Consider the following 56,475-nt stretch of genomic DNA (forward strand, 5'->3'; position numbering starts at 1 on the left):
TACAATCACCACCGCATCAAGCTCAAGCTAAAAGGCCTGAGCCCGGTTCAGTACCGGACCCAGGCCTTCGGACCTTAGCTTTTTACCGTCCAACTTCTTGGGGTCAGTTCATCGCGTCAGGCCCTTGCCTTATTTGCCGAAGGCGAAAGACGTTTCGTCCTCGTCCTGATCCTCGTCGTCGGCACGCGGCGGCAAGGCGCGCGCGCCGTCGGCCAGCATCTCCGCCTGCGTCAGGCCCTTGGTCAGCTCCAGGGCCTGGCGCTCGAACAGGCGTCGGTACAGGCCGCCCTTCAAGCGGATCAGCTGGTCATGGCTGCCTTCCTCGATGATGCGGCCGCGGTCCATCACCAGCAGGCGGTCCAGCGCGCGCACCGTCGACAGGCGGTGCGCCACCACCAGCGTGGTGCGGCCCACCATCAGGCGTTCCATGGCCTGCTGGATCAGCACCTCGCTTTCGCTGTCCAGACTCGACGTGGCCTCGTCCAGGATCAGGATCGGCGCATCGGCCAGGAAGGCGCGGGCGATCGCCACGCGCTGGCGCTCGCCGCCCGACAGCTTCACGCCGCGCTCGCCCACCAGCGTCTCGTAGCCCTTGGGCAGCGCCATGATGAAGTCGTGCGCGCTGGCCAGCCGCGCCGCCTGCTCGATCTCGGCCTGCGTCGCGCCGGGGCGGGCGTAGGCGATGTTCTCGGCCAGCGTGCGGTGAAACAGCACCGGCTCCTGCTGCACGATCGCGATCTGGCTGCGCAGCGACGCCTGCTTGACCTGGGCGATGTCCTGCCCGTCGATGGTGATGCGGCCGCCGTTGACGTCATACAGGCGCTGGATCAGCTTGATGAACGTGGTCTTGCCCGAGCCCGAATGCCCGACCAGGCCGACCCGCTCGCCCGGCGCGATGCGCGCCGAGAAGCGGTCATACAGCGCCGCCTCGTGTCGGCCATAACGGAAGGTCACGTCCTCGAAGCGGATCTCGCCGGCCGTGACGCGGATTGCGCCCGCGCCAGCGCGATCGTCCACGCCCAGCGGCTGTTTCTCCAGCGCCACCAGTTCCTCCATGTCGTTGACCGAGCGCTGCAGGTTGCGGATATGCATGCCCACGTCGCGCAGGTGGCCCTGCAGCATGAAGAACATCGTCAGCGCGAAGGTGATGTCGCCGACGCTGGCCTGGTTGCGCGACCACAGCAGCAGCGACGCGCCCAGGATGCCGGCCTGCATCGCCACCAGCATCGCGCCCTGGATGCCGCCGTTGATCGTGGCGCGGATCCAGGTGCGGCGCGTGCGGCGGCGCCACTTGTCGACCACGCGCCCCAGGCGCGCTTCCTCGCGCGTCTCGGCGCCGAAGGCCTTGACGACCGGGTTACAGCTGACCGCGTCGGCCAGCGCGCCGCCCATGCGCGTATCCCAGGCGTTGCCCAGCCGCGCCGCCGGGGCCACGTAGCCCAGCGACAGCGCCGCCGTCACCGCGATGTACAGCACCGAACCCAGGCCCACCACCAGGCCCATCACCGGCCAGTACACGCCCAGCAGCACGGTGGCGCCGACCAGCATCACCACCGAGGGCAGCAGCGCCACCAACAGCGTGTCGTTCAGCACGTCCACCGCCCACATGCCGCGCGTGATCTTGCGCACGGTCGAGCCGGCAAAGCTGTTGGCATGCCAATCGGTGGAAAAGCGCTGCACCCGGTAGAAGGCGTTGGAGACCATGCCGTTCATCATCTTCAGGGTGAAGACGATGATGTTCTGGAACACGCCCTGGCGCAGCAGCGTGCTGCCGATGCCCAGTGCGATCAGCAGCCAGAACGCGGTGACGGCCGCGCCCCAGACCTGGGCGTCGGACGAGGCGCCGGAGGCCACCGCGTCGACCAGCCGGCCCGCGTACAGCGGTGTCAGCACGTCGGCCACGGCCGACAGCAGGGCCAGCGCGACGATAAGAGCGGTGCGCCAGCGCTGGGCGCGCCAATAGCGGAAGGTAAAGCCGAGGACGTCCTTGAAGGCTTGTCCTCGCAGATCGATTTTTGTTCGATTCATTGCGATCGCCCGGCAACGCGAAGGCGCCGGTTTCCTTGTGGGAAGAAGGTGATACGACCTGCGCCTCACGGCGCGGGCATTGCGTTCAGGGGTTTGGGGCGGGCACGGCGGACCAGTCGCCAGGTAGTCTGGCGATGGGGCCGCGCGGGCGACGACTTAATGGCGTCGCGGAGATACGCGCGGGATGGCGGTATGCGGATTCATCATCTTGCGCCTCCCAGGTGTAGGTGAAGGGAAAAAAGAATGGGCACAGGCCCGAATTGAAGATTCTATAGAAGTGGTGTAGGTGGATCAACCGCGCGGGCGGTGGGGGATTGCGGGCGTGTGGGTTTTTCCCCACGGCGATGATGCGGCGCGCGTGGCGGGCGGCGCGGCCGTCGTGGGGAGCACGGGCGGCGCGCCGGTTGGCGGCGGAGCGCGGGCCGTCCGCCTTGAAGGAAGGAGGTAAAGGGAGGGGTAGAGAAAGGGGGATATAGGAAGGGGGAATGGCCGGCGCGCCACGAAGGCGCGGCGGCCGGCCACGTGGTTACTTCAGGAACCCTGTCGAGATCCACGGCACCGCGGCGATGACCACGATGCCGACCGCCATCGAACCCAGGTAGCCCAGGATGGGCCGGATGCCGGCTTCGGGCGCGACCCGGCCGATGGCGCAGGCGGCGTAGTAACCCACCCCGAACGGCGGCGCGAACAGGCCCAGGCCCATCGACAGGATCACCACCATCGCGTAGTGCACCTCGTGGATGCCCATCTGGTGCGCGATGGGGAACAGCAGCGGCCCGAACAGCACGATGGCGGGGATGCCCTCCAGCACGCTGCCCAGGATGACGAACGCGACGATCGACACCGCCATGAAGGTGGCGGCGCCGCCGGGCAGGCCCGCCATGGCCTGCGCGAGCTGGGTCGAGAAGCCCGATTGCGTCAGGGCCCAGGCCATGGCGGTGGCGGTGCCGATGATCAGCAGGATCGAGCCCGACAGGCAGGCCGTGTCGACCAGCATGGGCTTGAGCCGCTTGACGTCAAAGCAGCGGTAGACCAGCAGTCCGATCAGCGCGGCGTAGACGATGCCGATGGTCGAGACCTCGGTGGCGGTGGCCACGCCCTCGACCACCGCCGCCCGGATCACGAACGGCAGCGCCAGCGCCGGCAGCGCCACCAGCAGGGCGCGGCCGATCTGGCGGCCGCTGGCCTTGCGCACCGCGCTCAGGTCTTCGCGGCGGTTGCGCCACCAGACCACCAGGCACAGCATCACGCCCAGCACCAGCCCGGGCAGCAGGCCGCCCGTGAACAGCGCCGTGATCGACACGCCGGTGACCGAGCCGATGGTGATCAGCACCAGGCTGGGCGGCACGGTCTCGGTCTGCGCGCCGGTGGCCGACAGCAGCGCCACCAGGTCGCCCTCGTCGGCGCCGCGCTCGCGCATTTCCGGGAACAGCACCGGCGCCACCGCCGCCATGTCGGCGGCCTTGGCGCCCGAGATGCCCGAGACCACGTACATGGCGCCGATCAGCACGTACGACAGGCCGCCGCGCACGTGCCCCAGCAGGCTGGCCAGGAACGCCACCATGCGCTTGGCCATGCCGGTCATCTCGATCAGCACGCCCAGGAACACGAACAGCGGCACCGCCAGCAGGATCAGGTGCGACATGCCTTCGTCCATGCGCCCGACCACCACCATCATCGGCACGTCGGTGGTCAGCGACAGATAGCCGAAGGTGGCCAGCCCGAACGAGAAGGCGATCGGCACGCCCGCGAACACCGTGGCCGCCACCACGCCGACGAAGAAGATCAGCAGGTTGAGGTTGCCCAGTCCCGCCAGCACCGGCTGCAGCGCCGTCAGGGCGGCCACCACGCCGCCGACCAGCAGCAGCGCCAGGCCGGTGACGCGCCACTGCGCGCGTTCGACCAGCCGCAGCAGCGCGATCAGCAGCATCAGCGCGGTGCCCACTGGCAAGGCCGCGGCGCGCCAGGCGTTGGGGATTTCCAGCGCGGCGGTGGTGACGTACTGTTCCTCCGAGGCGTACTCGTAGCCCGGCGCCTGCAGCAGCAGCAGGAACGCCAGCGCCGCCGCCACGGCCACCATGTCCAGCAGCGCGCGGGTGCCAGGCGAGGCGCGGTTGACCAGCGCGCCCATGCGCATATGCTCGCCACGGCGAAAGGCGATCACCGCGCCCAGCATGGCCAGCCACAGGAACAGGATCGAGGCCAGTTCGTCGGACCATACCAGCGGCGTGTGCAGCACGTAGCGCGCCACGATGCCCGAGAACAGGATGACGATTTCCGCGACCACCAGGATGGCCGCCGGAATCTCCACCAGGTGACCCAGGGCGTTGTCCAGCGTGATGGCCCAGGGGCGGCGCGCGCCGGGCGCCGGGCCCGCCTCGGCCCGCAGCGCCGCCGGATGCGTCAGCGCAGCCCTCATGACAGACTCCCGGCCGCCTGCTCCAGCAGGCCCCAGGCCTTGTCGCCGTACTTTTCCTTCCAGCTGGCGTAGAAGCCGGCGCGGCGCAGCGCGTCGCGGATGGGGGCGGGGTCGGGGGTGTTGAAGGCCAGGCCCTGCTCGGCCAGCTTGGTCTGCAGCTGATTGTTGAGTGCCAGCACGTCGGCGCGCTCGGCCATGCCGGCGGCGTTGATGTGTTTGGCGACGACCTCGCGGATGTCGGCCGGCAGCTTTTCCCAGGCGCGGCGGTTGCCCAGGAACCAGAAGCCGTCCCACATGTGGTTGGTCATCGAGCAGTATTTCTGCACTTCGTACAGCTTGGCGGTCTGGATGATGGCCAGCGGGTTTTCCTGCGCGTCCACCACGCGGGTCTGCAGGGCGGAATAGGTTTCGTTGAAGTTGATGCTGGCCGGCGACGAGCCCAGCGCCTTGAACATCGAGGTCCACAGCGGGCTGACCGGCACGCGGATCTTCAGGTCGCGGAAGTCGTCCGGGCCGCTGATGGCGCGCGAGCTGGTGGTGACCTGGCGAAAGCCGTTGTCCCAGATGCGGTCCATGACGAACAGGCCCTTGCCATTGATGTCGGCGCGGATGTGGGCGCCCAGGTCGCCGTCCATGGCCTTCCAGACCGAGGCGTAGTCGGGAAAGGCGAAGCCGACGCCGCTGATCGACGCGCTGGGCACCAGGGTCGACAGGATCAGCCCCGACAGGGTGAAAAACTCGACGGCGCCGGCGCGCAGCTGGCTCAGGGTGTCGGTGTCGGAGCCCAGCTGGCTGCTGGGGAACACCGCCAGTTCGAAGCGGCCGCCGGTGTCCTTGAGGATGTTCTGCGCGGCCTCGTTGGCGCGCAGGTTCATCGGGTGCGAGGGCGGCAGGTTGTTGGCGTACTTGTAACGGAACTGGGGCGCCGCCAGCGTGCGCTGGAACGGGGCCAGGGCGAGCAGCGCGCCGCCTCCCGCGGCGCGCATGAGGTTGCGTCGAGTCGTGTTCATGCTGTCTCCTTGGTTATGAGATCCGGCCGCCGTCGAGGACGGCCGGATAAAGCGCCTTGCCAGGCCTGTTGCTTTATCTTTGCATGAGGTCCATTATATGGACCTACTTACTACCCTTAAATTTATTTAATCACATTGATTCACTAGCGTAAATCAATAAAACTGGTGCAGAATGAAAAAACAAAATCAGGTTAATGGTCCACAAAATGGACCTGATGAAAACACAGGCGGAGACGTGACGGAGACCTCATCCCAGGTCGGTGGCGCCCAGGCGATATCCCGCGCCATGCTGGTGCTGCGCGCGGTGTCGCGCACCCGCGGCGAAGGCGCGGGCCTGCTGGCGTTGACGCGCGACACGGGCATGAGCAAGCCCACCGTGCACCGCATCCTGGCCGCCCTGGCCGCCGAAGGCATGGTCGAACAGGACCTGGCCAGCCGCCGCTACTTTCTGGGCCCCGAATGCCACGTGCTGGGCAACATCGCCAGCGAGCGCTTCGGCATCAACCGCCTGGCCGCGCCGGTGGTGGCGCGACTGGCGCACGAATGCGGCGATTCCGCCTTCTTTTCACTGCGCCGCGACGTGTTCGCGGTCTGCGTGCTGCGCGAGGACGGCGACTATCCGCTCAAGACCCACGTGCTGCTGCCGGGCGACCGGCATCCGCTGGGCATCGGCGCCGGCAGCCTGGCGATCCTGGCGGCGTTGCCCGACGACGAGGTCGACGCCTGCCTGCAGGCCAATGCGGCCCTGATCGAGCGGCGCTATCCGCATTACTCCGTGGCGCTGATCCGCACCCTGGTCGATGAGGTGCGCGAGCAGGGCTATGCCGTCAACCGCGGCCTGGTGGTGCCGGGCTCGTGGGGCATCGGCATGCCGCTGCGCGATGAGCAGGGCCACGTGCTGGGCGCCCTGAGCATCGCCGCGGTCGAATCGCGCATGGACGAGGAAAGACAGTTCCAGCTGGCCAAGCTGTTGTCACGCGAGGCCAAACGCCTGCTTGCGCAGGCCAACCCGGCAGGCCGCGAGGCGCGGGCGCGCCCGCAGGCCGCCAAGCCCAAGCCCTGATCCGCCGTGCCGGCGGGGCGGGGCTGCCAACAGAGGAGACAGCAATGAGCAAGCGTGCCGTCATCGTGGGGTGGTCGCACACCCCGTTCGGCAAACTCGACGACCCCGACACCGAAAGCCTGATGGCGCGGGTATCCGGCGCCGCGCTGGAGCATGCGGGCATCAGCCCGGAGGCGGTGGACGGCATCTATGCCGGCGTCATGAACAGCGGTTTCCAGAAACAGGATTTCCAGGCCGCGCTGGTGGCGCTGGCCGACCCGGCGCTGGCGTATGTGCCGGCGACGCGGCTGGAGAATGCCTGCGCCACCGGCTCGGCCGCGCTGTACGCGGCCATGGATTTCATCGAGGCCGGACGCGGCCGCGTGGCGCTGGTGGTGGGGGCCGAGAAGATGACCGCGCGTTCCACCGAGGACACCGGCGACATCCTGCTCAATGCCAGCTACCGCAAGGAAGAGGCCAACCTGCCGGGCGGCTTTGCCGGCGTGTTCAGCCGCATCGCCACCGCCTATTTCGAGCGCCATGGCGACCACGGCGAGGCGCTGGCCCGCATCGCGGCCAAGAACCACGCCAATGCGCTGGACAACCCTTACGCGCAGATCCGCAAGGACCTGGGCTTCGCGTTCTGCAATACCGTCTCCGAGAAAAACCCTTATGTGTCGGCGCCGTTGCGCCGCACCGATTGCTCGCCCATTTCCGACGGCGCGGCGGCGCTGGTGCTGGCCGACGCGGAAACCGCGGCGGGCCTGCGCCGCGCCATCGGCTTTCGCGCCCGGCGCCACGTCAATGACTTCCTGCCGCTGAGCCGGCGCGATCCGATCGCGTTCGAGGGCGCGGCGCGCGCCTGGCGCGAGGCGCTGGCCGATGCCGGCGCGACCCTGGACGACCTGAGCCTGGTGGAGACGCATGACTGCTTCACCATCGCCGAACTGATCGAGTACGAGGCCATGGGCCTGGCGCCGCGCGGCCACGGCGTGCGGGCGCTGCGGGAGGGCTGGGTGCAGAAGGGCGGACGCCTGCCGGTCAACCCGTCGGGCGGACTCAAGGCCAAGGGCCATCCGGTGGGCGCCACCGGGGTGTCGCTGCACGTCATGGCGTGTCTGCAACTGGCCGGCGAGGCCGGCGCCATGCAGGTGCCGGACGCGACGCTGGCCGGCGTCTTCAACATGGGCGGCGCGGCCGTGGCCAATTACGTCAGCATCCTGGAGCGCGTCAAATGAGCGGCCCGCTGGAGCAGGCCCTGGTGCCGCCGGGCGGGGTGGCGCCGGTGTCGCGCCGGGCCATGAACCTGGCGCATTTCCTGGTGCAGGCGGCGCGCCGCCACCCCACGCGCGCAGCGCTGGTCTGCGGCGAGGCCCGTCTGAACTGGCGCGAGCTGGACACGCGCACGGCCGCCCTGGCGCGGGCGCTGGCCGAGCGCGGCGTGAGCAAGGGCGACCGGGTGCTGGTGCACGCGCGCAACAGCTTCGCGTTCGCCGAAACCCTGTTCGCCGTGCTGCGGCTGGGCGCGGTCTGGGTGCCGACCAATTGCCGCATCTCGCCGGACGAGGCGGTCTATCTGGCGCGGGCGGCCGGGATCAAGGCCTTCCTGTGCGAAGGCCAGTCTCCCGGGCACGCGGCGGCCGTGGCGCAGGCCATGCCCGACCTGGCCTTGCTGGCGCGGCTGGGCCCCGGCGAGTTCGGCGAGGCCGACACCGCTTCCCTGATCGCGGCGCATCTGGATGACGCGCCGGCGGCCTGCGCCGACGTGGACTATGACGATCCCTGCTGGTTCTTCTTTACTTCCGGCACCACCGGGCATCCGAAGGCGGCGGTGCTGACGCATGGCCAGATGGCGTTCGTGCTGACCAACCACCTGTGCGACCTGATGCCGGGCACCACCGAGCACGACGTCAGCCTGGTGGTGGCGCCGTTGTCGCATGGCGCGGGCATCCATTTCCTGACCCAGGTGGCGCGCGCCGCCGCCACCGTGCTGCCCGAGGGCGAGCGCTTCGACCCGGAAGAGGCCTGGCGCCTGGTGCAGGCGCACCGGGTGACCAACATGTTCACCGTGCCGACCATCGTCAAGCTGCTGGTCGAGCACCCGGCGGTGGACGCCTTTGACCACTCCAGCCTGCGCTACGTGATCTACGCCGGCGCGCCCATGTACCGCGAAGACCAGAAGCGCGCGCTGGCCAAGCTGGGCCGGGTGCTGGTGCAGTACTTCGGGCTGGGCGAGGTCACGGGCAACATCACTGTGCTGCCGCCGCAACAGCACCATGACGGCGACGGCCCCGAGGCGCGCGTGGGCACCTGCGGCTACGAGCGCATCGGCATGCAGGTCAGCATCCAGGACGAGGCCGGCAATCCGCTGCCGGCGGGCCGGACGGGCGAGATCTGCGTCTGCGGGCCGGCGGTGTTCGCCGGCTATTACGACAACCCGGGCGCCAATGCCAAGGCCTTCCGCAACGGCTGGTTCCGCACAGGCGACCTGGGCTACCTGGACGACGCGGGCTACCTCTACATCACCGGCCGCGAATCCGATATGTACATCTCGGGCGGCTCCAATATCTATCCGCGCGAGGTCGAGGAAAAGGTGCTGGCGCATCCGGCGATCGCGGAGGCGGCCGTGCTGGGGGTACCGGACCCGGTGTGGGGCGAGGTGGGGGTGATGGTGTGCGTGCTGCGACCCGGCGAGACACTGGAAGAGGAGGCCCTGCTGGCCTGGCTCGGATCGCGCATGGCGCGCTACAAGCTGCCGCGCCAGGTGTTCTTCTGGGATGCGCTGCCGCGGTCGGGCTACGGCAAGATCACCAAGAAGCTGGTGCGCGAGGCCCTGCGCGAGCGGGGCTGCCTGGCGCCCGCCTAGGAAACGGGGCCGCCGCGCGGCGGCCGCCCAAGAGGGTGCGGACATCGCGAACACATCGCGAGCACACAATGAGGAGACCGAATCATGGATGGAGCGCAGGAAGCGGTGCTGGTCACGGGGGGCGCGTCGGGCATTGGCCTGGCCGTCGCGCGTGGCCTGCTGGGCGCGGGACGCCGGGTGCTGGTGGCCGACGTGTCGCAGGAACGGCTGGACGAGGTGCGAGGCCTGGCGCCGGCGGATCGGTTGGGCTGCGTGCGGATGGATGTGTCCGACGAGGCGCAGGTGAGCGAGGCGATCGCGAGGCTGGAGTCCGACTTCGGGCCGATCGCCGGGCTGGTCAATTCGGCGGGTATCGGCCGCGACGTGCCGTTCCTGGAGACGGACACGGCGTTGCTGCGGCGGATCCTGGAAGTTAACCTGGTGGGGTCGTTCGTGGTGGCGCGCGAGGCGGCCCGGCGCATGCGCGATCGCGGCCGCGGGTCGATCGTGAACATCGCGTCCGTGTCGGGCATCCGCGGCAACGCGGGCCGGGCGGCGTACGGCGCTTCCAAGGGAGGCGTGGTGACGCTGACCCGGGTGATGGCGGTGGAGCTGGCCGCCTACGGCATCCGCGTGAACGCGGTTGCGCCCGGGCCGATCGAGACGCCGCTGGTGAGCCAGATGCACACGGATGAGGCGCGCGCGGCCTGGCGCCGGGTGGTGCCGCAGCATCGCTACGCGGCGCCGGAGGAACTGAACGGCACCATCGGCTGGCTGCTGGACGAGTCGCAGTCCAGCTACGTGACCGGGCAGGTGATTTGTGTGGACGGCGGCTTCACCGCGGCGGGCATGCTGCCGGCGGTGCATTGACGCCCGCGTTTTCAGCTTTCATTCCCATCTTGCGCCACAAGCGCACGGAGTGCACATCATGCGAACCACCACCGTGGATCGTTCGTTGCGGGGATCACCGGTATTGCCCCGCCCCAGGACGCTGATACACCCGGGAGCCTTCAACCCGGTCCGGATACACAGCCGCTGCGCGCGGCGCGGCCGCCATGTCCGGCTGGCGCTGCAGCCCGGCGCCAGTCTGTTCGAGGCGCTGGTCAATGGCCTGGCGCCGCTGGGCGTGGAGAACGCCTCGATGACGCTGCTGAGCGGCGAATTCAGCCATCTCGACTACTGCACCGCGCCGCCGGACCCGGCGCATCTGCGGGTGGTGGCGTACACCGCGCCGATCGCGGCGGGCGCGGCCACGCTGATCTTCGGCAACGCCACGCTGGGCAAGGGCGACAACGGCGAGCCGCTGGTGCACTGTCACGCGGCGTTCTGCGATCAGGGCGGGGCGTTGCTGGGCGGGCACCTGATTCCGCAGACATCGATCGTGGGCGCGGGGCCGGTGACGGTACTGGTGACGGCGCTGGAAGGCTTCGAACTGCGCGCCACTTATGACGCCGAAACCAATTTGCGGCTACTGCAGCCGCGGGAGATCTGACGATGATGCCGGCCGAGGTCGAAAGCGGAAGCATGGGGCGGGTGGCGTATGCGCGCATCGGGCCCAACGAGGATCTGGTGCAGGGGGTCGAGAAGCTGTGCCTGGCGGAGGGGTTTCGCAACGCCTTCGTGCGCGGCGCGCTTGGGAGCCTGGTGGATGCCTGCCTGTATGCGCGGGGCGGGGAGGTGCGGCAGCTGGAGGGGCCGGCGGTGGAGATCGTGAGCCTGGCGGGAGAGGTGCGCGCGCAGGCGGACGGGTCGGTGGTGGCCTCGTTGTCGGGGGTGGTGGCGGACCCGGCGGGGCGGGTGCACGGCGGGGTGTTCGTCCCGGGGGCGAACCCTGTCTGCATGACGTTCGAGGTGACGTTGGAGGAGTGGCTGCCGGACGGGTGATTTGCGCGCGGGGTTGTCGCCGCCATTGGTCTTGTTGGCCGCGAGACGAGGGGGAGACGGGCTATGCCGACCATCCCAGCAGATGGATGGCGATACCCGCCACGCAACACACGCCTAGCGTGGCCATCATTCCCGCCTTGAAGCGAAAGAGCATGAACATGGCGACGGCGGCCAGCAGCAAGGACCACGGGTCCAGGCTTGCCAGGACGGGAATCTGCAGCGTGAAGCCATGCGCGTGCCTGACCTCGACCTGCCCGAACAAGGTGTGCAGGGCGAACCAGATCGCCAGGTTCAGGATGACGCCGACCACGGCGGCGGTGATGGTCGAGAGCGCCGCGCTTAGCGCCTTGTTGTTGCGCAGCGACTCCATGTACGGGGCGCCAACGAAGACCAGCAGGAAGGAGGGGGCGAACGTCGTCCATTTGGCGAGCACCCCTCCCAGCGTGCCCGCGAGGGCCGGATCGAGGGCGCCGGGCTGGCGGTAGGCGGCCATGAAGCCCACGAACTGCACCACGCTGATCAGCGGGCCGGGCGTGGTTTCGGCCATGCCCAGGCCGGCCAGCATTTCGCCGGGCGCGAGCCAGTGATAGTGCTCGACCGCCTGTTGCGCCACGTAGGAGAGAATCGCATAGGCGCCGCCGAACGTGACCACCGCCATCTTGCTGAAGAACTCGGCGATTCGCGTATAGACGTTGTCGGTTCCCAGCAGCGTCACCAGGACGGCCAACGGAGCCAGCCAGGCGACCAGGTTGATGGCGAGGATCTTGATCGCCCGGGCCAGAGAGGGCTTTACGTGTTCCGGAACTTCGATGGCGAAGGCGGCGTCGATGGCGGCCGTCTGTCCTTCGTCCTTCGCGGCGGCGCCGTGGCCAGCCCCCGCCTTGATGCCCTGCCATCCCAGCGCGTTGCCGGCCAGGCCTGTCGCCGCGGCGGCGGCGATGATGAGGGGGAAGGGCGCGGCCAGGAAGAAAATGGCAATGAACGAGAGCCCCGCGACGCCCACCATCGTCCGCGTCTTGAGGGCTCGACGCCCCACCCGCTGGACGGCTTCCAGCACCACCGCCAGCACGGCCGCCTTCAAGCCGAAGAACAGCGCCTGGACCACACCCACATCGCCGTAGCTCGCATAGATCCAGCTCAGGACGCCCAGGGCGATCAGGCCCGGAAAGATGAACAGAATGCCCGCGACCAACCCACCGCGGGTGCGGTGCAGCAGCCAGCCGATGTATACCGCCAGCTTGTGCGCTTCAGGGCCGGGAAGCAGCGTGCAGTAGTTCAGGGCGTGCAGGAATCGCGTTTCGCTGATCCAGCGCTTTTCCTCGACGAGAATCCGGTGCATCACCGCGATCTGTCCGGCAGGGCCGCCAAAGCTCAGGGCCGCGACGCGGCACCAGACCCAGAACGCCTCGCGGAAAGACACGCCGTGACGCTCGTGCGCCGGAACCCGTGGTTTTGTGGAATCGCCTGCGTGGAGCGGCTCGGCCGTTTTGGCTTGCATCTTTTCACCTGCTTGTTCTGTTCGTTGCCCGGTTTTTTCGGTGGGTCGTTGACTATGGGATATCGGCCAGGCGGTTCATGGCGGTTTCCGGCAGATAGCCCGCCGCGCCGATCGGTCGCGCTAGGTCTTGTGGCCGGTGGCGAAGTGGGCATAGAGGGAGTCCAGCACCGCGCCGATTTCGGCCAGCAGGGCATCATCGTCATCCTGAATGCGCTTGCGGGCGCCGGCCAGCATGGCTTCGAACCCGGCCGCTTCCGGCACCGGCGTGCCGCCGACGTCCAGGGCGTGCACCAGCGCGCCCAGGCGCGCCAGGCCGCGGTTCCCGTCCAGCCCAAAACTGGCGAGCAGGACCTCAAAGGAGACCCGATCGCCCACGTGGGTGAATGTCGCTCCATCGAAATCGAAGCCCAGCGCGTCGGGCGGGCAGTCGGAGGGCGTTTCCAGCCACAGGAAGCGAGCGGCCGGATCGATGAACCGCTGGATCAGCCACGCGGACGCGACACGGTCAACCCAGAGATGACGCCGGGTCGCCCATAGGCGCCCTCGGTAATGGGTCGGATCGCGGCGCGCAATGCTTGCATCGACGGCGCGAGGTTCGCTGGGCGACAGGAGGGACTCGATGGCGTGGGCGAAGTCACGCCACTGCGCTTGCGCGCGCAGGGAGGCTTCGTTGGGGAAGAAATCCATCCGCCGCAGCGCCTGGAAACTGCGCTCGTGCCGGCGCGCCAGCCGATTCAATTCGGCGGGCTGCAGGGCAGGCAAGGTGGTGCGGCCCTCCGACAGTTCGGCCAGCCAGCTTTCGTAGTCCTGGGTTCGGTCAAAACGTGAGACGAACGCCTCGGATTCCTCGGCATCTTTCGGCTGGACCTTCAGAAGCCAGGCTTGCCCGCCTTCATCTCGGGCCTCGGCGGCCAGGTCGGAAAGCTGGAAGGCCTGCTCGGCATGGGCGGGCAACAGGTAGGCCCCATCCCGCAACGCGGCGCAGCCCAGGGCTTTGACGGCTCGCCAGATCCGCATGCGCGCGGTGGCGCTGTCGGTCGGCAGGCTGACAATGAGGAGAAGCCAGGCAGGGGTGTGCGGCGCGTTCATGACGGCAGAATATGGCCGGATCGCGATCTCTGCAATGATGTAGAGATCGCTACAAAGACTGCGTCGTTCGCCGGCATCGCCGCCCGGCTACCGGCCGGGCTTGCACGCTTGCGCTAGGGCCTTGCGCCCCTGGCCGCTGTTTCCGTTTTCGCCAATGCCGGCTGTTTGGGGCGGAAGCTGGCGAAATCCGCCCAGCATTGCTGTGTGTAGCTGTAGAGCGCGTCCTGGGCCTTCAGCGGGCTGCGGCCGGCGAGGCGGGCGAGAACGTAGTGGCCCTGGCGCTGGGGGTCGGCAGGAAGAGGAACTTCGACCAGGTCGCCGGCCTGCTGCTCCTGGCGGGTGACGCAGATGACGCCCAGCAGCAGGGTGTCGGTGGCGAGGGCCAGGTGGACCAGGGGAGCCAGGCTTTCGCAGCGCACGCTGACCATCTGCTCGGGGGCGCCGGCGGGGCCGAGGGTTTCGGCCAGGCGCAGGGCGACCTCGGGGCTGAGGGTGCTGGAGGCGACGGGGTACTGGCGGATGTGATCGATGGTGGGGCGGCGGTGGGCCAGGATGGGGTGATCCTTGCGACAGACCATGCCGGCGCGCAGGGGCGCGAGGGGCCGGGTCTCGATGTCGGCGGCGCCGTACAGCATGCGGGCGTCGCAGACCATGGCGTCGATGCGTTCGGCGCGCAGCAGATCGAGCAGGGTGGCGGTGGTGCCGAGTTCGGCCGCCACGCGCACCTGCGGATGGCGAGCGGCCATGTGCGCCAGGAACGGCGTCAGCAACAGTGAGGCGGGGGTAGGACTGAGTCCGATAGACAGGGTGCCCGATTCGCCGCCGGCCAGCGTCTTGAGCTCGCGCCGCAGCTCGGCTTCTTCGTAGCGCATGCGGCGGGCGCGTTCCGCGACGCAGGCGCCGTAGGGCGTGAGGCGCACCTGGCGGGTGCCGCGGTCCAGCAGCGGCAGGCCAAGCTCGGCCTCCAGCGCCTGGATGCTGCGGCTGAGCGCGGGCTGGGACAGGTTGACCTTGTCGGCGGCGCGCGAAAAGGTGCCGTGTTCGACCACGGCGAGCAGATGCTTGAGTTTCTGGAAGTCCATGTTCCAACCGCATGAATCATATGAATCAAATGCATTGGAATTATAGATTGGGCCTCCGTATCATGGTCCGCGGACGGCGCCCGGCAGAGGCGCCGCCATCGCCCGCGGCCGGCTCGCGGCGCGGTCCCATTCGATACGGAGACAGATTCAATGAAGCAGCATGTGTTGTCGGCCGCCCTGTTGGCGGCCAGTTCGTGCCTGCCCGCGATGGCGGCGCAGGCCGTGGCGCAACCCGTGGCGCCCGCCGCCGGACAGGCCGCCGAGGCCGTCGCGGCGGCGCCGCGGGGCGCCGATGGCAAGGTCACGATCCGGCGTGACGCCTATGGCATGCCGCACATCTATGCGGACACGGTGTACGGCATCTTCTATGGCTACGGCTACGCGGTGGCGCAGGACCGGCTGTTCCAGATGGAGATGGCGCGCCGCAGCACCCAGGGCCGGGTGGCCGAGGTGCTGGGCGCGTCGATGGTGGGGTTCGACAAGTCGATCCGCGCCAATTTCTCGCCCGAGCGCATCCAACGCCAATTGGCGGCGCTGCCGGCCTCGGACCGCCAGGTGCTGGACGGCTACGCGGCCGGCATGAACGCCTGGCTGGCGCGGGTGCGGGCCGAGCCCGGCACGTTGATGCCCAAGGAGTTCAACGACCTGGGCTTCGCGCCGGCCGACTGGACCGCCTACGACGTGGCGATGATCTTCATCGGCACGATGGCCAACCGCTTCTCGGACGCCAATAGCGAAATCGACAACCTGGCGCTGCTGACGGCGCTCAAGGACAGGCACGGCGACGCCGAGGCCATGCGCATCTTCAACCAGCTGCGCTGGCTGACCGACAGCCGCGCGCCGACCACGGTGCCGCCCGAAGCGGGTAGCTACCAGCCGGCCGTGTTCCAGCCTGAAAGCGCGGACAAGCTGGCCTACGCGCTGCCGCGCTATGACGGCACGCCGCCGATGCTCGAACGCGTGGTGCGCGATCCGGCCACGCGCGGCGTGGTCGATGGCGCGCCCGCCACGCTGCGGGCTCGGCTGGCCGAGCAGTACGCGCAATCCGGCCAGCCGGGCATCGCCGGCTTTCCCACGACCAGCAACATGTGGATCGTGGGGCGCGACCATGCCAAGGACGCCCGTTCGATCCTGCTGAACGGCCCGCAGTTCGGCTGGTGGAACCCGGCCTACACCTACGGCATCGGCCTGCACGGCGCCGGCTTCGACGTGGTCGGCAACACGCCGTTCGCTTATCCCGGCATCCTGTTCGGCCACAATGCGCACGTGGCCTGGGGCTCGACCGCCGGTTTCGGCGATGACGTCGACATCTTCGCGGAAAAGCTCGATCCAGCCGACCGCACTCGTTATTTCCACGACGGGCAATGGAAGACGCTGGAAAAACGCACCGACCTGATCCTGGTGAAGGACGCGGCGCCGGTGACGCTGGACGTGTACCGCAGCGTGCACGGCCTGATCGTCAAGTTCGACGACGCGCAGCACGTGGCCTACGCCAAGGCGCGCGCCTGGGAAGGCTTCGAATTGCAGTCGCTGATGGCCTGGACCCGCAAGACGCAGTCGGCCAACTGGGAACAATGGAAGGCGCAGGCGGCGCGCCACGCGCTGACCATCAACTGGTACTACGCCGACGACCGCGGCAACATCGGCTACGCCCATACCGGCTTCTATCCCAGGCGCCGCCCCGGCCACGACCCGCGCCTGCCGGTGCCGGGCACGGGCGAGATGGACTGGCAGGGCCTGCTGCCGTTCTCGACCAATCCGCAGGTCTACAACCCGCGCCAGGGCTTCATCGCCAACTGGAACAACCAGCCGATGCGCGGCTACCCGTCCACCGACCTGTTCGCCATCGTGTGGGGCCAGGCCGACCGCTACGCCGAGATCGAGACGCGCCTGAAGGCCATGACCGCCAACGGCGGCAAGGTCAGCGCGCAGCAGATGTGGGACCTGATCCGCACCACCAGCTACGCCGACGTCAACCGCCGCCACTTCCTGCCGTTCCTGCAGCGCGCGGTGCAAGGGCTGCCGGCCGACGATCCGCGCGCGCGGCTGGTGGCGGGGCTGGCGGCGTGGGACGGCATGGCGACCAGCGAGCGCCAGCCGGGCTACTTCGACAACGCCGGTCCGGCGGTGATGGACGCCTGGCTGCGCGCCATGCTCAAGCGCACGCTGGCCGACGAGATGCCGGCTGACTTCTTCAAGTGGTACAGCGCCACCGGCTACCCGACGCCGCAGGCGCCGGCCACCGGTTCGCTCAACCTGACCGCCGGCGTCAAGGTGCTGTTCAACGCCCTGGCCGGCCCCGAGGCCGGGGTGCCGCAGCGCTATGACTTCTTCAACGGCGCGCGCGCCGATGACGTGATCCTGGCGGCGCTGGACGATGCGCTGGCGGCGTTGCGCCAGGCCTATGGGCAGGATCCGGCCGCGTGGAAGATCCCGGCGCCGCCGATGGTGTTCGCGCCCAAGAACTTCCTGGGCGTGCCGCAGGCCGACGCCAAGGCGGTGCTGAGCTACCCGGCCACGCAGAACCGCGGCACCGAGAACAACATGACGGTGTTCGACGGCAAGTCGGTGCGGGCGGTGGACGTGGTGGCGCCGGGGCAAAGCGGTTTCGTCGCCCCGGACGGGACCCCGTCGCCGCACACCCGCGACCAGTTCGACCTGTACAACACCTTCGGCAGCAAGCGGGTGTGGTTCACGGCGGACGAGGTGCGGCGCAACGCTACGTCGGAAGAGACGTTGCGCTACCGGCGGTAAGGTCGCGCGCGCCCTGGTGGCTGGCAAGCCGGGCGTACACGCCTTGCTTGCGCAGCAACTGGTCGTGGGTGCCGGCCTCGGCCAGGGTGCCGTTGTCCAGCACCAGGATCAGGTCGGCGTCGCGGATGGTGGCCAGGCGGTGCGCGATCACCAGCGTGGTCCGGTGCCGCATCAGCACGTCCAGCGCACCGCGCACCTGCATCTCCGACAGGGTGTCCAGGTGCGAGGTGGCTTCGTCCAGGATCAGCACCGGCGCGTTCTTCAGGAAGGCGCGCGCGATCGAGATGCGCTGGCGCTGGCCGCCCGACAACTGCATGCCGCGCTCGCCGACGCGCGTGGCCAGGCCCTCGGGCAGGCTGCGCACGAAATCGCCGAGCGCGGCCTGTTCCAGCGCCCGCGCCAGTTCCTCGCGGCTGGCGTCGGGGCGCGCCAGGCGGATGTTGCCTTCCAGCGTGTCGTTGAACAGGTAGGTGTCCTGCGTCACCAGCGCGACGCGTTCGCGCAGGCCGTCCAGCCGCAGCTGGCGCACGTCCACGCCGTCGAGCTTGACCGCGCCCTGGCGCGGATCCCAGAAGCGCAGCAGCAGGCTGGCCACCGTGCTCTTGCCCGCGCCCGAGGCGCCGACCACGGCCACGGTGGCGCCGGCCGGCACCGTGAAGCTTAGGTCGCGCAGCGTGTCCTGGCTTTTGCCGGGATAGGTGAAATACACGTGGTCGAACGCCAGCGACAGGCCGTGCGGCGCCGCCGGCGGCGGCAGCGGGCCGTCGGTGACCGGCTCGGGTTCGTTGTTGACCACGTGCAGGCGGCGGGTGGCGGCGATGGTGTCGGCCAGTTGGCGGCTGACCTGCGAGATCTCCGAGACCGGCAGGAAGGTGGCCAGCGCGATCAGCACCAGCAGCGGCAGCATGCTTGCCGAGAGGGCGCCGGCCGACACCTGCAGCGCGCCGACCACGGCCACCGCCAACCCGCCCAGGCCCATGGCGGTCTCGAACCAGGCGGTCTGGCGCGACAGGTCGCGCAGGATGTCCAGGCGGCGCACGCGGTACTGGTCGGCGACCTTGAGGAATTCCGCGCGGCGGCGGCCGGTGGCCTGGAAGGCGGTCAGGTCGGCCAGGCCCTGGATGGTGTCGGTGGTGTGCGCGCTCATCTCGCCCAGGGCGTGGCGGGCGCGGTCGCCGAGCGCGTCGACCTTGCGGCGGCCGCGCACCGGCGACACCAGCGCATAGGCCAGGAACGGCAGCAGCGCCAGCGCCACCGGCCAGCTGTAGAAGGCCAGGAAGCCCAGCACCGACAGCGGCACCAGCACCGAGACGATGGCCGGGGCGATGGTGTGGGCGTAGAAGTACTCGACCATCTCCACGTCCTGCGTCGCCAGCGCCACCAGGTCGCCCGAGCGGCGTTGCAGCAGATAGGCGGGCGCCAGCCGCTCCAGCTTGTCGTAGAGCTTGACGCGCATGTCCGCCAGCAACTGGTAGGCCATGGCGTGCGCCAGCCACGATTCGAGCCAGTGGAACAGCGCGGCCAGCGGCGCGGCGATCAACAGGCCGATGATCAGCGCCGACGTGTCGCGGCCGTCGCGGATGGCGGCCACCACCAGCGCGCTCAGCACGCCGACGCCGATGAAGGCGGCCACGCGCGCCACGCCCAGCAGGATGGTGGCGATCAGGGTGCCGCGCCACGGTTGCACCACCGACAGCAGCGTGGCCAGCGTGGCGCGCCAGCCGACCTGTTCGGCGTCGGCGTCCAGCGGGCGCAGCGCCGGGCCCTGGCCGCCGGATTCATCGTCAGTGGCGTGCGCGGCGGGCGTGGTATCGCGCGCCGTGGCGGCGGACGGCGCGTTTGGCGTGTTCGGCGCGCTCAAGGCCAGGGCCTGTTCGTGCATCAGGCGGTAGTACAGGCCATGCTGGCGCATCAGCGCATCATGCGGGCCTTGCTCGACCACGCGGCCCTGGTCCAGCACCAGGCAGCGGTCGGCGCCGATCACGCTGGCCAGGCGGTGCGCCAGGATCAGCGTGGTGCGGCCGGCCATGAGGCGGTCCAGCGCCTGCTGGATCAGCGCTTCGTTCTCGGTGTCGACCGACGACAGCGCCTCGTCCAGGATCAGGATGGGCGCGTCGCGCAGCAGGGCGCGGGCGATCGCCACGCGCTGGCGCTGGCCGCCCGACAGTTGCAGGCCGCGTTCGCCGATGCGGGTGGCGTAGCCCTGCGGCAGCGCCATGATGAAGTCGTCGATATTGGCGGCGCGGGCGGCGGCGCGCACCTGTTCGTGGCTGGCGTCGGGCCGGCCCAGCCGCAGGTTCTCGTTGATGGTGCCGTGGAATAGCGTGATGTCCTGGCTGACCAGCGCCATCTGGCCCAGCAGCGTCTGCGTGTCGAGCTGGTTGACGTCGTGGCCGCCGACGCGGATGGCGCCGGCCTGCGGCACGCATTCGCGCAGCAGCAGGCGCACGATGGTGGACTTGCCGGCGCCGCTGGGGCCGACGATGCCGACGCGTTCGCCAGCGGCGACGCGGAACGACAGGCCCTGGTGCGCCGGGCGCTGCGGCGAATACGAGAACGCCACCGCGTCGAATTCGATGGTGGGGTCGAGCCGCGCGGGGGCGGCGCCCGCCCGCACGGCGGGGGCGGCGGTCAGCGGCTGCGCATCCATCAGCGCGTGGATACTGGCGGCGGCCGATTGGCCCAGCATGCCCCGGTGCAGCACCGAGCGCAGTTCGCGCAGCGGGCGGAAGATCTCGGTGCCGGCCATCAGCACGATCAGCAGCGCTTCCACGCTCATGTCGCCGGCGGCCACGCGCCAGGCGCCGACCGTCAGCGCCAGCGCGGCGCCCAGCGCCACGCCCAGGTCGCTGATGCCGCGCGTCAGCAGGCTCACCGACAGCACCCAGAATGTGTTGTCCGACAGGGCGCGGGCGCGCGCGGCCAGGCGCTGGCCAAAGGTCTTGCCCTGGCCATACGACTTGAGCGTCGGCAGGCCCTGGACGGCGTCCAGGAATTCCTCGCCGAACTCGTTCAGCGAGCGCGTGCGCGCCAGGCTGGCGCGGCGGTCGAGCATATGCACGGCCATCGGCCCGAACAGCGCGAACAGCGCCGCCACCAGGAACACCAGCGCGGTCGGCACGTCCCAGAAGGCGATGACGGCGAAGATGGCGAACGGCGCGGCCGCGGCGATGGCGACCTGCGGCAGGTATTGGCCGAAGAAGGTCTGCAGTTGCTCCACGCCGTCCACCACCGTCAGCATCACGCCGCCGGTGCGCTGGTTGGCGAACCAGGCCGGCCCCAATGCCACGATGCGGTCGTAGAGCCGCGCGCGCAGCGTCTGCTGTACCTGGGCCGAGCAGCGGTTGGCCTGCACCGTGCGCAGGTGGTCGAGCAGGGCGCGCAGCAGCACCATGGCGCCGGCGCACAGCGCCGGCGCGAGCCAGTCCCGCCACGGCGCGCCGTCGAACACCCTTGCCAGCAACTGGCCCAGGAACACATAGCGGGCGATGCCCGCCGCTAATGCCAGCAGGCCGAGGAAAATGCCGCCCGCCATGCCGGCGCGCAGCCCCGCGGTCAGTTGCCAAAGCCTCGAATCGAAATACATATCAATGCTCCCTCCAGAGCCTGCATGGTCACGCATCCGGCGCGCTGGCGATAGCGATAGTTATTCAATCATGGGTTGAGATAAACTCAACCCATGCCGACCCTGCCCACCCATATGCCGCCGCTGGCGGCGCTGCGCGCCTTCGAGGCGGTCGCCCGCCTGGGCAGCCTCAGCCGCGCCGCGGCCGAACTCAATGTCACCAAGAGCGCCGTCAGCCACCAGTTGCGCGCGCTGGAGGCCGACCTGGGCGTGAGCCTGCTGCGCCGGGGCGGCACGGTGCGCCGCGCGGAAACCACCGAGGCCGGCGCCGCCTTGCTGGCTTCCGTACAACAGGCCTTGACCCTGCTGGAGACCGCCTGCCGCAACGCGCGGGCCAGCGCGCGCGGCACGCGGCGCTACAACCTGAACGTGTCGGCCAACCCGTCGCTGGCGGCGCTGTGGCTGGCGCCGCGCATCGGCCGCTTCATCGAATTGCACCCGGACATCGACATCCAGGTGTTCCTGCACGCCAGCCAGGACCCGGCCTGGAAGGCCCAGGACATCGACCTGGCGTTCCTGCACGTGCGCGCCCTGGGGCCGCACCTGGCCGCGCCCGGCGACATTCCGCTGATGACGGAAACCGTGGTGCCGGTGTGCAGCCCGGCGCTGGTCGCGCCTGACGAGCGCGACGATCCCGCCGTCTTCACGCGCCACCGCTGGCTCGAGGAAAAGCACATCGACAGCCCCGAGACCGACTGGCGCACCTGGCGTCCACGCCTGGGCCTGGCGGAAAGCGCCGGCCAGGATCCGCTGGTGCTGAGCGGCCTGAGCACGGTCGTGGCGGCCGCCGCAGCCGGCGTCGGCATCGCGCTGGGACGCGCGCCGCTGATCGACGAGGAACTGGCCAGCGGCCGGCTGGTGGCGCTGACGCCCGGCCTGCGCATGCCGGGCTCGTGGGGCTACGTGATGCGCATCCACGCCAATCGGCCGATGGACGCGTCGCTGCCGGCGCTGGTGGAATTCCTGGCGGAAGAAGGGCGTGGCGCGACGCTGTCTTGGCGCCAGCCGGCCGCGGCGCCGGCCCGTGGGGCGGCGAATGCCGAGGAGCCTGGCGCGCGCGGTTGAGCGGCCGCCGGTCGGACGCGGCCGGCGTTCACCGCAGGCTTGAGGGATCGCGCGCCGGCTGCCATACTCCGATGGCCGCGACGCGGCGACACCACAAAGGAAAGCGATGGGCGCGACGAATTCGGATGGATCGGCGGGTGTCATCGCCATGATGGAGCGCCCATGATGTCCCTGGCCCGCCGTGCGCGCCTCCTGCTGTTGCCGCTGCTCCTGCCCCTGATCATGCTGTTGCCCGCCGCCGCGCTGGCGCAGGCCGCGCCCACGCCGGGCTGCGAGGATTTCCTGGCCGCATGGGGCGACAAGCCGGCCGCCATCGAATACCAGGGGTGCCGCCAGGAGTTCGGCCAGGGCAGGCCGTTGGTGGCGCGCTACCGGCTGGACGGCGCCGCGGCGGCCGAGGTCGAGCGCTACCTGCAACGGCGCTTCGGCATCGAGGCCCTGCGGTTCCGCTGCTGTGGCTGGGAGGCGCCGCCCCATTCGTGGCGCGACCCGCGTACCGGGCACAACTACCTGATCGGCTTCGGCTCCGAGGAAACGCTGGTGTCCTCGCGGGCGCAGTGGGATCGCATCGACAACTTCCACATCCGCGTCGAACGGTTCACCGAGGATAGCTAAGGGCGCGCCGCCGCCCGCTGGACGGCGCCATGGCGTCGTTTTCCTTCCGTCGCCACCACGCTAGCGCTTCTACTCAATATTCGCCGCGCTGATATACCGCGCGCCGGGTCGCGCCCGCGCCACACTGCCGCCATTCCCATCTGGAGCATGGCCATGAAAAGTTATGACGTGATCGTGATCGGCGCGGGCGTGGTCGGCAGCTCGGTCGCCTTCCACCTGGCCGCCCTGGGCGCCCGCGATGTGCTGGTGCTGGACCGCGCCGCCATCGGCGCCGGCACCACGGCGCAATCGTCGGGCATCCTGCGCACCCATTACTCGGTGCGCGAGAACGTGGAACTGGCGCGGCGTTCATGGAGCGCCTTCAACGACTTCGCCGCCTATGTGGGCGATGACGACGCCGCCAGCGGCCTGGTCCGTTGCGGCTACCTGATCGCCGCGGCCGATGACGACAAGCGCGCGCCGCTGGCCGATGCGCTGGCGCAGCAGCGCGCGCTGGGCATCCCGGTGCACGAACTGGACGCGGCGCAGGCCCGCGAACTGCTGCCCATCGCCGACTTCGGCGACGCCGCGCTGATCGGTTTCGAGCCCGAGGCCGGCTTCGCCGATGCCTATCTGGTCGCCACCAGTTTCGCGCGCGCCGCGCGCCGGCGCGGCGTGACGATCCGCGAGAACGTCGCCGTGCGCGGCCTGCTGATGCGCAACGGACGCGTGGCCGGCGTGGCCACGTCGGAAGGCGATTACGCCAGCGCGGTGGTTGTCAGCACGCAAAACATCTGGACCGCCGAGCTGGCGGCCTGGACCGGGGTGGCGATGCCGCTGGCGCCCGAGCGCCACGCGGTGCTGGCGCTGGCGTGCGCCGCCGCGCCCTATGCCTACGCCATGCCGGTCTTCAAGGACCTGGCCTCGCCCGGCATGCTCTATTGCCGCAGCTATGGCGGCAACCAGATGCTGGCCAGCGAAGGCACGTCGGGCGAAACGCTGGCGCCGGGGGAGGCCGAGCAGGGCGACGTGCCGCTGGACTACGTGGCCGACGTCGGCGCGCAGGTGGCGGCGCGCTTTCCGGCCTATGCCGAGGCCGGCCTGGCCGCGTCATGGACCGGCGTGTACGACGTCACGCCCGACTGGAATCCCGTGCTGGGGCGCATCGCGCAGGTGGAGGGGCTGGTGGCCGGCTTCGGATTTTCCGGACACGGCTTCAAGCTGTCGCCGGCGGTGGGACGGGTGCTGGCGCAGGAAGCCCTGGGGCTGGCGCCCGATGTGTCGTTGGCGCCCTATGCGCTGTCGCGTTTCGAGCGCGGCGCGCTGCTGACGGGACGCTATGGGCGCGGCGCGGTGTCGTGATGGCGGTGGCGCGCGCGACCAGGTCGCTCCGACGGCGTCAGCGGCGCAGGCTGCGCCACAGGGTGGCCGCTGGCAGGCCCAGCGCGGGCGCCACCTCGTGCTGCATCAGTCGTTCGACCGCCATCAGGATCACGTTGCGCGCCTCGGCCGGCAGCTTGCCGGCCTCGTGGGGCCGCGACGCGAGGTAGAAGGCGCGGGCCAGGTCGGGCGCGTCGGCGCGGGTCTTGTCCAGGCAGGACGCCAGCGGCAGCACCCGCAGCTGGTCGACGAAATGGCGCGATTGCCAGATGCACAGCGGCGTGCTGATCGCAAAGCCCAGGCCTGCGGTCACCAGGCTGAGCAGCGGATCGGTGTTGTCGAATTCGAAGGTGCGCTCGATGAAGATGCCGCGCGATTCCAGCAGCCGGTCGATGGCGGCGCCGATGTGCGAACGCGCGCTGTAGCGGATGAACGGGCTGCGGCGGGCCAATTCCGCCAGCTGGCCCGCCTGCGGCGGCGGCGTGGCGCGTGGCAGCACCAGCAGGTAGGGTTCGCTGAACAGCCCGAGCTTGCGGATGGCGGGAGGATCGGCGGCGGCGCTGGTGCTGATGACCAGGTCCAGCTGGCGTTCCTCCAGCTGTTTGTCCAGGACCGGGGTGATGCCGGACCACAGCCGGATCTGGCGCGAGGCGCCGGACAGGCCGTGGATCAGCGTCGGCCCCAGCGTGCCGGCGAACGAATCGACGCAGCCGAAGCGCACGATGTTGCGCCGCGCGCGACTCAGGTTGCGCACGCTTTCGGTCATGTCGCCGGCCTGGGCCAGGAGGCGCGAGGCATGGTCGAACAGCAGCTCGCCGGCCGGCGTTGGACGCGCCGGACGGGTGCTGCGGTCCAGCAGTTCGGTCGACAGCGCGGCCTCCAGCTGCTTGACCCGCTGCGACACCGCCGCCTGCGACAGTCCCAGCAACCGGGCCGCGCCCGACACCGAGGCGGCCTGCACCACCGCGACCCAGGTCAGCAGCAGGCTCCACTCGGGATAGGCATCCGCGTCGCGGTGGGGCAGGCGGTTCATCGGGCGGCCCGGGGCGGCGGCCGGATCAGCGCTTGCGCGCCAGCGTCTGCGCCAGCGCGGCGCGCACCATGCTTTCGACCACCGGGATGGCCTTGGCGGCCGCGTCGGTTTGGTAGGCGTAGGGATAGGTCTCGTCCATATAGGTGGACTGGCACATCTCCAACTGCACCGCATGGATGTCTTCGGCCGGCGATCCGTAGTGGCGCGTGATGTAGCCGCCTTTGAAGCGGCCGTTCACGGCGCTGGTGTAGCCGCAGCCGGGCAGGCGTTCGGCCAGCGCGTCCAGGATGTCGGGCGCGCAGCTGGCGCCGTCGGCGGTGCCCAGGTTCAGGTCGGGCAGCTTGCCTTCGAACAGGCGCGGCAGCACGCTGGCGATCGAATGGGCTTCCCACAGCAGTACCGTGCCGTGTTCGGCGCGGATGCGGTCGAGTTCCTCGCGCAGCTTGGCGTGGTACGGCTGCCAATAGGTCTGCAGGCGGTGCTCGCGTTCGTCGTCGGTCAGCGGCGCGTCGTTCAGGTACAGCGCCTCGCCCCGAAAGGTGTGGGTCGGGCACAGGCCGGTCTTGGTCTGGCCGGGGTACAGGCTTTCGTCGTTGGGCGGGCGGTTCAGGTCGACCACATAGCGCGAGTAGCGCGCGCCCAGCACGGACGCGCCCAGCGCGTCGGCGAACTGGTACAGGGTGTCCAGGTGCCAATCGGTGTCACCGGACTGCTGGCCGACGGCCGTCATGCGGGCGCGCTGCGTGTCGGGCAGCTGGCTGCCCAGGTGGGGTATGGAGATCAGCAGCGGCGCGGTGCCGCGGCTGAAGTGATAGATGTCGCTCAAGAAAAACTCCGGGGTAAGGCGGGCCAGACAGGCGCGGCGCGCGGGCTGGCTCAGTGCCGCGCTATGCTAGGCAGGCGGCCGGGCGCGGACATTTGCATCGAAAGTCACGATGCTGATCATCATGATATCTGATTCAAGTTGCGTGCCGGCCCGGCCTTGTCCCAGGGCGCCCCGTGTTGCCAGCGCGCGGCGATGTCGTCAATCAGCCGGCGCACCTTGGGAGCCAGGTGACGCCGGTGCGGATACACCGCGCAGACCGGCGCGCCGGGCGGCGCGTAGGCTTCCAACAGCGGCACCAGGCGGCCTTCCCGCAGGTCCGCGCCAACCAGGAAGGCGCCCAGCTGCACGATGCCGGCGCCATCGAGCGCGGCGTCGCGCAGCGCTTCGGTGTTGCCCAGCCGCAGCCGGCCGGCCACGGCGACGCCGCGGTCCTGGCCGTGGCTGGCGTAGCGCCAGGGCACCGGCGTGCCCATGTGGGTGTAGGCCAGCGTCTGGTGGCGCGCCAGTTCGTCGGGCGAGGCCGGCGCGCCATGGCGTGCCAGGTAGGCAGGCGCGGCGCAGGTGACGAGCCGGTGCGGCGCCAGCACGCGCCGCACCAGCCGGCTGTCTGCCTCGCCGCCGATGCGGATGGCGACGTCGATGCCGTCGCGCACCAGGTCGCTGTAGTCGTCGGTGAAGCTGATGTCGGCCTCGACCTCGGGCCATTGCCGCAGGTAGTCGGCCACCAGCGGCATGATGTGCAGCCGGCCCAAGGCCACCGGCAGGTCGATGCGCAGGCGGCCGCGCGGCGCCTCCTGGCGGCTGGCCATGGCGCCGGTGGCGTTATCGACCTCGGCCAGGATGCGTTGCGCGTGTTCGTAGAACAGGCGGCCTTCGTCGCTGAGGCTGACACTGCGCGTACTGCGATGCAGCAGCCGCGCGCCCAGGCCGTGTTCGAGCCGCGCGATGCACTTGCCGATGGCCGAACGCGACAGGCCCAGCCGTTCCGAAGCCAGGGTGAAGCTTTGCGCGTCGGCGACGCGGACGAAGGCGATGACGTCGCCGATATGGTCGATGCCGGCGGCGGAGAGAGGCGTCATGGGGCGATTTCCACAGCAGCGGGGGATGCACGTCGGATTGGCGACGATTTGTCCCTTTTGTTTGTCTGATCGCCTACTTTATCAGCGAATTGGAAACAGTAGACTGGCCAGCACTGACACCCCCCAAGCTTCGATCACGCCGGGCGGCATGCCTCCGAGGGTGTTTTCCTTGTTCCTTCAGGCGAGAGACCTTCCATGACCCGCAGTATTGCCCTCGATCCGCGGCCCCCCACGGCCGCCGGCCATCCTCCCGCTGCCTGGGCCGGCGTGTCGGCCGCCGGCCTGGCGACGTTCTGCGTCGTTACCACCGAAATGCTGCCGGTGGGCTTGCTGCCGCCCATCGCCGCCAGCCTGGGCGTGTCGACGGGCCGCGTCGGCTGGCTGATGGTGGTGCCCGGCATCCTGGCCGCCCTGTGCGCGCCGCTGGTGGTAATGGGCGCGCGCGGCGTCGACCGGCGCCGCATCCTGTGCGGCCTGTTGCTGCTGCTGGCCGGCGCCAACCTGGGCAGCGCGCTGGCGCCGCACCTGTGGGGGTTCCTGGCCGCGCGGGTGCTGGTCGGCGTCTGCATCGGCGGCATCTGGGCGGTGGCCGGCGGCCTGGCCGGCCGGCTGGTGCCGCCCGCCGCCGTCGGCCTGGCCACGGCCGTGATCTTCGGCGGGGTGGCGGTGGCGTCGGTGCTGGGGGTGCCGCTGGGCGCCTGGATCGGCGACGCGGCGGGCTGGCGCAGCGCGTTCGGCGCCCTGGCGGCGCTGAGCGCGGCGGCGCTGCTGTTCGCCGCGCTGGCCTTGCCACCGCTGCCGGTGGCGCAGTCGGTCACGGCGCGCGAATTGGGCCGGCAGCTGCGCAATCCGGGCGTGCGGCGCGGTCTGTTCATCACGCTGTTCCTGGTGGCCGGGCATTTCATGGCCTACACCTTCGTGCGGCCTGTCCTGCAGACCATGGCGGGGTTCGCGCCCGGCTGGATCGGCCCGCTGCTGTTTGCCTATGGCGTGGCCGGCATCGCCGGCAATTTCCTGGCCGGCGGCGCGGCGGGGCGGCACCCGCGCGCGACCCTGCTGGGCATCGTGCTGGGCCTGCTGGCGACGCTGGCGTCGCTGCCATGGCTGGGCGACATGCGCGGCGCCGTGGTGGCGCTGCTGTTGCTGTGGGGGCTGTCGTACGGCGGTGTGTCGGTGGCGCTGCAGACCTGGGTGATGCAGGCGGCGCGCGGCGCCGTCGAGGCGGCGACGTCCTGGTTCGTCGGGGTGTTCAACCTGGCGATCGCGTTGGGGGCGCTGGCGGGCGGCGTCAGCGTCGATCACCGGGGCCTGCCCGCCAGCTTGCTGGCCGCCGCGGCGTGCATGCTGGCGCCGCTGGCGGCGATTGCCTGGCGCGGCGGCCGCGGGTAGGGCGGGTTGCCAAACGGCGCCCGGCGTCGCGCCGGTTCATGGCGCTAGCGCCGGCGTCCCGGCCGGAAAGCGTGGCCGCGTGCGCTCCAGGCTGCCAGCAGCGCAATCACGGCCAGCGCGGTCACCGTCCAGGCGAACGAGCCCGCGCCGGCGGTGTCGAGCAACGCGCCGCCCAGCACGCCGCCGCTGGCGATGCCCAAGTTGAAGATGGTGACCAGCATCGATTGCGCCACGTCGGAATGCTCGCCGGCGGTGTCGGCCAGGGCGGTCTGCAGCAGCGTCGGCGCACCGCCGAAGCTCAGGCCCCACAGCGCCACGCCGGCCATCAGGACGGCGGGGTGGGCGCCCGCCAGGCCCAGCGCGCTGGCGGTCAGGGCGAACAGCGCCAGCGACAGCAGCGTCAGCAGGCGCAGGCAGCGATCCACCAGCATGCCCGTCAGCAACAGGCCGGCGACCGCGCTGGCGCCGAACACCAGCAGCACCGTATCGACGGAGGCCGGGCGGCCCAGGTGGATCAGGTAGGGCGCGATGTAGGTGTAGAGCACGTTGTGCGCCAGGATCCAGGTGAACAGCACGAACAGGATCGGCCGGATGCCGGGCAGCATCAGCGTCCGCGCGATCGGCAGGCGCCGGCGCGCGGTCTGGCCGGCAAAGTCCGGCACGGCGGCGCGCACCCAGATCACCAGCGTCAGCGACACCGCGGCCATCAACCAGAACACGCCGCGCCAGTCCATCAGGCTGCCCAGCCACGCGCCGGCCGGCACGCCCAGGCACAGCGCCAGTGGCTGGCCCGCGCCCACCACCGCCAGGGCCCGGCCCTGTTGGCGCGTCGCCACCATGCGGCGCGCGTAGCCGGCCAGCAGGCCCCACAGCAGGCCGGCCGCCATGCCGCCTCCAAAGCGCGCCGCCAGCGTCAGCACGTAGTCGGTGGACAGCGCGGTGATCACGTTGAACAGGCACAGGCCGCCGATGGCCAGCAGCAGCAGGGGACGACGATTCCATCCGCGGGTGGCGGCGATGATTGGAATCGCCGCCAGCACCGAGCCGGCCGCGAACAGGGTGACCAGTTGCCCGGCCAGCGCCTCGGACACGCCCATGCCCTGGCCGATCTGCGGCAGCAGGCCGGCGGGCACGGTCTCGGTCATGATGGTGATGAAGCCTGCCAGCGCCAGGGCCAGCAGCTTGCCCAGCGGCAAACCTTCGGTGTGGTCCAGGGGACAGGCGCCGGCGGGCAGGGGTGGGGTGCAGCTCATGCGGAAACTCCGATTGCGATTGAATTGGAACGATCGTTCCAAAAAAGAACAAAAAAAACGCGGCATGGACAGGCCGCGGCATGCCTCATGTCTTCTGGATCGAGCCCAGCGCCACCGAGATCACGTCACCCAGCCACTGGCGGCGTTCACGGGCATTGCTGCCCTTGGCGACCACCCGCAGGCCCTGGATGGTGGTGACGATGAAGCGGGCCAGCGCGCGCGGCGACTTGCCGCTGTCGATCTCGCCGTTGGCCTGGCCTTCGGCCAGGATCTTCTCCAGCGCCTTTTCCAGGCGTTGGAAGTTACGTCGCACCAGTTCGGCCACCACGTCATCCTGACCCGCCATTTCCAGCGAGGCGTTGGCCACCAGGCAGCCGCGCCGGCTGGCCTCGCGCAGTTCGTCGTCGGCGATGAAGTCGAGCAGCCGGCCGATGCGCTCGCGCGCATTGCCGGGGCGGGCGAGCAGGTCGAGGTTGGCGGCCGTCAGTTCGTGATAGCGCCGCAGCGCGGCTTCGTACAGGCCCTGCTTGCTGCCGAAGGCGTTGTAGAGACTGCCGCGTCCCAGCCCGGTGCCGTCCACCAGGTCCTGCACGGAGGTCGCGGCGTAGCCGCGCCGCCAGAACACCTGCATGGCGGCGTCGGCGACGTCGTCGGGTTCGAAATCCTTGGTACGCATGGCGTGGTTTTTGGAATGATCGTTCAAATAAAGATACGGTCCGCGGCGGCGCGGCGTCAAGCAAGACCGTTCGCCCCGAAGGGGCTTTGCGCATTGGGCGGGTCTTGGCGGCTTTCCTTGAACTTCCGCTTTATCCATGCCAGTCATAACCGTTAGCCGCGTCACGGGCTCGCCGGCCGGGGGCCACGCCAGACAGCCGGCCTATGACCCGTTCAGCCCTGGCTTGCCGTCAATCGCGCGGTCAACGCCGCCATGTCATCCAGCATCCAGAACACGCGGCCGCGGTTGGTCTCGTAGGCGAAGTCGCGCAGCGACTTGCTGTCCGCCAGATAGGCCGAGATATCGCCTACCACCGCGCAATGCAGGCGGTAGTTGACGAACTTCTGGATCAGCTCGCCGGCGATGCGCGTTTCCAGGCGGAAGAAATCGGGATGCACGCGCGCGGCGGGCAGCGCCAGCCATTCGGCCTCGTGCTCCCAGGCGGCGCTGATCAGGTCGTTGGTGTCCTGGCCGGTGGCCAGGGCGGGGCCGGTCGCGTCGAATTGCAGGACGCGCTTGCCGCCGATGTCGACGAGCGTGGAAGAATTGATCATGGCGTGGATGGCAGTATCGGCATGTGTTGTCTTGGGGCGAACATGATATCCCTGGTGCCCACGAAGACCGCCAGCCACGGTCTCCCGGGGCCGAACCGCGGCCACGGTCGGGGCCTCTGCCCGCAGGCGCGGTTCAGCCCGGTATCGGCCGATCGCTGCTGCCGCGCACCACCAGCGACGGCGCCAGCCGCACGCTGCGCGGGGCGCCGCCGTCGATCTTCTGCAGCAGCAGTTCCAGCCCCAGCCGCCCCATCTCGTGCATGGGTGAATGGATGGTGGTCAGGCCGATCGGCAGGGCGCCCGCCAGCGGCGTGTCGTTGTAGCCCACCACGGCCACGTCGCGGCCGGCCTCCAGGCCGTGCTCGCGCGCCGCGCCCATCACCCCCACCGCCAGGAAATCGTTGACCGCGAAGATGGCGGTGGGGCGGTCGGGACCGGCCAGCAGGCGGGCGCCGACCAGGCGGCCGGCGTCGGTATCGAACGGGCTCTCGATGCGCCATTGGGCGGGCACCTGAACCCCGTGCCGCGCGCAGGCCGCGAAAAAGCCCGCCGAGCGGTCGCGGCCCGTGCTGGTGAAGGGTTCGCCCACCATCACCGCGATGCGCCGATGGCCCATCGCCAACAGATGCTCCGCCGCCAGCCGTCCGCCTTCGAGATCATCGCAGGTCACGGCGCAATGGTCATCGGCGTGGCGGCTGACCAGCACGAACGGCACGTCGCGTTGCGCCAGGTCGGCCAGCAGCGGATTGGGCGCCGCGCCCTCGTGGCTGTGGGCGTCGCCCAGGACCAGGCCGTCCACGCGCCGCGCCAGCGCCATGTCGATCAGCTTGCGCTGCTTGTCGGGCGCATCCTGGGTGTTGGAAACGAAGGTCAGGTAGCCGTGTTCGGCGGCGGCTTCGTCGATGCCTTCGTAGATGGTGGCCAGCACCATGTCCGACAGTCTCGGCACCAGGACGCCGATGGTGCGGCTGCGGCGCGTCTTGAGGCTGGCTGCGTGCGGATTGGTCCGATATTGCAACTCGGCGGCGAGCGCCCGGACCCGTTTGACCGTGTCGGGCGCGGCGGCGGCGCGCGCGTCATCCTCGGAACCGTTGAGGACGCGGGAGACGGTCGACACGTTCAGACCGAGCTGCCGCGCCAGGCTTTGCAGCGTGACAGGGCGGGATTTGTTCATGGGGCTGGAGGATACACGCACGAATACCGTCTCAGGGCCTTTGGCGGCAACCTAGGGTTTACACGGTGTCGATTTTTGTTTTCCGACCCCTTAGCATTGCGCAACCCAAACGTTTGGGTAAATCGACTGGATGGATCGCAATGACGCTTGAATCCCGGAACTCGCGGTTCCGTTACCGAATTTTCACCATGGTCGTGCTGCTGGCACTGATCAACTACATCGACCGCGGCGCCATGTCCTATGCCGCCGCCCACATCACCGGCGAATACGGCCTGGATCGTGGCGACTGGGGCGCCGTGCTGGGCTACTTCGGCTACGGCTACATGGTCGGCGCGCTGTTTGGCGGCATGCTGGCCGACCGTTTCGGCCCGCGCAAGGTCTGGATCGTGGCCGGCGTGACCTGGTCGATCTTCGAGATCGCCACCGCCTGGGCCGGCGACTTCGGCCTGGCCTTCCTGGGCGGCTCGGCGCTGGCGGGCTTTGCCACCATCCGCATCCTGTTCGGCGCGGCCGAGGGCCCGGCGTACTCCATCATCAACAAGACCATCGCCAACTGGGCCACTCCGCGCGAACGCGGCTTCGTGGTCGGCTTCGGCCTGCTCAGCACGCCGCTGGGCGCGCTGCTGACGGCGCCGGTGGCGGTGGGCCTGCTGAGCCTGACCGGCAGCTGGCGCGCCATGTTCTACATCCTGGGCGCGGCCGGCCTGATCGTGCTGGTGCTGTTCATGCGCATCTTCACCGACCGCCCCGACACCAACCCGCGCGTGTCCCCGGCCGAACTGCGCGAGATCCAGGCGGCGCGCGCCGAGCAGGCGGCGGCCGGGCAGGGCGGCGACGCGCCGGCGCTGCCGTGGTGGAGCTTCTTTCGCAGCAAGACCCTGCTGCTGAACACGCTGGGCTATTTTTCGTTCAACTACGTCAACTTCCTCTTGCTGACCTGGACCCCCAAGTACCTGCAGGACACCTTCGGCTACAGCCTGTCCTCGCTCTGGTACATGGGCATGATCCCCTGGACCGGCGCCTGCGTCACGGTGCTGCTGGGCGGCCGCATTTCCGACATGCTGGCCAGGCGCACCGGCAACCTGAAGATCGCCCGCAGCTGGTTCGCCGCCGGCTGCCTGCTGGCCACCACGCTGTGCTTCCTGATGGTGTCGCAGGCGCAGTCGGTGTTCGCCGTGATCGCGCTGATGACGCTGGCCAATGCCCTGAACGCCATGCCGAATTCGGTCTATTGGGCCGTGGTGATCGACACCGCCCCGGCCAGCCGCGTCGGCACCTTCAGCGGCCTGATGCACTTCTTCGCCAATATCGCTTCGATCCTGGCGCCGACGCTCACCGGCTATCTGGCGGCGCGCCATGGTTATTCCGTGATGTTCGTGGCCGCCTCGGTCGCCACCGCCGTCGGCATGATCGCCATGCTGCAGGTGCGTCCGGGCGTCGGCCCGCGCCTGCCCGCCAATTACCAGGGAGCCACCCGATGAATCCGCAATCGAACCCCATTCCGGCGCTGGCCGTCGTACCCGGCTTTTTCGCGGGCCGCACCGTCGCCGAGCTGCAGGACGCCATGCGCCAGGGCGCGCTCGACGCCGAAGCGCTGGTGCGGCACGCGGCGGCGGCCATCGAGCGCCTGAACCCGCAACTGAACGCCTTCGTGCACGTGGACGTAGACGCCGCCCTGGCCGCCGCCCGCGCGCTGGACGCCGAGCGGGCCCGTGGCCAGCTGCGAGGGCCGCTGCATGGCATCCCGGTCGCCATCAAGGACAACGTCGACACCGGCGACATGCCCACCACCATGGGCGCGGCGCATTTCCTGGGGCACCGGCCGGCGGCCGATGCCGAGTGCGTGGCCTTGCTGCGCGCGGCCGGCGCCATCGTCATCGGCAAGACGCTCACGCACGAATTTGCCTACGGCCCCACTGGCGACCGCAGCGTCCAGGGCGCGGCGCGCAATCCGTGGCGCACCACCCAGATCACCGGCGGTTCCAGCGCGGGCAGCGGCGCCGCGGTGGCCGCCGGCATGGTGCCGCTGGCGCTGGGCACCGATACCGGCGGCTCGGTGCGGGTGCCCGCCGCGCTGTGCGGCGTGGTCGGTTTCAAGCCGACCCACGGCCGCGTGTCGGCGCGCGGCGTGTTCCCGCTGGCGCCCAGCATCGAGGATGTCGGTGTGCTGGCCAACAGCGTCGAGGACGCGCAGGCGTTCATGCAGGCGGTGTCCGGCGGCGCCATCGGCGCTTATGCCGACGCGGCCGATCCCGGCCTGGACGCGCCGCGCATGATGTGGGTGCCGAACGTGCCGTTCGCGATCGACGAGGCGGCCGTCACGGCGCGCGTCCGCGCCGCCGCCGAAGGCTTTGGCGGCGAGCTGGTGGATGGCGCCGAGGTCACGCGCCACGCCCGCGCGCTGCAGGCGGCGCTGGGCGCCATCCAGCGTTCGGAAGCCTATGCGGTGCATGCCGAGCGGGTGGAGGACGAGCCCGGCAAGTTCGATCCCGAAGTGCTGGAGCGCCTGCGCGCCTCGCGTCCGGTACAGGGCTGGGAATACGTCCGGGCGCGCAATACGCGCGAGCAATTGCGGGGCGTGTTCGCGGGCCTGTTCGAGCGGGTCGACGTGCTGGCGTTGCCGGCGGTGGCCATCACCGCGCCGGCGCTGCAACAGCGCAGCGTGGCCGGCCCGGGCAGCGCCGCCGTGCGCGAGACGCTGCTGGGCTTGACCAATCCGTGGAACCTGCTGGGACTGCCGGCCATCGCCTTGCCGGCCGGCTTCGTCGACGGCCTGCCGGTGGCGCTGCAACTGGTGGCCGCCGAAGGCGCCGACGCGCGCCTGCTGGCGCTGGCGGCGCGGCACTGGCGCCGGCCCTAGACGCCGTTGTCGCCCTGCACCGGGCCGATCGACGTCTCGATATCGACCGCGCGGCGTTTGCCGCGCAGGTCGAACGCGTCCTGCTTGCCGGCGGGATCGTCCGGATCGCGGATCCACAACTGGGCGGACAGGCCGTTCTTGGCGCTGTAGTCGCCGAACCAGTCCACCACCCGGCCCACATAGCAGCGCGCGCCGATCCGCACCGTCAGGTCGCCGACCGTTTCGTAGCTATAGTGGCCGGGTCCGTAGCCGTTGTAGGTCTCGCGCTGGTCCAGGCTGGTGCCGGCCGGCACCGGGCACAGGGGCTGGTCGCCCGGGGCGTCGCCCTTGGCGGGGCCCGCCGGCAGGCCGGCCAGCGCATGCGACAACGCCGCGTGCAGCGTGTCGTCCAGCGTCCTCGGCGCATTCGTATCCGGCCGCTTCTGCTGCCGGGGCACCGACAGGTCGTAGTGGTAGCGCACGGTCAGCGTCGGCACATCGCCCGCGCGGTATAGCGGCCGCAATAGATACAGGCGGTCCTCGCCGTACGCGCCCACCCGGTAGGTGGCGTAGATGCGGCCGCGCAGGCGGATCCAGTCGCCCGACTGATTGGCGCCCCGGCCGTTGATGGTGTAAAGCGAGCCGCCCGCGTCGGGCGCTCCATTGGCATCGGCCGGGGCGAAACGCGCGCCGTCGCGGCGCAGGACGCCGATGTCGGAAAACAGGCCGGTGCCTCCGATGTACGTGTCGACCACCAGGTCGCGCCGGCCGTCGCCGTCCAGGTCCAGCAAGGTGTAGGAGACGTTGCCGCCTTCGGCGTCGCTGTCGCCGTCCAGGCCGGACGCCAGCACGGCGCGCCATTCGTCCTCGGTCACGCCCGGCGGCCGCTCGGCGGGCAGGCGGGCCGGGTCATCGCCATCGGCGGCGCGCACATTGGCGAACGTGGTCGCTTCCGCCTTGACCGAAAGCGCCGCCAGGGCGGTTTCCAGCGGCATTTCGGGATCCATCAGGCGGGCCGCGGCCACCGCCTGGCGCAGGTCTTCCAGCGCCAGCCTGTCGGTGGCGTCCGGCTGGTAGCCCTGGGCCCGCCGCAGTTGCCCCTGCAATTCGGCCGCCCGCGCCTCGTAGCGCTGGCGCAGGCAGTCGCCATCGGCGCCGCACAGGTCGCGCTGTTTCAGCCAGTCGCGCTGCGACTGGCGCAACGCATCGCGCTGCCCGGGCAGGGCCGCGCGCAGCCGGGCATAGGTCGCGCCCAGTTCCTCGTCCAGCCGGTACAAGGCGGGATCGGCGCACAGGGTTTTTTCGGTTGGCGTGCGCGCCAGCTTGCAGTCCATGCCGGCCTGGGCGGGCGCGGTTGGCAGCGCAAGCAGCAGGGGCAGGGCGGCGAACCAGGCTCGCGGGCGAAGGACAGTCACTGCGCATTTCCTTTCTGGTGTCGTGGCCAGCGGCCACTCGGACGGCATGGTAACGGAGCGGGGGACAGGGTAAATACGGAGGTTTTCCTTTGCTTACATTACACTGTGCGGTGTAGCGCAGTCGACGACCCTGGACGAATGCGTTGCACGTCCATCCCGACCCGCCGCTTTTCCTCCACCGCGATGATTGATGATCTGGTTCAACTGGGCAAGCTGGTCAGCCTGGGCCTGGCGCTGATGCTGCCGCTGGCCAATCCCCTGACCTCCATGACCATGCTGCTGTCCCTGGGGCAGCACATTCCCTATAAAGAGCGCGAACGCCAGATCCGGCAGGCCGCCTGTTATGTCGTGGGCATCATGCTGGTGACGTACTACGCCGGCGCCTGGATCATGGCCACGTTCGGTATCTCGATCCCGGGTCTGCGCATCGCCGGCGGGCTGATCGTGGTCAGCATCGGCTTCACCATGCTGTTTCCGGCGGCGGCCAGCGCCGCCAGCGACGAGCGCGAGGCTGACGTGGCCGCCGATGTCGCGATCCATCGCCAGGTGCCGAACATCGCTTTCGTGCCCTTGGCGCTGCCGGGCACGGCGGGCCCGGGCACCATCGCCATGATCATCAGCGCCGCCTCGACGGTCGGCAGCCAGGCCGCCAGCGAGTATCCCGCCTGGACCATCGCGGTCACGCCGATCATTGTCTTTTCGCTGCTGGGCCTGTTGTTCTGGATCTGCCTGCGTTCGGCCGGCCGCATTGTCGCCCTGATCGGCAACGGCGGGGTCGAGGCCATCTCGCGCATCATGGGGTTCCTGCTGGTGTGCATGGGCGTGCAGTTCGTCATCAATGGCGTGCTGGAAATCGTGAGTCAACATGGCGCCGGGGCCTGACCGCGAACGCGCCGGCTGGGCCTGGCGCTGCCTGCGCTTGCTGGGGCGCCTGGCGCTCAGCCTGCTGATGCTGTTCTCGATGGCATGGGCCTGCCTGGCGTTCTGGTATCAGGGGCCGGGGGCCGTCTGGGCCAAGGCGGTGCTGATGCTGGCCTGGGTCGCCCTGGGGCTGTATGCGCTGCTGCGCCTGTGGCATGGCGTTGGCCGTCTGCGGCGCCGGCCGGCGCTGTGGGCCTATCTGTTGGCAGTGATCGCGCTGGCGGCGTGGTGGCAGGGCATCGCGCCCTCCAACGACCGGGTCTGGGCCGACGATGTGGCCCGCACCCTGCGCGGCAGGGTCGCGGGCAGCATCGTCACGCTGGACAATGTGCGCGACTTCAAATGGCGTTCAGACAGCGACTACACGCCGCGTTGGGAAACCCGGGTCTACGACCTGAACGACCTGCGCTCGGTGGACATGGTGTTGTCGTACTGGGACGGTCCGGCCATCGCCCACACCCTGGTCTCGTTCGGCTTCGCCGATGGCCGCCATGTGGTGTTCTCGGTCGAGATCCGCAAGGAACGCGGCGAACAGTTCTCCGAGCTGGGCGGCTTCTTCAAGAAATTCGAACTGAGCGTGGTTGCCGCCGACGAGCGTGACGTGCTCTACGTGCGCGCCGGCCCGCGCGCGGAGAATGTCTACATCTACCCGGTGCAGATGCCGGTCGATGCCATGCGCGCGTTGTTCCTGTCCTACGTGCGGACCGCCAATGAACTGGCCGACACGCCGCGCTTCTACCATACGGTTACCGCCAACTGCACCACGCTGGTCTATCGCATGGTGCGGGCCATCGTGCCCGGGTTGCCGCTGGACTACCGCATCCTGTTGTCGGGCTACCTGCCCGAATACCTTTACGAGCAGGGCGGACTCGATACCCGACAGCCCCTGCAGACGCTGCGCGAACGCGGCTTTGTCGGCATTCCGCCGATCCTGGGCGAAGACTCGATCGGCTTCTCGCGGTCGATCCGGCGGCACCTGCGCGCCGAACCGGCGGGAGGCACGCCATGATCTCGCTGCGCGCCGTATTGTGGCTCCTGTTGGCGGGCGTGCTGGTGTTTCTGCTGATGCGCACGCCCGGCGTGCGGCTCTATGACGCCATTGCCCGCCGCCTGCGCGGCCGGCGGGCCGGCCAGGCGCCACGCGATCCGCGCCCACAGGGCAAGGGCGCCCAGGCCCGGCGCGCCAGCCAGGCGCGTCAGCCGGGGTAGGGCCGCGCCAGCGCCTGTCCCGCCAGCGACACCAGCGGCGGCAGCACGAACGCCCACAATCCGATCGACACGTGCAACAGCGCCGCCGCGCCGCAACCGATCGCGAACGCCAGCACCGCCCGTCCCATGCGCCCCATGCGGCGCTTGACCGCTTCGTCGGCCTGGCCGCGTGCGGCGTCCGCCAGGTCCAGCATGATCTGCGTGGTGGTGCCAGTCATCAGCGTCGAGGGCGGCGCCGCGCCCAGGTGGACGCGGTGCACCGCATTCTGGATCGACATCGCCAGCACCAGCGTCATGCCGGTGGCGAACAGCCCCCAGCTGTCACCCATGGGAAACGGCCCCAACGCCAGGGCCAGCGCGGCTGCCACGCACAGCAGCAGCGTCTTGGCCGTGAGCAACCGCATGAACGCCGGCTTGCCCGCGTCGCGTCGCGCCTGGCCATACAGGCGCGCCAGGAACACGCCCAGGCAGAACATGGGCAGCGCCGCCAGCTTGGTCCAGGCGCCCGAGGCGCCGTTGCCGAGCGCATAGCCGATGGTCACGAAGTTGCCCGTCACGTGGGCGGAAAACAGGCCGTGCAGGGCGATGAATCCCAGGGTGTCGACGTAGCCCGCGTTCAGGCTCAGCAGCAGCGGCAGGCGTTCGCCAGCGGGGGCGGCAGGGGGAGCGGCGGTGGCGGGCGCGGGCATCGGTGTTCCATCCGGGTGACGGCAGAGTGCCTACCGTTGTATCGCAGTTGCGGCGTTCACGCACGCAGGATGATGTTCCGATGACGCCGGTGATACGCCCAGGCCGGCGATGGCGCGGGGCGTCAGAACCAGTACTTCACCGCATAGATAATGGTCATGGCGGCGCCCGTGACGATCACGAACGCCCGGATGGCCGAAGCCGGCAGGACGCGTATCAAGTGGCCGCCCAGGTAGCCGCCCGCCAGCGCGCCGGCCAGCATGCATAGCGTGGCCGGCCAATGCACCGAACCCTGCACGATGAAGATGACGATTGCCGCGGCGGTGACAAACGTGGCCAGCAGGTTTTTCAGCGATTTGATGGCGCGCAGGTTTCCGGGATCCGTGATGGAAATCACCGCGGTCAGGATCACGCCCAGCCCGGCGCCGAAAAAACCGCCATACACGGAGGCCAGCGCGATCGGCAGCACGCCGCGCGCGGGGCCGTCCTGCGCCTGGCCGCCGCGTCGGCGCGCGCTCCAGGCCTGCACCTGGGGCGCAAAGGCAAACAGCAGGGTGGCAAACGCGATCAGGGCCGGCACGGGCAGGATGAAATAGGCGGGGGGAATGGCAAGCAGAATGAATGCGCCCAGCGCGCCGCCCGCGGTGGTGGCGATGGATAACAGCCAGAAGCGCCGATCGGGAGCGGGCAGGTTTTCACGATCCGCCAGCGCCGCGAGGATATGGCCGGGGGATATGGCTACCGCGCTGGAGGCATTGGCGATGACGGGCGGCAGGCCCGCCGCCACCATCGCGGGAAAAGTAATCAATGTGGCGCCGCCCGCCAGCGCATTGATGACGCCGCCCAGCGTGCCCGCGCCGGCCAGCAGTGCCGCGATGCTCCACTCCATGCCCACACCTCTTCGGTAAACTGCATTATGGTCCATATATTGGACCAATATATGGGGTGAAAATTTATTATTGCCTATTTTCCTCGCAGGTATAGAATGCTCGAAAATTAAAGAATAAATAATGGTCCAATATATGGACCATATAAAAACTCCGGCGACGCCTTTTAGCCGCCCCGCAAGATCGCTGTCAACTCCCAGGACGGCGCATGCGGCCGGATCCGCATCGGCTGTGCGTGCCCCGTCCTGATCGCTGGTTTCCAACTCCGTCCCCGGAGTTGTTGCGTGTTCACCTGTCTGGCCCTGCGGGCCATCACCGTTGAATCAGGAGGGAATCTCGATGGATGTGAGCTTCATGGCGTTTTCCCGGCTGGCATTCGGGCATTGGGAGGGGCAACCCTTGTATGCCCTGGCCGACCTTGGGATTGCCCAGCGTTTGGCCGAACCCCGTACCTGCGCCGAGCTGGCTCGGGAAATCGGTTGCGAATCCGAGCCGCTGGAACGTTTGCTGGACTGCGCGGTCGCGCAAAAGCTGCTGGCATGCGACGGCGAGCGCTACGCCAATACCGATCTCAGTGCGCGTTTCCTCACCGAGGGCAGCCCCGAATCCCTGTTGTGCTGGCTGCGCGTCATGGCGCGCTGGAAACAGCCCTGGACGCAGCTGGCCGAGGCGGTGCGGCGAGGCGAGGCGGTGGACAACCAATCCAAGTGGCTGGGCGAGGATCCCCAGTTCATGCGCGACTTCATCCTGGGCATGCACCAGTTCGCGTCCCGTTCCGGCCCCGCGTTCGCGCAGGCGCTGAAAGACGTGCCCATTCGCCACCTGGTGGATGTGGGCGGGGGCGCGGGTACGTATTCGATTGCCTTGTGCGCGGCGCGGCCCGAGATAACCGCGCAGATTCTCGATCTGGCGCCGGTTGTCGAGATCACGCGCGAAACCGTGCGAGCGGCCGGCCTGGCGGACCGCGTCAGCGCCAGTGTGGCCGATTATCGACAGGACGGTTTTGGCGAGGCGGCTGACGCACTGCTTTTTTCAAACGTGCTGCATCAGGAAAGCGCGCAGGTTTGCCGATCGATGCTGGATCGCGCCAGGCAGGCCTTGAGGCCGGGCGGCGTCTTGCTGGTACAGGGTTACTTCCTTGCCGAGGACCGGCGCGCGCCGTTGTTCACCACCTTGCACAACCTGTCCGCGCTGGCGCTGTGGGACGGCGGGCGCAGTTGGACGGTGGGCGACATGCAGGCGCAGATCGCGGGTGCGGGGTTTGAGCGCCAGGCCGTGCTGCGCCAGGAGAGCAGCGGGTTCTGCCTGCTGTCGGCCGTCAAGGTCTGACGCGTTATCCACTTATTGAACCGGAGTCCCTATGTCCACACAGACCGTCACCGATACTGATACCGAAGCCGAAGTGATCGCCTGGCTGAAGGAAAACCGCAATGCGCAGGTGGAAGGCATCAAAGAGAAGAACCTGATCGAAGAGCGCATCCTGGACAGCATGCAGTTCCTGGATTTCATCATGTTCCTAGGTGAACTGGTGGGGCGTGATGTCTCGACCGCCATCACCGTCGACGACCTGCGCACGGTGGATGCCATCGTCGGATTCGTCCAGGCACAACGCTAGGCCGGGCGAGGAACGCACCATGACATTCGACTATTCAAGAATCGGCCGTCTGATGACGCTATCCAAAGGGCGCTCGCATGATCCCTACGAGCGTTTCGAGTGGCCCGCCCGTATCCCGGATGACCAGCCCTGGTGCAGCAATGACTTGCTCACCACCTATGGAACGCCCTTGCAGGAGCAATTGGACGCCGCCCAGCAGATACGGCTCAGCAAGTGGGAGGCGGTCAATTTCTTCAGCCTGAACGTGCATGGCATCAAAGGGGTGCTGAGCTTCGTCAGCCGCTGCATCTATGAAGAGCGCTATGCCGATGTCTCCGAATACCTGCATGTCTTCATGGGCGAAGAGAATTTCCATATGTGGTATTTCGCCAAGGCCTGCCTGGATTATGCGGGAAAGATATATCCATCCATTCAGTTGCAGGGCGATGCGCAGGCCGCCACGCCAGAATTGGACGACTTGTACATGTTCGCCAGCACGCTGATCTTTGAGGAGTTCGTCGACTACTACAACCATAAGGTCGGCACCACGGACGGCATCACCGAGATCCTCAAGCAGATCAACTACCAGCACCATGTCGATGAGTCCCGCCACGTGTCCTTCGGCCGGGAAATGGTGCCGCGCCTGTACCAGCTGGCCTTGGAGCGCGGCGGCGATCCCGACGCGACGCGGGCGGAGGTGGCGCGCACGGTAACGAATATGTTCCGGTACTTCATCAGCCTGATGTACAACCCCGCCGTCTATGACGACGCCAAGGTCTACGAGCCGCTGGGGTTTCGCAATGGCAACGCCATGCGCAACGCGCTGCGCTCGCATCCGGCGCGCAAGGCTATCCACGAGCAATGGTTCAAGCGCAGCGCCGCCTTCTTCACCAAACAGGGGCTGGTGACGGACTTGAATCTGGCTGCGCTATAGGCGGAGGTTCACCATGGCGCGGATTGCCAGCAGTCCCGAGGTGGAGGCGTTTTTTGGCGCGTGCTTGCCTGTCCTGCAGGCCGGCATGGGCGGCGTGGCGCAGCCGGAACTGGCGGCCGCCGTGTGCGAGGCGGGCGCGTTCGGCATGATAGGGCTGTATCGCCACACGCTTGACGAGATCGGCGCGTTGCTTGCGCGGACGGCCCAACTGACCCGCGCGCGCTTCGGCGTGAATCTGGTGCCCTTCGTCCTGGACGCGGACGCGTTGCTGGAGCGGCTCGCCTTTCTGGCGGACCGTCCGGAGCGGCCGGTCGTGACCTTCTTCGGCCTGCCGGATGCGTCCGTGCTGCGGGCCTTGCCGGCCGGCATGGAATATGGCGTGCAAGGCGGGACCTGGGACGAGCTGGAAGCGGGGTTCGATGCCGGCGCGCGTTTTGGCGTGTTGCAGACGACGGAGGCGGGCGGCCATCACCTGGGCTCGACGCCGCGCGGACAGGCGCTGGACCAGGCCGGCCGCCATGGCGTCGACAGGCGCATGGTGTTCCTAAGCGGCGGCATCAGCAACGCGGCGGAGTTGCGCCAGGTGGTGCAGGCCGGATTTTCCGGCGCGCTGTGCGGCACCGTATTCGCGGCCACCCGGGAGTCCGCCGCGCACGAGCGCTACAAGCAGGCGATCGTGAACGCCACGCCCGGCGATACCGTGGTCACCGACCGCTTCAGCATCGGCTGGCATACCCATCGCCACCGGGTTATCCGCAATGCCAGCTGCGAGCAGTCGCTGCCGGCAAGTGTCATCGGTTCCGCGCATTACTTTGGCAAGCGTTATCCCATCCTGCGTTACAGCGTTGCGGTACCCACCGTGCACACCGAGGGTTTGATCGAGGAAATGGCGTTGTATTGCGGCACGTCCTGCAAGGACACGCATTCCATCCGAACCGTCCGCCAGGTGCTGGCTGACCTGACGGCGTAGGGCCGGGTCGTGCATGCATTCACTCAAGTGCTTTCAGGGATTTTCAGGAGATTGAATCGTGATTATCGAAAAGCAATGGCACCAGGTAAAGAACGTGCTGCAGGCCAAACTGGACGACATATTCTCGATTGCGCCCGACGCCACCACCGAGTTCGACAGCTTGCTGGCCCATGAAGAGATCAATGCGCTGGGCTACGTGCGCAATTTCCCGCACCTGACCTGCGTCATGTGCTCGATAGAACAGGGGGAGTTGCTGGGGTTCGCGCGCGGCCAGCGCAAGCTGGACCAGGATTTCAAGGCGCTTCGCGCCGACGTGGCGCTGTTGCCGGCCACTTGCTACAAGGTCTACCTGGGGCTGCAAGGGCAGCACCTGGAAGACGCGCGGGTGGAGTCCTGCATCGCGCGCTGCTTCCGGCACGAGGACAAGGCGCTGGATCGTTACCGCGCTTTCAACTTCACCATGAAGGAATACGTGTACCTGGGCACCGCGCAGGGCGCGCAGGCGCACCTGGAAGCGGGGTACGACCGCCTGTTCTCCCTGTTCGCTCAGCTGGGAATCAGCGCGGGTTGTGAAGAAGCCAACGATCCCTTCTTTGATTCAGGCAGCGCCGTGGCGCGCCTGTCGGCGCTGACGCCCACCAAGCGTGAGCTGGTGTTCGACGGCCATGCCGTGTCTTCGCTGAACTATCACCGCAACTACTTCGGTGAAAAGTTCGATATCCGCCTGGCCGACAGCTTCGTGCATACCAGTTGTGTCGCGTTTGGATTGGAGCGTTGGATCTCCATGTTCAAGGATCGTTTCGGCAATGCGGCGGATGCGCTCGCCGCGCTGGAGCGCGCCTAGATGGATGGCCCGACGCTACAGGCGCAGGCGCTGTTCGAGACGGGGCAGCAGTTCACGAAGACCTGCGTGGTCGATGCCGCCGCGAGCGCATTGAACTATGGGGGCGATCTGGACGTGCTGGCCACCCCGGTGATTGTCTATTGGATCGAGTCTTATGCGACCGAGTGCATCCGGCTGGCAGGCGACGGGCGCTGCGGGTCGGTCGGGCATGCGATCAGCGTGCGGCACGTGGCGCCCGCGCATCCGGGCAGCGCGGTGCGGCTGACGATCACGGTGGCGGCGATGTTCGGCAATTCCCTGCGGTTCAGTGCCCGCGCCGTGGCGGGCGAGGCCGACACCCTGATCGCGACCGGCACGCATGACCGCACCCTCGTCGACCTTTGACGTCACAGTAGTGCTGGGCCCTCCCGACCCGGTGCTGGCCGGGCGGACCGCGCGAGCCCCCACCCTGCGCACCCGGTTGGGCAAGCCGTACCTTCCCGGCCTTGCCGGTTTCGGCGTGAGCCACAGTGCCGGCGTGCAGGCGCGGCTATATGCCAATCGCAAGTACGTGGGCATTGATATCGAGCATCTGGACCGGCCCGACCTGGCCGCCCGCCAGCGCCGCCTGGCGGCCTGGCTGGCGCGGCGCGACCTCGTCGCCGTGGACTTCCTGGCCGGCTGGGTGGCCCGCGAGGCTTGCGCAAAAAGCGTGGGGCTGGGGCTGCTGCACGCGCTGCCGCGCTTGTCCATCGCCTGGGTCCGGCCTTGCGGCCAGGACGGGGCGCAAGAAATCGGCCTGGTATTGAGCCGCTGGCGATTCGTCGCGCGGTGTGAGCGGGTCGGCAGGGTGCTGCTATGCGTGTGTTATCGGCAGGACTATGGCCAGCCCGCCCTATCCTTGCTGCGGCCCGGCCTTGGCGCGGCCGGCGCCGTGGCCGCCAGCCCCGTGGCCGCCAGCCTTTCAGTCGCCAGCCTTTCCGTCTGGGGTACGGGCCGGCTCTTGGGGGCCGGCCGGAAATAGTCAGGCCAAACGACCAGGCAAAACAACCCGGCAAAAACAGTGTCCAGACAAAAACAGCGCCCAAACAAAAACAGCGCCCAAACAAAAACAGCGCCCAAACAAAAACAGCGCCCAAACAAAAACAGCGCCCAAACAAAAACAGCGCCTTTTAAGGCGCTGTCCTGGACTTGCCCAGATCACTCTGGAGCTTGAAGTGGTGGAGCGGAGGAGGATCGAACTCCCGACCTTCGCATTGCGAACGCGACGCTCTCCCAGCTGAGCTACCGCCCCAAATCAAGCAAGAACGCAACTATACAGGAATTTGCGCGCGCCGTGCAAGCTGGCGAACAAGATTCTTCGCTCAATCGAACGTCAGCGTGGCCACCACCGGCGCGTGGTCGGACGGCTGCTCGTTGCGGCGCGGTTCCTTGTCGATGACGCAGGCGGTGCAGCGCTTGACCAGCGGCGCCGACAGCAGGATGTGGTCGATGCGCAGGCCGGCGTTGCGGCGGAACGCGAATTGGCGGTAATCCCACCACGAAAACGATTTCTCGGGCTGCTCGAACAGGCGGAAGGAGTCGGCCAGACCCAGGTCGATCAGGTCGCGCAGCGCCTGGCGCTCGGGTTCGGAGACCAGCACCTGGCCTTCCCATTTCTCGGGGTTGTGCACGTCCTCGTCGGCCGGCGCGACGTTGTAGTCGCCCAGCACCGCCAGGCGCGGGAACTGCTTGATCTCGTCGGCCAGCCAGGCGCGCATGGCGGCGAACCATTCGAGCTTATAGGCATACTTGTCGGAACCGACCGATTGGCCATTCGGGCAATAGGCGCAGACCACGCGCACGTCGCCGTCGGCGCTGGGGAAGGTCAGGGCCAGCACGCGCTGCTGCGGATCCTCGTAGGTGGGCAGGTTGCGCACCATGGACGTGCCCGGCACGCGCGACACGATGGCGACGCCGTTGTAGGTTTTCTGACCGGCCCAGGCGGCGTGGTAGCCGGCTTCCTTGAAGGCATCCTCGGGAAACTTGTCGTCGGTCAGCTTCAGTTCCTGGATGCACAGCACGTCGACGGGATTGGCGGCCAGCCAGTCCAGCACTTGCGGCAGGCGCACGTTCAGGGAGTTGACGTTCCAGGTGGCGAGTTTCATGTTGCGGGTCCGACCGAATATTGTTGCGGCTGGCCGTGCCGGACGCCTGGCGGCGCGCTGGCGGACGGCGCGTGACGGCGTCCCATAAAAGTCTGATACGGGGGGAGCCGCCGTTATCTGGGCCAGATGATACCGTGCCCGGCGGGCGCACCGCGCGGCGCCGGCATCACCCCTTGACCAGCCCCCCATCCACAATCAAATTCTGCCCCGTCACCGCGCGCGACCACGGGCTGGCGAAAAACAGCACCGCGTCGGCGAACTGTTCGGGCGTGGTCACTTCGCGCAGCGGCGTGCTGGCGGCAATCAGGTCGAACACCGCCGCCGGCGTGGCGGCCGAGGCGTCGGTGGTGCGCAGCAGCCCGCCGGACACCATGTTGACGGTGATGCCGTCCGCGCCCAACTCGTGCGACAGCGTGCGCGTGAACGCCAGCAGCGCGGCCTTGGCGGCGGTGTAGTCGTGGTACGGCACCACCGGGTTCTGGACCAGGTTGGTGCCGACGTTGATGATGCGGCCGCCGCCGGCGGCGCGCATCGACGGCAGCACGGCCTGGGTGGTGTTCAGGGCGGCGCGCACGCTGCCTTCCAGTTGCGCGTTCATGCGCGCCCAGTCGAGCGTGTCGGCGTGGGGACGGGCGTCGCCGTCGAATTGGAAGGCGGGCAGGGCGTTGTTGACCACGGTGCCGACCGGCCGGCCGAAATGCTCGCTGGCGCGCGCCACCATGGCGGCAACGGCCTCGGCATCGCGCACATCGGCCCGCACGGCCAGCGCGCGGTCCGGGGCGGTGGCGGCCAGTTCGCGCGCCGCGGCGTCGCTGTTCAGATAATTGATGACCACCCGCGCGCCTTCGCGCAGAAAGGCGCGGGCAATGGCCGCGCCCAGGCCGCGGCTGGCGCCGGTGACGATGACGAGTTGCTGGTCCAGGGGGAGGGGAAGGCTGGGCATGGTGGGGAATCAGGCGGAAATCAGGCAGTGAATCGGGTCAGGAAAAATGCGGTGGCGCCGGACGGGCCGCGTGAGCCGCCGCGCGGACGGGGCAGCGCCGGCGCCGCCTCAATGTTCCGAGCCGCTGTTGAGCATGCGGCTGCGGGCTTTTTCGATATGCGCGCGCATGATGTTGCGGGCGCCCTCCGCATCCTGTTCGCGGATCAGGCGGTAGATCTGGCGGTGTTCGTCGATGGCGGCGCGGGTGCGCTTCCAGGGTTCGCTGTGGACGAGGTGGCGCATCATGTTGACGGCGTGGCTGACGTCGTACTCCAGCGATTTGAGCACCTGCACAAAGCGCTGGTTGCCGGTGGCCGCCGCGATCGCGCGGTGAAAGCCATAGTCGTGATGGTGGGCGATGGCGCCGGCGGCGTCGGCGGCTTCGTAGCCGGCCAGCATGCGGTCCATTTCCAGCAGGTCGTCGTCGGTGCGGCGCAACGCGGCCAGGTAGGCGCATTCCGGTTCGATCACCATGCGCAATTCCAGCCCTTCCAGGATGTGGCCGACGCGGCGCGCGGGGTCAACCGCGGGCATGCCGCCCATCAGGTCGGGCTTGGCGCGCACGTAGCTGCCCGAACCGCGCACCGACTCGACCAATTGGTCTTCACGCAGGCGGTCCAGCGCCTGGCGCACCACCGGACGCGATACTTCGAACAGCGCGGCCAGTTCCAGCTCGGTCGGCAGCTTGGCGCCCGGCGCGATCTTGCCCGTGGCGATGGCGTAGAACAGGCTTTCGTAGACCCGTTCGGCGAAGCGTTCGGCGCGCACGTAGCCCAGGCCCGAGGCCACTTCGGCCAGCACGTCCAGCTCCGGCCGCGGCCGGCTAGCCGCGGTAAGCAGCTTGTCCAGCTGCGGATCGCGCAGTTTGCTCATGGCCTTGCTCCTGTGGCGCGCACGCCAGGTTTGTTCTCTGTCATGACAAATCGAGCCGAAGCGTTCCGCGCTGAGCGAACGCTTCGACGGCCTTGAATTCCTAGGGATAACCCGAATCGGACGAAAAATATCCTGAAGCTTGGGACGAAAGCTGTCAATTCAATTGACAAGTTGTGGAGCGCTCCCTTACCTTGGCTGAATCCCGTTACGCCCCAAAACCACACCGCGCGCATTCGACGCCGGGCGGCGCGCCGATTCCCCCGGCCGCGCCAGGAGACCCAGCATCCGCGCGCGTTCCGCAACCGGCCAGCCGGCCGCTACTTTACTCCGCACATCGTGACTCAGAAGAACTTTATCGCCAATCAATGGGTGCCCGCCGCCAGCGGTGAAACCATTCCTGTCCTGAACCCGTCCGATGGCAAGGTATTCGAAGCCATCGCGCGCTCGGGCGAACAGGACGTGGACCGCGCCGTGATCGCCGCGCGCGCGGCCTTCGAGGGCGAGTGGGGCCAGATGGCCCCGGCCGCCCGCAGCCGCCTGCTGATGCGCATCGCCTTCGCGCTGCTGGACCGCCAGGAGGAACTGGCGCAGCTGGAATCGGCCGATACCGGCAAGCCGATCAAGCAGGCCCGCGCCGACGCGGCCGCCGTGGCGCGCTATTTCGAGTTCTATGCCGGCGCGGTCGACAAGCTGCACGGCGAGACCATTCCCTATACCCCGGGCTTTACCGTGCTGACCGTGCGCGAAGCGCATGGCGTGACCGGCCACATCGTGCCGTGGAACTATCCGCTGCAGATCTTCGGCCGCAGCGTCGGCGCCGCGCTGGCCGCGGGCAACGCCTGCGTGGTCAAGCCGGCCGAGGACGCCTGCCTGTCGCTGCTCAAGGTGGCCGAGATCGCCGCCGAGGCGGGCCTGCCGGCCGGCGCGCTGAACATCTGCACCGGCTACGGCCACGAGGCCGGCGCCGCCTTGTCGGCGCACCCGGGCATCGACCACATCTCGTTCACCGGCTCGCCGCAGACCGGCAAGATGGTGGCGCACGCCGCCGCCGAGAACCACGTGCCAGTGACGCTGGAGCTGGGCGGCAAGTCGCCGCAGATCGTGTTCGACGACGCCGACCTGGACGCCGCCATGCCGGTGCTGCTGGCCGCCATCATCCAGAACGCCGGCCAGACCTGCTCGGCCGGCAGCCGCGTGCTGATCCAGCGCGGCGTCTACGAGAAAGTGCTGGCGCGCCTGGGCGAGGCGTTCGCGGCCACCGTCACCGGCCCGGCCGCGCAGGACCTGGACGTCGGCCCGCTGATCAGCGCCCGCCAGCACGACCGCGTGCGCGGTTTCCTGGCCGAGGCCGAAGCCGAGGGCCTGAAGGTCGCGGCGCGCGGCAAGCTCAAGGACGGCGCGCCGGACAGCGGCTTCTACCAGCCGCCGGTGCTGTTCCGCGACGTGCCGCCCAAGAGCCGGCTGGCGCAGGAAGAAGTGTTCGGCCCGGTGCTGGCCGCGATGGTGTTCGACACCGAGGAAGAAGCGCTGGAAATCGCCAACGGCACGCTCTATGGCCTGGTGGCCGGCGTCTGGACCCGCGACGGCGGCCGCCAGCTGCGCCTGGCGCGCAAGCTGCGCGCCGGCCAGGTGTTCGTCAACAACTACGGCGCCGGCGGCGGCGTGGAACTGCCGTTCGGCGGTTCGCGCCAGTCGGGCTACGGCCGTGAAAAGGGCTTCGAGGCGCTGTACGGCTTCACCACCCTGAAGACCATCGCCATCCGCCACTGATCCGGCGGCGGCCGGGCGTGCCGCCCCGACAGGGGCGGGCGCCCGGTGGCAAAATATCGGTTACCTTTGATGTTTTGCCAGGGGCGCCACGCCCCGTATCCAGGATCAGCATGTTCACCGGTATTGTCCAAGGCACCGCGAAGATCGCGAAAATCGCGGACCGCGAAGGCCTGCGCACGTTTACGCTGGCGTTTCCCGACGGCTTCTGCAAGGACCTGGCGATCGGCGCCAGCGTCTCCACCGACGGCGTCTGCCTGACGGTCACCGAAATCCTCGACGCCAACCAGGCCACCTTCGATGTCATGCTGCAAAGCCTGGCCATCACCACGCTGGGCAGCTACCAGGAAGGCGACCGCGCCAACGTCGAGCGCGCCGCCAAGGATGGCGCCGAGATCGGCGGGCATCCGCTCTCCGGCCACGTCGATTTCACCTCGGAAGTGGTGATGGTGAAGTCCTCGGACACCAACCGCCTGATGCGCTTCAGCATCCCCGAGGCCTTCCGCAAGTACGTGTTCGCCAAGGGCTACATCGCCATCAACGGCGCCAGCCTGACCGTGTCCGAGGTCAACCGCGCCGAAGGCTGGTTCGAAGTCTGGCTGATCCCCGAGACCCGCCGCATGACGGTGTTCGAGGACAAGCAGGTGGGCGACCACGTCAACATCGAGATCGAGCGCAGCACCCAGGTGGTGGTGGACACCGTGCGCGAGACGGTCCAGGAAAGCCTGGGCAAGCTGCAGCCGCTGCTGGAAGCCATCCTCAAGGAAAAAGGGCTGACGCTGGAAGATTTCGTCAGCCCGCAGGGCAAGCTCAAGTAGGACGCGGCCGTCCGCGTTCCATCCGCTTTCCGTTCAAGACCCGCTCCCGCGCGCCGGCCCGCGTTCGCGGGGGCCGGCGTGTCTGTATGAGGGCGCCCGGTCAGGCCTCGAACTCAACGAGCAAACTCAAGGCGCGAATTCAAGGCGCGAATTCAAGCCGCGAATGCCGGCCCCAGCGGCTTGATGCGGATGCCCGGTTGCAGCCGGGTCCAGGGCAGGTCGGCGGGATCGGCCTGCATCGGGCCCGGGGCCTTGGCCACCAGCACCTCATGCGCGATCGGCTGGAAGTCGGCGCGGAAGTGCACCGAGCTTTTCACCACCAGGATCGCCATCTCCTCGGGCTGCACGCCGCCGACGCGGAACAGGTTGCGGTCCAGCATCTGCGACTTGGTGGCGCTGACCACCACGCGCACGCCGCCCAGGCGCAGCCCGGCCACCGCCTCCAGGTCCACGTCCATGCCGTTCATCATCGGGCCATCGAAGCGCAGCTTGCCCGGCGACAGCGTCTCGACCACGAATTCACCCTCGAACGGCGCGTCGCCGGCCACGCCGGACTGGCCGCCCAGGCGCAGCTTCACCTTGCTGCCGATGCCGGCGGCGGTCGCCTGGCGCACGGCCTCGGGATCGTAGAACAGGCCCAGCGCGGCGTTCTGCGCGTCGGCCTCGACCAGCGCGCGCAGCATGCCGGTGGTGTTGGCGTCGCCGCCCGCGCCCGGATTGTCCTGGGTGTCGGCGATGACCACGGGGCGCGACGCGCCCGCCGCCAGCGCCTGGGCCCGCTTGACGGCGTCGGCCGGCGCCAGGAAGTCGGGCGACCATTGCGGTTCCAGTTCCAGCACGCGCTGGTACAGCGCCTCGGTCACGCGTTCGACCGCGTCGGCGTCGGTGCCGTAGGCCCACACCACCGGGCCGCATTCGGGAAAGTCGGCCGCCGGAAAGCCCGGCGCGAACGAAATCGAGGCCACGCCCGGCGTCCGCTCCAGGCGTTCGAGTTCTTCGTACACGCCCTGTGACGGCTGCAGCATCGTGCACATGCCGTTGATGGGAATCAGGAAGGGCAGGCGGCGTTCGGCGCGCACCCACTTGTCGCCAGCCGCGACGCGCGCGGCCAGCAGGCGCGCGGCATGCTCGCCGGTCACCGCCATGTCCACGTGCGGGTAGGTGCGGAAGGCGGCCAGGCCGTCGGCCTCGCGCAGCATCCGCGCGGTGACGTTGGCGTGCAGGTCCAGGCTGCCGACCACCGGCACGCCGGGGCCGACCAGCGCGCGCACCCGCGCCAGCAGTTCGCCTTCGCCGTCGTCCAGGTGCTCGGCCACCATGGCGCCGTGCAGGTCCAGGTAGATGGCGTCGAAGCCGCCGGCGCGCGCCGCGTCGACGATCTCGCCGGCGATGCGTTCGTAGGCATCGCGGGTGACGTGGGCCGACGGGCTGGCGCCGGCCCAGATCACCGTGCGCACGGTGTGGCCCTGCGCCAGCGCGGCGTTGATGAAGCCGCCGGCGGGGATGTTGACCTCGCGCAGCGCCAGCATGTCCTCGCCGCGCACCATGGCGGGAAAGCCCTCGCCGCGCACGAAGTTCTCATAGGCCGCCTTGGACGGCGCGAAGGTATTGGTCTCGTGCTGGAAGCCAGCCACCAGAATGTGCATGATCGATTCCTTTGAGCGTCAGGCGCGCACGGGCGCGGATTGGGCGGGACGATTCACCAGCAGCAGCAGGGCGCCGGCCACCAGCAGGGCGGAGATCGCATACAGGCCGCCAGCCAGGCTGCCGGTGGATTCCTTGACCCAGCCGATGATGGACGGGCTGAGAAAGCCGCCCAGCAAGCCGATGCTGTTGATCAGCGCGATGCCGCCCGCCGCGGCTTCCCCTTGCAGGTACTGCGACGGAATCGCCCAGAATACCGTGTAGGCGGCCCACATGAAGCCCGTGGCCAGCGTGATGGCCGTCAGGGATAGCGCGAATTGCGTCGGCGCCGCGGTGGCGATGCACAGCGCCACGCCGGCCAGCAGGGCGGGCACCAGCGTGTGCCAGCGGCGTTCGCGCATGCGGTCGGAACTGCGCGCGAACCACAGCATGAAGACCGCCGCGGCCACGTAGGGGATCGCCGAGTACAGGCCGATCTGCATGGTGTCCTGCACCCCGGCCAGCTTGAGCAGCGTCGGCAGCCAGAAGCTGACCGCATAGATGCCGCAGATCAGGCAGAAGTAGGTCAGCGCCATGCCGTAGATGGCGGGATCGCGCAGCACCTGGGCGAAGGCGTGCTTCTTGTGCGCGCCGCGGCTGTCCAGGTCGGCGGCCAGCAGCGCCTTTTCCTCGGCGCTGAGCCAGCGCGCCTCGGCCGGCTTGTCGTCCAGGTAGCGGAAGGCGATGACGCCCAGCAGCACACAGGGCAGGCCTTCGAGCAGGAACATCCATTGCCAGCCATCCAGCCCGTGCGCGCCGGAGAAGGCCGTCATGATCCAGGCCGAGACCGGCCCGCCGACGATGCCGCCGATCGGGCCGGCCAGCATCACCACCGCCATGACGCCGGCCATGCGCGACTGCGAGTACCAGTAGGTCAGGTAGAAGATCATGCCGGGGGCGAAGCCGGCCTCGAACACGCCCAGCATGAAGCGCAGGACGTAGAAGCTCCATTCGCCCTGCACGAACAGCATCGAGGCCGAGGTCAGGCCCCACAGCACCATGATGCGGCTGATGGTGCGGCGCGCGCCGATGCGCGTCAGCAGCAGGTTGCTGGGCACCTCGAACATCACGTAGCCAAGAAAGAAGATGCCCGCGCCCAGGCCGTAGACGGCATCCGAGATGCCGATGTCCTGCTGCATCTGCAGCTTGGCGAAACCGATGTTGATGCGGTCCAGGTAGGCGAACACATAACAGAGCAGCAGGAACGGCAGCAGCCGCCAGGTGATCTTGCGATAGAGCGGAGCCAGGCGCGGATCGGCGCCTGGCGTGGCCTGATGGGGCATTGCGTGTCTCCTCGCGGGCGGGTCTGCGCCCGCCGCGGTGGTTGGGATGGCGGCGGTTCCCGGGGCGGGTCCGCGCGGCGTCCATATTGCGAGCACGCAGTGTTCGAAACAATGACCTGAGTGATAAATTATCGTTGCCTTCAGAGCAACATACGGGCAACGGAAAAAGACGCCGGCCATGTCCCGGCCTCCATGACAAACCATGGCGGGCGGCGGGTTCCTGGCGCCGGACGTCCATAACCACAAAAGGGGAAACCATGGCGGAAATCAGCCAGACGCGGCTGAGGTATTTCAACGAGGTGGTGGCCTGTGGCTCCATCCGCGGCGCGGCCGACAAGCTCGGCACCGCGCCGTCGGTCATCAGCCGCCAGATCCAGTTGCTGGAAAAGGAACTGGGCGTGGCGCTGTTCGAGCGCCGCGCGCGCGGACTGACGCCGACCGAGGCCGCCGACATGCTGCTGGAATACCATCGCGCCTGCCGCGCGCAACAGGAACACCTGAACACGCGCCTGCAGGAACTGCGCGGCATGCGGCGCGGCAACGTCCACCTGATGATCAGCGAAGGCTTCATCGACAGCCTGATGGAGCACGTGGTGGGGCCGTTCTGCATCGAACACCCGCGCATCAACGTCAGCGTCAACGTCGGCTCGGTCAACGAGGTGGTCGAGGCGGTGGCCTCGGATGCCGCGCACATCGGCCTGGCCTACAACCCGCCGGTCGATCCGCGGCTGCGCTGCCGCGCCAGCCGCAAGCATCCGGTCTGCCTGCTGGCGGTGCCCGGCCATGCGCTGGCGCGGCGCCGCGCGCCGCTCACCATCGCCGACATCCTGCCGTATCCATTCGCGCTGATGTCCGCGCCGTATGGCTTGCGCCAGGCGGTCGACCTGCTGGAGTTCACGGAACGCATCCACCTGACGCCGAGCCTGACCACCAATTCGCTGCGCGTGCTCAAGCAGTACGCGATCAGCGGCGCCGGGGTGACGCTGATGCCGAACCTGGGCGTGCACCACGAATTGGCCAGCGGCGAACTGGTGGCGCTGCCGATCGCGCATCCGATCCTGAGCGCGCCCGAGTGCCAGATGCTGCTGCGTCTGGGGCGGCCGCTGTCATCGGCCGCCAACGAGGTGGTGCGTCGCATCGAACAGCGCCTGCCGGCATTCGCGGCGCCGTAATGGCGGCATGTGTGCCGAGGGTAGGGGGCAATGCCCGGCCCGGGCCGCGGGTGGATTTCGTTACGGATGGCGGCGCGTGAATATTGAAAGTTCCAGTATTCATGCGCTTTTTCAGCCATTTTTCTGCTGTAGGTCAATAAACAAGCCATTCTTCTGGTGAAATCGCCATGCAATGGGCTTTTCAGGGCGATGTCAGCTACAATGGCAGCACTTTCGGAGGTTTCTATGTCGGTAATATCCGATATCAAAATACGCCCCCTGGAGCGCGGCGACCTGCACTTCGTGCACAAGATCAACAATAACGACGTCATCATGCGTTATTGGTTCGAAGAGCCCTACGAGGCCTACGACGAACTGGTCGCCCTCTATGACCGCCACTTGCATGACCAGAACGAGCGGCGCTTCATCATCGAGCACGACACCGGCCAGCCGGCCGGCCTGGTGGAACTGGTGGAAATCGACTACATCCACCGCCGCGCTGAATTCCAGATCATCATCGCGCCCAGCTACCAGGGGCGCGGCTACGCCAAGGCCGCCACCCGCATCGCGGTGGGCTACGCCTTCCGCGTGCTGAACCTGCACAAGGTCTACCTGGTGGTGGACAAGGACAACCGCGCCGCCGTGCACATCTACGAGCGCTGCGGCTTCCAGATCGAAGGGCTGCTCAAGGAAGAGTTCTTTTCCAACGGCGCCTACCGCGACGCCTACCGCATGGCGCTGCTGCAGCACGATCACCTGCGCGAGGTCGGGCCGGGCGCGCCGGATGCGCCGGTGCTGCGCGACTGGCCGCAGGAAGAACAGACGGGCTGACACGCGGCACGATCGGCGTTGCATCCCGCATGATCGAGGCGGCCCCGGCCGCCTTCCCGGGCAGTGCGCCTTGAACGATCGGACGGCGCGGGAGCGCGGCGCCGCGCCGATGTGGAAAAACGCCCCGGCAGGAGATTCCTGCCGGGGCGTTTCGCATCAGGGCGCCGCTTCAGTTCGCCGCCGGGGCGGCCCGCAGCAGCCGCAAGCCGTTGGCCACCACCAGCAGGCTGGCGCCGACGTCGGCGAATACCGCCATCCACAGCGTGGCGTTGCCGGTCATCGCCAGCGCCAGGAACACCACCTTGATGCCGAGCGCCAGCGCG

Annotated in this window: 51 protein-coding genes and 1 tRNA gene (1 of these 52 only partly in view); 28 read left to right on the forward strand and 24 right to left on the reverse strand. The window is 68.8% G+C overall.

Going from position 1 to position 56,475, the window contains the following annotated elements:
* Positions 1–78: IS3 family transposase (locus tag HV742_RS25555; RefSeq protein WP_175121091.1), on the forward strand; the 78-nt coding region annotated here is incomplete at its 5' end.
* Between the two features lie 51 nt (positions 79–129).
* Here the strand turns inward: HV742_RS25555 and HV742_RS25560 are convergent.
* The 3 genes from HV742_RS25560 to HV742_RS25570 form a co-directional block, all read right to left on the reverse strand.
* Positions 130–2,028: an ABC transporter ATP-binding protein gene (locus HV742_RS25560; protein WP_175146687.1), complete on the reverse strand. Its 1,899-nt coding sequence runs from the start codon at positions 2,026–2,028 to the stop codon at positions 130–132.
* 526 nt (positions 2,029–2,554) lie between these two features.
* The gene (locus HV742_RS25565) at positions 2,555–4,447 is read right to left on the reverse strand and encodes a TRAP transporter large permease (RefSeq protein ID WP_068950057.1); all 1,893 of its coding nucleotides are present in this window, start codon (positions 4,445–4,447) and stop codon (positions 2,555–2,557) included.
* Positions 4,444–5,457 carry a TRAP transporter substrate-binding protein gene (locus tag HV742_RS25570; RefSeq protein WP_080977449.1) on the reverse strand — a complete coding sequence of 338 codons (1,014 nt, stop codon included), beginning with the start codon at positions 5,455–5,457 and terminating at the stop codon, positions 4,444–4,446. Before HV742_RS25570 ends, HV742_RS25565 begins: the two co-directional genes overlap by 4 nt.
* A gap of 235 nt (positions 5,458–5,692) precedes the next feature.
* Here HV742_RS25570 and HV742_RS25575 point away from each other — a divergent pair, with 235 nt between their 5' ends.
* The 6 genes from HV742_RS25575 to HV742_RS25600 all read left to right on the forward strand — a co-directional run bounded on the left by HV742_RS25575 (position 5,693) and on the right by HV742_RS25600 (position 11,228).
* Entirely contained in the window at positions 5,693–6,520 is an 828-nt protein-coding gene (locus HV742_RS25575) for an IclR family transcriptional regulator (RefSeq protein ID WP_231891528.1), read from the forward strand.
* A 44-nt stretch (positions 6,521–6,564) separates the two neighbouring features.
* A complete protein-coding gene (locus HV742_RS25580) occupies positions 6,565–7,737 on the forward strand; it encodes an acetyl-CoA acetyltransferase (protein WP_049074617.1) in 1,173 nt (390 codons plus the stop codon).
* The gene (locus HV742_RS25585) at positions 7,734–9,365 is read left to right on the forward strand and encodes an acyl-CoA synthetase (protein WP_175146688.1); all 1,632 of its coding nucleotides are present in this window, start codon (positions 7,734–7,736) and stop codon (positions 9,363–9,365) included. The genes HV742_RS25580 and HV742_RS25585 overlap by 4 nt, the downstream gene beginning before the upstream one ends.
* Positions 9,366–9,449: 84 nt before the next feature.
* Positions 9,450–10,214, forward strand: coding sequence for an SDR family NAD(P)-dependent oxidoreductase (locus HV742_RS25590; RefSeq protein WP_054416046.1), 765 nt, complete (start codon positions 9,450–9,452; stop codon positions 10,212–10,214).
* 58 nt (positions 10,215–10,272) lie between these two features.
* Positions 10,273–10,836, forward strand: a complete 564-nt coding sequence (locus HV742_RS25595; RefSeq protein ID WP_049054485.1) for a PCC domain-containing protein — start codon at positions 10,273–10,275, stop codon at positions 10,834–10,836.
* Between the two features lie 2 nt (positions 10,837–10,838).
* A complete protein-coding gene (locus HV742_RS25600) occupies positions 10,839–11,228 on the forward strand; it encodes a PPC domain-containing DNA-binding protein (protein WP_049074612.1) in 390 nt (129 codons plus the stop codon).
* Between the two features lie 61 nt (positions 11,229–11,289).
* On the opposite strand, the gene chrA is transcribed toward HV742_RS25600, so the two are convergent.
* From chrA to HV742_RS25615, 3 genes are all read right to left on the reverse strand, one after another.
* Positions 11,290–12,726, reverse strand: coding sequence for a chromate efflux transporter (chrA, locus tag HV742_RS25605; protein WP_175146689.1), 1,437 nt, complete (start codon positions 12,724–12,726; stop codon positions 11,290–11,292).
* A 120-nt stretch (positions 12,727–12,846) separates the two neighbouring features.
* Entirely contained in the window at positions 12,847–13,815 is a 969-nt protein-coding gene (locus HV742_RS25610) for a chromate resistance protein ChrB domain-containing protein (protein WP_175146690.1), read from the reverse strand.
* A 113-nt stretch (positions 13,816–13,928) separates the two neighbouring features.
* The gene (locus HV742_RS25615; protein ID WP_049074603.1) at positions 13,929–14,897 is read right to left on the reverse strand and encodes a LysR family transcriptional regulator; all 969 of its coding nucleotides are present in this window, start codon (positions 14,895–14,897) and stop codon (positions 13,929–13,931) included.
* Between the two features lie 150 nt (positions 14,898–15,047).
* Between HV742_RS25615 and HV742_RS25620 the strand changes: the two genes are divergently transcribed.
* Positions 15,048–17,651, forward strand: coding sequence for a penicillin G acylase (locus tag HV742_RS25620; RefSeq protein ID WP_175146691.1), 2,604 nt, complete (start codon positions 15,048–15,050; stop codon positions 17,649–17,651).
* On the opposite strand, the gene cydC is transcribed toward HV742_RS25620, so the two are convergent.
* Positions 17,617–21,237, reverse strand: coding sequence for a thiol reductant ABC exporter subunit CydC (gene cydC / locus HV742_RS25625; protein ID WP_175146692.1), 3,621 nt, complete (start codon positions 21,235–21,237; stop codon positions 17,617–17,619). The two genes, HV742_RS25620 and cydC, sit on opposite strands and share 35 nt — an antisense overlap.
* Positions 21,238–21,330: 93 nt before the next feature.
* Between cydC and HV742_RS25630 the strand changes: the two genes are divergently transcribed.
* The 3 genes from HV742_RS25630 (at position 21,331) to HV742_RS25640 (ending at position 24,297) form a co-directional block, all read left to right on the forward strand.
* Positions 21,331–22,341: a LysR substrate-binding domain-containing protein gene (locus HV742_RS25630; RefSeq protein ID WP_175146693.1), complete on the forward strand. Its 1,011-nt coding sequence runs from the start codon at positions 21,331–21,333 to the stop codon at positions 22,339–22,341.
* Positions 22,342–22,503: 162 nt separating this feature from the next.
* On the forward strand, positions 22,504–22,956 hold the full coding sequence (locus HV742_RS25635; protein WP_175146694.1) for a DUF4952 domain-containing protein: 453 nt from the start codon (positions 22,504–22,506) through the stop codon (positions 22,954–22,956).
* Between the two features lie 153 nt (positions 22,957–23,109).
* Positions 23,110–24,297, forward strand: a complete 1,188-nt coding sequence (locus HV742_RS25640; RefSeq protein WP_063583884.1) for an NAD(P)/FAD-dependent oxidoreductase — start codon at positions 23,110–23,112, stop codon at positions 24,295–24,297.
* A 37-nt stretch (positions 24,298–24,334) separates the two neighbouring features.
* Here HV742_RS25640 and HV742_RS25645 read toward each other — a convergent pair whose 3' ends face one another.
* From HV742_RS25645 to HV742_RS25655, 3 genes are all read right to left on the reverse strand, one after another.
* A complete protein-coding gene (locus HV742_RS25645; protein WP_049074592.1) occupies positions 24,335–25,348 on the reverse strand; it encodes a LysR family transcriptional regulator in 1,014 nt (337 codons plus the stop codon).
* Between the two features lie 25 nt (positions 25,349–25,373).
* Entirely contained in the window at positions 25,374–26,174 is an 801-nt protein-coding gene (gene hutG, locus HV742_RS25650) for an N-formylglutamate deformylase (protein ID WP_175146695.1), read from the reverse strand.
* 119 nt (positions 26,175–26,293) lie between these two features.
* Positions 26,294–27,253, reverse strand: coding sequence for a LysR family transcriptional regulator (locus HV742_RS25655; protein ID WP_049074587.1), 960 nt, complete (start codon positions 27,251–27,253; stop codon positions 26,294–26,296).
* Between the two features lie 195 nt (positions 27,254–27,448).
* Between HV742_RS25655 and HV742_RS25660 the strand changes: the two genes are divergently transcribed.
* The gene (locus tag HV742_RS25660; RefSeq protein ID WP_175146696.1) at positions 27,449–28,642 is read left to right on the forward strand and encodes an MFS transporter; all 1,194 of its coding nucleotides are present in this window, start codon (positions 27,449–27,451) and stop codon (positions 28,640–28,642) included.
* A gap of 44 nt (positions 28,643–28,686) precedes the next feature.
* Here the strand turns inward: HV742_RS25660 and HV742_RS25665 are convergent, their stop codons facing one another.
* From HV742_RS25665 to HV742_RS25680, 4 genes are all read right to left on the reverse strand, one after another.
* On the reverse strand, positions 28,687–29,895 hold the full coding sequence (locus HV742_RS25665) for an MFS transporter (RefSeq protein ID WP_175146697.1): 1,209 nt from the start codon (positions 29,893–29,895) through the stop codon (positions 28,687–28,689).
* An 85-nt stretch (positions 29,896–29,980) separates the two neighbouring features.
* Positions 29,981–30,571, reverse strand: a complete 591-nt coding sequence (locus HV742_RS25670; RefSeq protein WP_049077918.1) for a TetR/AcrR family transcriptional regulator — start codon at positions 30,569–30,571, stop codon at positions 29,981–29,983.
* Positions 30,572–30,783: 212 nt separating this feature from the next.
* The gene (locus tag HV742_RS25675) at positions 30,784–31,164 is read right to left on the reverse strand and encodes a DUF4180 domain-containing protein (protein WP_054416029.1); all 381 of its coding nucleotides are present in this window, start codon (positions 31,162–31,164) and stop codon (positions 30,784–30,786) included.
* 133 nt (positions 31,165–31,297) lie between these two features.
* Positions 31,298–32,338, reverse strand: a complete 1,041-nt coding sequence (locus HV742_RS25680; protein WP_175146698.1) for a LacI family DNA-binding transcriptional regulator — start codon at positions 32,336–32,338, stop codon at positions 31,298–31,300.
* Between the two features lie 140 nt (positions 32,339–32,478).
* Between HV742_RS25680 and HV742_RS25685 the strand changes: the two genes are divergently transcribed.
* Positions 32,479–33,819 carry an MFS transporter gene (locus HV742_RS25685; RefSeq protein ID WP_064523665.1) on the forward strand — a complete coding sequence of 447 codons (1,341 nt, stop codon included), beginning with the start codon at positions 32,479–32,481 and terminating at the stop codon, positions 33,817–33,819.
* The gene (locus tag HV742_RS25690) at positions 33,816–35,198 is read left to right on the forward strand and encodes an amidase (protein ID WP_175146699.1); all 1,383 of its coding nucleotides are present in this window, start codon (positions 33,816–33,818) and stop codon (positions 35,196–35,198) included. The genes HV742_RS25685 and HV742_RS25690 overlap by 4 nt, the downstream gene beginning before the upstream one ends.
* Here HV742_RS25690 and HV742_RS25695 read toward each other — a convergent pair.
* Positions 35,195–36,592: a lysozyme inhibitor LprI family protein gene (locus HV742_RS25695; protein WP_254601252.1), complete on the reverse strand. Its 1,398-nt coding sequence runs from the start codon at positions 36,590–36,592 to the stop codon at positions 35,195–35,197. The genes HV742_RS25690 and HV742_RS25695 overlap by 4 nt on opposite strands.
* A 183-nt stretch (positions 36,593–36,775) precedes the next feature.
* On the opposite strand from HV742_RS25695, the gene HV742_RS25700 reads away from it, so the two are divergent.
* The 3 genes from HV742_RS25700 to HV742_RS25710 are packed head-to-tail and all read left to right on the forward strand — an operon-like array spanning position 36,776 to position 38,722.
* Positions 36,776–37,474, forward strand: coding sequence for a MarC family NAAT transporter (locus HV742_RS25700; protein WP_080977447.1), 699 nt, complete (start codon positions 36,776–36,778; stop codon positions 37,472–37,474).
* Positions 37,458–38,522, forward strand: coding sequence for an Lnb N-terminal periplasmic domain-containing protein (locus HV742_RS25705; RefSeq protein ID WP_175146701.1), 1,065 nt, complete (start codon positions 37,458–37,460; stop codon positions 38,520–38,522). The genes HV742_RS25700 and HV742_RS25705 overlap by 17 nt, the downstream gene beginning before the upstream one ends.
* Positions 38,519–38,722, forward strand: coding sequence for a hypothetical protein (locus HV742_RS25710; protein ID WP_054416025.1), 204 nt, complete (start codon positions 38,519–38,521; stop codon positions 38,720–38,722). The genes HV742_RS25705 and HV742_RS25710 overlap by 4 nt, the downstream gene beginning before the upstream one ends.
* On the opposite strand, the gene HV742_RS25715 is transcribed toward HV742_RS25710, so the two are convergent.
* Both HV742_RS25715 and HV742_RS25720 read right to left on the reverse strand, forming a co-directional pair.
* Positions 38,710–39,411: a YoaK family protein gene (locus HV742_RS25715; RefSeq protein WP_047992824.1), complete on the reverse strand. Its 702-nt coding sequence runs from the start codon at positions 39,409–39,411 to the stop codon at positions 38,710–38,712. The two genes, HV742_RS25710 and HV742_RS25715, sit on opposite strands and share 13 nt — an antisense overlap.
* A 122-nt stretch (positions 39,412–39,533) precedes the next feature.
* Positions 39,534–40,559, reverse strand: coding sequence for a sulfite exporter TauE/SafE family protein (locus HV742_RS25720; RefSeq protein WP_254601253.1), 1,026 nt, complete (start codon positions 40,557–40,559; stop codon positions 39,534–39,536).
* Positions 40,560–40,635: 76 nt separating this feature from the next.
* On the opposite strand from HV742_RS25720, the gene HV742_RS25725 reads away from it, so the two are divergent.
* From HV742_RS25725 to HV742_RS25755, 7 genes are read left to right on the forward strand one after another with little or no spacing between them, the layout of a single operon-like run.
* Positions 40,636–41,625, forward strand: a complete 990-nt coding sequence (locus HV742_RS25725) for a methyltransferase (protein WP_175146702.1) — start codon at positions 40,636–40,638, stop codon at positions 41,623–41,625.
* 31 nt (positions 41,626–41,656) lie between these two features.
* Entirely contained in the window at positions 41,657–41,911 is a 255-nt protein-coding gene (locus HV742_RS25730; RefSeq protein ID WP_049074555.1) for an acyl carrier protein, read from the forward strand.
* A 19-nt stretch (positions 41,912–41,930) separates the two neighbouring features.
* Positions 41,931–42,824, forward strand: a complete 894-nt coding sequence (locus HV742_RS25735) for a diiron oxygenase (RefSeq protein WP_049074553.1) — start codon at positions 41,931–41,933, stop codon at positions 42,822–42,824.
* A 13-nt stretch (positions 42,825–42,837) separates the two neighbouring features.
* On the forward strand, positions 42,838–43,794 hold the full coding sequence (locus tag HV742_RS25740; RefSeq protein ID WP_059269986.1) for an NAD(P)H-dependent flavin oxidoreductase: 957 nt from the start codon (positions 42,838–42,840) through the stop codon (positions 43,792–43,794).
* A gap of 58 nt (positions 43,795–43,852) precedes the next feature.
* Entirely contained in the window at positions 43,853–44,638 is a 786-nt protein-coding gene (locus HV742_RS25745) for a class-II aminoacyl-tRNA synthetase family protein (protein WP_054416018.1), read from the forward strand.
* Entirely contained in the window at positions 44,639–45,022 is a 384-nt protein-coding gene (locus HV742_RS25750; protein ID WP_063580805.1) for a thioesterase family protein, read from the forward strand.
* Positions 44,997–45,641, forward strand: coding sequence for a 4'-phosphopantetheinyl transferase family protein (locus HV742_RS25755; protein WP_175146703.1), 645 nt, complete (start codon positions 44,997–44,999; stop codon positions 45,639–45,641). Before HV742_RS25750 ends, HV742_RS25755 begins: the two co-directional genes overlap by 26 nt.
* Before the next feature lie 194 nt (positions 45,642–45,835).
* Here HV742_RS25755 and HV742_RS25760 read toward each other — a convergent pair.
* The 4 genes from HV742_RS25760 to HV742_RS25775 all read right to left on the reverse strand — a co-directional run bounded on the left by HV742_RS25760 (position 45,836) and on the right by HV742_RS25775 (position 48,619).
* Positions 45,836–45,911, reverse strand: a tRNA-Ala gene (locus HV742_RS25760).
* Positions 45,912–45,981: 70 nt separating this feature from the next.
* Positions 45,982–46,764: an exodeoxyribonuclease III gene (gene xth, locus HV742_RS25765; RefSeq protein ID WP_068951276.1), complete on the reverse strand. Its 783-nt coding sequence runs from the start codon at positions 46,762–46,764 to the stop codon at positions 45,982–45,984.
* A gap of 166 nt (positions 46,765–46,930) precedes the next feature.
* Positions 46,931–47,707 carry a 3-oxoacyl-ACP reductase gene (locus HV742_RS25770; protein WP_054416007.1) on the reverse strand — a complete coding sequence of 259 codons (777 nt, stop codon included), beginning with the start codon at positions 47,705–47,707 and terminating at the stop codon, positions 46,931–46,933.
* Positions 47,708–47,815: 108 nt separating this feature from the next.
* Entirely contained in the window at positions 47,816–48,619 is an 804-nt protein-coding gene (locus tag HV742_RS25775) for a FadR/GntR family transcriptional regulator (RefSeq protein ID WP_049074539.1), read from the reverse strand.
* Between the two features lie 336 nt (positions 48,620–48,955).
* Between HV742_RS25775 and HV742_RS25780 the strand changes: the two genes are divergently transcribed.
* Positions 48,956–50,389: an aldehyde dehydrogenase family protein gene (locus HV742_RS25780; protein ID WP_100508378.1), complete on the forward strand. Its 1,434-nt coding sequence runs from the start codon at positions 48,956–48,958 to the stop codon at positions 50,387–50,389.
* A 110-nt stretch (positions 50,390–50,499) separates the two neighbouring features.
* A complete protein-coding gene (locus HV742_RS25785; protein ID WP_100502500.1) occupies positions 50,500–51,204 on the forward strand; it encodes a riboflavin synthase subunit alpha in 705 nt (234 codons plus the stop codon).
* Positions 51,205–51,356: 152 nt separating this feature from the next.
* Here the strand turns inward: HV742_RS25785 and HV742_RS25790 are convergent, their stop codons facing one another.
* Together HV742_RS25790 and HV742_RS25795 are read right to left on the reverse strand one after the other, a co-directional pair.
* Positions 51,357–52,850 (reverse strand): M81 family metallopeptidase, encoded by a 1,494-nt coding sequence (locus HV742_RS25790; protein WP_049074532.1) that lies wholly within the window; start codon positions 52,848–52,850, stop codon positions 51,357–51,359.
* An 18-nt stretch (positions 52,851–52,868) separates the two neighbouring features.
* Positions 52,869–54,170, reverse strand: a complete 1,302-nt coding sequence (locus HV742_RS25795; RefSeq protein ID WP_175146704.1) for an MFS transporter — start codon at positions 54,168–54,170, stop codon at positions 52,869–52,871.
* Positions 54,171–54,427: 257 nt separating this feature from the next.
* Here HV742_RS25795 and HV742_RS25800 point away from each other — a divergent pair, with 257 nt between their 5' ends.
* Together HV742_RS25800 and speG are read left to right on the forward strand one after the other, a co-directional pair.
* Entirely contained in the window at positions 54,428–55,342 is a 915-nt protein-coding gene (locus tag HV742_RS25800; protein WP_059269996.1) for a LysR family transcriptional regulator, read from the forward strand.
* 225 nt (positions 55,343–55,567) lie between these two features.
* Positions 55,568–56,152, forward strand: a complete 585-nt coding sequence (speG, locus tag HV742_RS25805) for a spermidine N1-acetyltransferase (protein WP_049074529.1) — start codon at positions 55,568–55,570, stop codon at positions 56,150–56,152.
* Positions 56,153–56,321: 169 nt separating this feature from the next.
* On the opposite strand, the gene HV742_RS25810 is transcribed toward speG, so the two are convergent.
* Positions 56,322–56,475, reverse strand: the 3' portion of a protein-coding gene (locus HV742_RS25810) for a heavy metal translocating P-type ATPase (protein WP_175146705.1). It continues 2,444 nt past the right edge of the window; 154 of the gene's 2,598 nt are visible here — the last part of the coding sequence; its start codon lies off the right edge, out of view — the gene reads right to left on this strand; its stop codon occupies positions 56,322–56,324.

Source organism: Achromobacter ruhlandii (assembly GCF_902859695.1).
GTDB classification, from domain to species: Bacteria; Pseudomonadota; Gammaproteobacteria; order Burkholderiales; family Burkholderiaceae_B; genus Achromobacter; species Achromobacter ruhlandii.

Coding starts and splice junctions, on each gene's coding strand:
- HV742_RS25560 (WP_175146687.1), bottom strand. CDS start 2,028: ATGAATCGAACAAAAATCGATCTGCGAGGACAAGCCTTCAAGGACGTC.
- HV742_RS25565 (WP_068950057.1), bottom strand. CDS start 4,447: ATGAGGGCTGCGCTGACGCATCCGGCGGCGCTGCGGGCCGAGGCGGGC.
- HV742_RS25570 (WP_080977449.1), bottom strand. CDS start 5,457: ATGAACACGACTCGACGCAACCTCATGCGCGCCGCGGGAGGCGGCGCG.
- HV742_RS25580 (WP_049074617.1), top strand. CDS start 6,565: ATGAGCAAGCGTGCCGTCATCGTGGGGTGGTCGCACACCCCGTTCGGC.
- HV742_RS25585 (WP_175146688.1), top strand. CDS start 7,734: ATGAGCGGCCCGCTGGAGCAGGCCCTGGTGCCGCCGGGCGGGGTGGCG.
- HV742_RS25590 (WP_054416046.1), top strand. CDS start 9,450: ATGGATGGAGCGCAGGAAGCGGTGCTGGTCACGGGGGGCGCGTCGGGC.
- HV742_RS25595 (WP_049054485.1), top strand. CDS start 10,273: ATGCGAACCACCACCGTGGATCGTTCGTTGCGGGGATCACCGGTATTG.
- HV742_RS25600 (WP_049074612.1), top strand. CDS start 10,839: ATGATGCCGGCCGAGGTCGAAAGCGGAAGCATGGGGCGGGTGGCGTAT.
- chrA (WP_175146689.1), bottom strand. CDS start 12,726: ATGCAAGCCAAAACGGCCGAGCCGCTCCACGCAGGCGATTCCACAAAA.
- HV742_RS25610 (WP_175146690.1), bottom strand. CDS start 13,815: ATGAACGCGCCGCACACCCCTGCCTGGCTTCTCCTCATTGTCAGCCTG.
- HV742_RS25615 (WP_049074603.1), bottom strand. CDS start 14,897: ATGGACTTCCAGAAACTCAAGCATCTGCTCGCCGTGGTCGAACACGGC.
- HV742_RS25620 (WP_175146691.1), top strand. CDS start 15,048: ATGAAGCAGCATGTGTTGTCGGCCGCCCTGTTGGCGGCCAGTTCGTGC.
- cydC (WP_175146692.1), bottom strand. CDS start 21,237: ATGTATTTCGATTCGAGGCTTTGGCAACTGACCGCGGGGCTGCGCGCC.
- HV742_RS25630 (WP_175146693.1), top strand. CDS start 21,331: ATGCCGACCCTGCCCACCCATATGCCGCCGCTGGCGGCGCTGCGCGCC.
- HV742_RS25635 (WP_175146694.1), top strand. CDS start 22,504: ATGATGTCCCTGGCCCGCCGTGCGCGCCTCCTGCTGTTGCCGCTGCTC.
- HV742_RS25640 (WP_063583884.1), top strand. CDS start 23,110: ATGAAAAGTTATGACGTGATCGTGATCGGCGCGGGCGTGGTCGGCAGC.
- HV742_RS25645 (WP_049074592.1), bottom strand. CDS start 25,348: ATGAACCGCCTGCCCCACCGCGACGCGGATGCCTATCCCGAGTGGAGC.
- HV742_RS25655 (WP_049074587.1), bottom strand. CDS start 27,253: ATGACGCCTCTCTCCGCCGCCGGCATCGACCATATCGGCGACGTCATC.
- HV742_RS25660 (WP_175146696.1), top strand. CDS start 27,449: ATGACCCGCAGTATTGCCCTCGATCCGCGGCCCCCCACGGCCGCCGGC.
- HV742_RS25665 (WP_175146697.1), bottom strand. CDS start 29,895: ATGAGCTGCACCCCACCCCTGCCCGCCGGCGCCTGTCCCCTGGACCAC.
- HV742_RS25670 (WP_049077918.1), bottom strand. CDS start 30,571: ATGCGTACCAAGGATTTCGAACCCGACGACGTCGCCGACGCCGCCATG.
- HV742_RS25675 (WP_054416029.1), bottom strand. CDS start 31,164: ATGATCAATTCTTCCACGCTCGTCGACATCGGCGGCAAGCGCGTCCTG.
- HV742_RS25680 (WP_175146698.1), bottom strand. CDS start 32,338: ATGAACAAATCCCGCCCTGTCACGCTGCAAAGCCTGGCGCGGCAGCTC.
- HV742_RS25685 (WP_064523665.1), top strand. CDS start 32,479: ATGACGCTTGAATCCCGGAACTCGCGGTTCCGTTACCGAATTTTCACC.
- HV742_RS25690 (WP_175146699.1), top strand. CDS start 33,816: ATGAATCCGCAATCGAACCCCATTCCGGCGCTGGCCGTCGTACCCGGC.
- HV742_RS25700 (WP_080977447.1), top strand. CDS start 36,776: ATGATTGATGATCTGGTTCAACTGGGCAAGCTGGTCAGCCTGGGCCTG.
- HV742_RS25705 (WP_175146701.1), top strand. CDS start 37,458: ATGGCGCCGGGGCCTGACCGCGAACGCGCCGGCTGGGCCTGGCGCTGC.
- HV742_RS25710 (WP_054416025.1), top strand. CDS start 38,519: ATGATCTCGCTGCGCGCCGTATTGTGGCTCCTGTTGGCGGGCGTGCTG.
- HV742_RS25715 (WP_047992824.1), bottom strand. CDS start 39,411: ATGCCCGCGCCCGCCACCGCCGCTCCCCCTGCCGCCCCCGCTGGCGAA.
- HV742_RS25725 (WP_175146702.1), top strand. CDS start 40,636: ATGGATGTGAGCTTCATGGCGTTTTCCCGGCTGGCATTCGGGCATTGG.
- HV742_RS25730 (WP_049074555.1), top strand. CDS start 41,657: ATGTCCACACAGACCGTCACCGATACTGATACCGAAGCCGAAGTGATC.
- HV742_RS25735 (WP_049074553.1), top strand. CDS start 41,931: ATGACATTCGACTATTCAAGAATCGGCCGTCTGATGACGCTATCCAAA.
- HV742_RS25740 (WP_059269986.1), top strand. CDS start 42,838: ATGGCGCGGATTGCCAGCAGTCCCGAGGTGGAGGCGTTTTTTGGCGCG.
- HV742_RS25750 (WP_063580805.1), top strand. CDS start 44,639: ATGGATGGCCCGACGCTACAGGCGCAGGCGCTGTTCGAGACGGGGCAG.
- HV742_RS25755 (WP_175146703.1), top strand. CDS start 44,997: ATGACCGCACCCTCGTCGACCTTTGACGTCACAGTAGTGCTGGGCCCT.
- xth (WP_068951276.1), bottom strand. CDS start 46,764: ATGAAACTCGCCACCTGGAACGTCAACTCCCTGAACGTGCGCCTGCCG.
- HV742_RS25770 (WP_054416007.1), bottom strand. CDS start 47,707: ATGCCCAGCCTTCCCCTCCCCCTGGACCAGCAACTCGTCATCGTCACC.
- HV742_RS25775 (WP_049074539.1), bottom strand. CDS start 48,619: ATGAGCAAACTGCGCGATCCGCAGCTGGACAAGCTGCTTACCGCGGCT.
- HV742_RS25785 (WP_100502500.1), top strand. CDS start 50,500: ATGTTCACCGGTATTGTCCAAGGCACCGCGAAGATCGCGAAAATCGCG.
- HV742_RS25790 (WP_049074532.1), bottom strand. CDS start 52,850: ATGCACATTCTGGTGGCTGGCTTCCAGCACGAGACCAATACCTTCGCG.
- HV742_RS25795 (WP_175146704.1), bottom strand. CDS start 54,170: ATGCCCCATCAGGCCACGCCAGGCGCCGATCCGCGCCTGGCTCCGCTC.
- HV742_RS25800 (WP_059269996.1), top strand. CDS start 54,428: ATGGCGGAAATCAGCCAGACGCGGCTGAGGTATTTCAACGAGGTGGTG.
- speG (WP_049074529.1), top strand. CDS start 55,568: ATGTCGGTAATATCCGATATCAAAATACGCCCCCTGGAGCGCGGCGAC.